This is a genomic window from Nocardia sp. NPDC004654 (assembly GCF_040609595.1).
Lineage (GTDB): Bacteria > Actinomycetota > Actinomycetes > Mycobacteriales > Mycobacteriaceae > Nocardia.
Genome location: NZ_JBEXKI010000005.1, coordinates 57,672 through 115,342, shown reverse-complemented (window position 1 = coordinate 115,342; position 57,671 = coordinate 57,672). Strand labels below are relative to the sequence as shown.

The 57,671-nt window shown below is 66.8% G+C and carries 53 protein-coding genes (1 of these 53 only partly in view); 31 read left to right on the top strand and 22 right to left on the bottom strand.

Annotated features, from left to right (window positions below):
* Both ABZV58_RS18005 and ABZV58_RS18000 read right to left on the bottom strand, forming a co-directional pair.
* On the bottom strand, window positions 1-1,063 hold the 5' portion of the coding sequence (locus ABZV58_RS18005) for an aldehyde dehydrogenase family protein (RefSeq protein ID WP_355001262.1). Its footprint begins 479 nt before the window's first position; only the first 1,063 of its 1,542 coding nucleotides appear in the window; its start codon is at window positions 1,061-1,063; its stop codon lies beyond the left edge, outside the window.
* Window positions 1,064-1,073: 10 nt separating this feature from the next.
* Entirely contained in the window at window positions 1,074-2,300 is a 1,227-nt protein-coding gene (locus ABZV58_RS18000; RefSeq protein ID WP_355001261.1) for a cytochrome P450, read from the bottom strand.
* Between the two features lie 369 nt (window positions 2,301-2,669).
* Here ABZV58_RS18000 and ABZV58_RS17995 point away from each other — a divergent pair, with 369 nt between their 5' ends.
* Entirely contained in the window at window positions 2,670-3,296 is a 627-nt protein-coding gene (locus tag ABZV58_RS17995; protein ID WP_355001260.1) for a helix-turn-helix domain-containing protein, read from the top strand.
* Window positions 3,297-3,340: 44 nt separating this feature from the next.
* On the top strand, window positions 3,341-4,252 hold the full coding sequence (locus ABZV58_RS17990; protein WP_355001259.1) for an LLM class F420-dependent oxidoreductase: 912 nt from the start codon (window positions 3,341-3,343) through the stop codon (window positions 4,250-4,252).
* Between the two features lie 101 nt (window positions 4,253-4,353).
* Here ABZV58_RS17990 and ABZV58_RS17985 read toward each other — a convergent pair whose 3' ends face one another.
* Together ABZV58_RS17985 and ABZV58_RS17980 are read right to left on the bottom strand one after the other, a co-directional pair.
* Entirely contained in the window at window positions 4,354-6,036 is a 1,683-nt protein-coding gene (locus ABZV58_RS17985; RefSeq protein ID WP_355001258.1) for an acyl-CoA synthetase, read from the bottom strand.
* 113 nt (window positions 6,037-6,149) lie between these two features.
* Window positions 6,150-7,028 carry an SDR family oxidoreductase gene (locus ABZV58_RS17980; RefSeq protein WP_355001257.1) on the bottom strand — a complete coding sequence of 293 codons (879 nt, stop codon included), beginning with the start codon at window positions 7,026-7,028 and terminating at the stop codon, window positions 6,150-6,152.
* Window positions 7,029-8,131: 1,103 nt separating this feature from the next.
* Between ABZV58_RS17980 and ABZV58_RS17975 the strand changes: the two genes are divergently transcribed.
* The 9 genes from ABZV58_RS17975 to ABZV58_RS17935 are packed head-to-tail and all read left to right on the top strand — an operon-like array spanning window position 8,132 to window position 16,680.
* The gene (locus ABZV58_RS17975) at window positions 8,132-8,986 is read left to right on the top strand and encodes an ABC transporter permease (RefSeq protein ID WP_355001256.1); all 855 of its coding nucleotides are present in this window, start codon (window positions 8,132-8,134) and stop codon (window positions 8,984-8,986) included.
* The gene (locus ABZV58_RS17970) at window positions 8,986-9,849 is read left to right on the top strand and encodes an ABC transporter permease (RefSeq protein WP_355001255.1); all 864 of its coding nucleotides are present in this window, start codon (window positions 8,986-8,988) and stop codon (window positions 9,847-9,849) included. The genes ABZV58_RS17975 and ABZV58_RS17970 overlap by 1 nt, the downstream gene beginning before the upstream one ends.
* A 5-nt stretch (window positions 9,850-9,854) precedes the next feature.
* A complete protein-coding gene (locus ABZV58_RS17965; RefSeq protein ID WP_355001254.1) occupies window positions 9,855-10,913 on the top strand; it encodes an MlaD family protein in 1,059 nt (352 codons plus the stop codon).
* A complete protein-coding gene (locus ABZV58_RS17960; protein WP_355001253.1) occupies window positions 10,913-11,914 on the top strand; it encodes an MlaD family protein in 1,002 nt (333 codons plus the stop codon). Before ABZV58_RS17965 ends, ABZV58_RS17960 begins: the two co-directional genes overlap by 1 nt.
* A gap of 50 nt (window positions 11,915-11,964) precedes the next feature.
* Window positions 11,965-12,945 carry an MlaD family protein gene (locus ABZV58_RS17955; protein WP_355001252.1) on the top strand — a complete coding sequence of 327 codons (981 nt, stop codon included), beginning with the start codon at window positions 11,965-11,967 and terminating at the stop codon, window positions 12,943-12,945.
* Window positions 12,945-14,054 (top strand): MlaD family protein, encoded by a 1,110-nt coding sequence (locus ABZV58_RS17950; RefSeq protein ID WP_355001251.1) that lies wholly within the window; start codon window positions 12,945-12,947, stop codon window positions 14,052-14,054. Before ABZV58_RS17955 ends, ABZV58_RS17950 begins: the two co-directional genes overlap by 1 nt.
* Entirely contained in the window at window positions 14,051-15,109 is a 1,059-nt protein-coding gene (locus tag ABZV58_RS17945; protein ID WP_355001250.1) for an MlaD family protein, read from the top strand. The genes ABZV58_RS17950 and ABZV58_RS17945 overlap by 4 nt, the downstream gene beginning before the upstream one ends.
* Entirely contained in the window at window positions 15,106-16,062 is a 957-nt protein-coding gene (locus ABZV58_RS17940) for an MlaD family protein (protein ID WP_355001249.1), read from the top strand. The genes ABZV58_RS17945 and ABZV58_RS17940 overlap by 4 nt, the downstream gene beginning before the upstream one ends.
* Before the next feature lie 33 nt (window positions 16,063-16,095).
* Window positions 16,096-16,680 carry a hypothetical protein gene (locus ABZV58_RS17935; protein ID WP_355001248.1) on the top strand — a complete coding sequence of 195 codons (585 nt, stop codon included), beginning with the start codon at window positions 16,096-16,098 and terminating at the stop codon, window positions 16,678-16,680.
* A gap of 110 nt (window positions 16,681-16,790) precedes the next feature.
* Here the strand turns inward: ABZV58_RS17935 and ABZV58_RS17930 are convergent, their stop codons facing one another.
* Both ABZV58_RS17930 and ABZV58_RS17925 read right to left on the bottom strand, forming a co-directional pair.
* Complete coding sequence (locus ABZV58_RS17930; protein ID WP_355001247.1) at window positions 16,791-17,918, bottom strand: NDMA-dependent alcohol dehydrogenase; 1,128 nt, start codon at window positions 17,916-17,918, stop codon at window positions 16,791-16,793.
* 35 nt (window positions 17,919-17,953) lie between these two features.
* Window positions 17,954-19,036, bottom strand: a complete 1,083-nt coding sequence (locus ABZV58_RS17925) for a diacylglycerol kinase (RefSeq protein WP_355001246.1) — start codon at window positions 19,034-19,036, stop codon at window positions 17,954-17,956.
* Between the two features lie 143 nt (window positions 19,037-19,179).
* Here ABZV58_RS17925 and ABZV58_RS17920 point away from each other — a divergent pair, with 143 nt between their 5' ends.
* Window positions 19,180-19,920, top strand: coding sequence for a glucose 1-dehydrogenase (locus tag ABZV58_RS17920; RefSeq protein ID WP_355001245.1), 741 nt, complete (start codon window positions 19,180-19,182; stop codon window positions 19,918-19,920).
* A gap of 66 nt (window positions 19,921-19,986) precedes the next feature.
* On the opposite strand, the gene ABZV58_RS17915 is transcribed toward ABZV58_RS17920, so the two are convergent.
* A complete protein-coding gene (locus ABZV58_RS17915; RefSeq protein ID WP_355001244.1) occupies window positions 19,987-21,219 on the bottom strand; it encodes a cytochrome P450 in 1,233 nt (410 codons plus the stop codon).
* A gap of 309 nt (window positions 21,220-21,528) precedes the next feature.
* Between ABZV58_RS17915 and ABZV58_RS17910 the strand changes: the two genes are divergently transcribed.
* From ABZV58_RS17910 to ABZV58_RS17895, 4 genes are all read left to right on the top strand, one after another.
* Window positions 21,529-21,894, top strand: a complete 366-nt coding sequence (locus ABZV58_RS17910; protein WP_355001243.1) for a carboxymuconolactone decarboxylase family protein — start codon at window positions 21,529-21,531, stop codon at window positions 21,892-21,894.
* Window positions 21,895-21,964: 70 nt separating this feature from the next.
* Complete coding sequence (locus ABZV58_RS17905; protein ID WP_355001242.1) at window positions 21,965-23,236, top strand: glycosyltransferase family 4 protein; 1,272 nt, start codon at window positions 21,965-21,967, stop codon at window positions 23,234-23,236.
* Window positions 23,223-23,954 carry a class I SAM-dependent methyltransferase gene (locus tag ABZV58_RS17900; protein WP_355001241.1) on the top strand — a complete coding sequence of 244 codons (732 nt, stop codon included), beginning with the start codon at window positions 23,223-23,225 and terminating at the stop codon, window positions 23,952-23,954. Before ABZV58_RS17905 ends, ABZV58_RS17900 begins: the two co-directional genes overlap by 14 nt.
* On the top strand, window positions 23,941-25,017 hold the full coding sequence (locus ABZV58_RS17895; protein ID WP_355001240.1) for a prenyltransferase: 1,077 nt from the start codon (window positions 23,941-23,943) through the stop codon (window positions 25,015-25,017). Before ABZV58_RS17900 ends, ABZV58_RS17895 begins: the two co-directional genes overlap by 14 nt.
* 57 nt (window positions 25,018-25,074) lie before the next feature.
* On the opposite strand, the gene ABZV58_RS17890 is transcribed toward ABZV58_RS17895, so the two are convergent.
* From ABZV58_RS17890 to ABZV58_RS17865, 6 genes are read right to left on the bottom strand one after another with little or no spacing between them, the layout of a single operon-like run.
* Window positions 25,075-25,764, bottom strand: coding sequence for a class I SAM-dependent methyltransferase (locus ABZV58_RS17890; RefSeq protein WP_355001239.1), 690 nt, complete (start codon window positions 25,762-25,764; stop codon window positions 25,075-25,077).
* A gap of 51 nt (window positions 25,765-25,815) precedes the next feature.
* A complete protein-coding gene (locus ABZV58_RS17885) occupies window positions 25,816-26,469 on the bottom strand; it encodes an MBL fold metallo-hydrolase (RefSeq protein ID WP_355001238.1) in 654 nt (217 codons plus the stop codon).
* A complete protein-coding gene (locus tag ABZV58_RS17880; protein WP_355001237.1) occupies window positions 26,466-27,551 on the bottom strand; it encodes an S-(hydroxymethyl)mycothiol dehydrogenase in 1,086 nt (361 codons plus the stop codon). Before ABZV58_RS17880 ends, ABZV58_RS17885 begins: the two co-directional genes overlap by 4 nt.
* A gap of 29 nt (window positions 27,552-27,580) precedes the next feature.
* Complete coding sequence (locus ABZV58_RS17875; RefSeq protein WP_355001236.1) at window positions 27,581-28,831, bottom strand: hypothetical protein; 1,251 nt, start codon at window positions 28,829-28,831, stop codon at window positions 27,581-27,583.
* A complete protein-coding gene (locus tag ABZV58_RS17870; protein ID WP_355001235.1) occupies window positions 28,825-29,376 on the bottom strand; it encodes a nuclear transport factor 2 family protein in 552 nt (183 codons plus the stop codon). Before ABZV58_RS17870 ends, ABZV58_RS17875 begins: the two co-directional genes overlap by 7 nt.
* 2 nt (window positions 29,377-29,378) lie before the next feature.
* Window positions 29,379-29,597, bottom strand: coding sequence for a ferredoxin (locus ABZV58_RS17865; RefSeq protein ID WP_355001234.1), 219 nt, complete (start codon window positions 29,595-29,597; stop codon window positions 29,379-29,381).
* Between the two features lie 683 nt (window positions 29,598-30,280).
* Here ABZV58_RS17865 and ABZV58_RS17860 point away from each other — a divergent pair.
* On the top strand, window positions 30,281-30,550 hold the full coding sequence (locus tag ABZV58_RS17860) for a hypothetical protein (RefSeq protein WP_355001233.1): 270 nt from the start codon (window positions 30,281-30,283) through the stop codon (window positions 30,548-30,550).
* A gap of 275 nt (window positions 30,551-30,825) precedes the next feature.
* Here the strand turns inward: ABZV58_RS17860 and ABZV58_RS17855 are convergent, their stop codons facing one another.
* Window positions 30,826-32,853, bottom strand: coding sequence for a heavy metal translocating P-type ATPase (locus ABZV58_RS17855; RefSeq protein WP_355001232.1), 2,028 nt, complete (start codon window positions 32,851-32,853; stop codon window positions 30,826-30,828).
* Window positions 32,854-33,235: 382 nt separating this feature from the next.
* Between ABZV58_RS17855 and ABZV58_RS17850 the strand changes: the two genes are divergently transcribed.
* The 6 genes from ABZV58_RS17850 to ABZV58_RS17825 all read left to right on the top strand — a co-directional run bounded on the left by ABZV58_RS17850 (window position 33,236) and on the right by ABZV58_RS17825 (window position 39,040).
* On the top strand, window positions 33,236-34,642 hold the full coding sequence (locus tag ABZV58_RS17850; protein ID WP_355001231.1) for an FAD-binding oxidoreductase: 1,407 nt from the start codon (window positions 33,236-33,238) through the stop codon (window positions 34,640-34,642).
* Window positions 34,643-34,707: 65 nt separating this feature from the next.
* Window positions 34,708-35,385 carry a hypothetical protein gene (locus tag ABZV58_RS17845; RefSeq protein WP_355001230.1) on the top strand — a complete coding sequence of 226 codons (678 nt, stop codon included), beginning with the start codon at window positions 34,708-34,710 and terminating at the stop codon, window positions 35,383-35,385.
* Window positions 35,386-35,493: 108 nt separating this feature from the next.
* The gene (locus ABZV58_RS17840) at window positions 35,494-36,300 is read left to right on the top strand and encodes an SGNH/GDSL hydrolase family protein (RefSeq protein WP_355001229.1); all 807 of its coding nucleotides are present in this window, start codon (window positions 35,494-35,496) and stop codon (window positions 36,298-36,300) included.
* 86 nt (window positions 36,301-36,386) lie between these two features.
* Window positions 36,387-36,914: a hypothetical protein gene (locus ABZV58_RS17835; RefSeq protein ID WP_355001228.1), complete on the top strand. Its 528-nt coding sequence runs from the start codon at window positions 36,387-36,389 to the stop codon at window positions 36,912-36,914.
* A gap of 370 nt (window positions 36,915-37,284) precedes the next feature.
* Window positions 37,285-37,845 carry a copper chaperone PCu(A)C gene (locus ABZV58_RS17830; protein WP_355001227.1) on the top strand — a complete coding sequence of 187 codons (561 nt, stop codon included), beginning with the start codon at window positions 37,285-37,287 and terminating at the stop codon, window positions 37,843-37,845.
* The gene (locus ABZV58_RS17825; RefSeq protein WP_355001226.1) at window positions 37,838-39,040 is read left to right on the top strand and encodes a Dyp-type peroxidase; all 1,203 of its coding nucleotides are present in this window, start codon (window positions 37,838-37,840) and stop codon (window positions 39,038-39,040) included. The genes ABZV58_RS17830 and ABZV58_RS17825 overlap by 8 nt, the downstream gene beginning before the upstream one ends.
* A 40-nt stretch (window positions 39,041-39,080) precedes the next feature.
* Here the strand turns inward: ABZV58_RS17825 and ABZV58_RS17820 are convergent, their stop codons facing one another.
* Window positions 39,081-39,431, bottom strand: coding sequence for a hypothetical protein (locus ABZV58_RS17820; protein ID WP_355001698.1), 351 nt, complete (start codon window positions 39,429-39,431; stop codon window positions 39,081-39,083).
* 849 nt (window positions 39,432-40,280) lie between these two features.
* Between ABZV58_RS17820 and ABZV58_RS17815 the strand changes: the two genes are divergently transcribed.
* Window positions 40,281-40,463 carry a hypothetical protein gene (locus ABZV58_RS17815; protein ID WP_355001225.1) on the top strand — a complete coding sequence of 61 codons (183 nt, stop codon included), beginning with the start codon at window positions 40,281-40,283 and terminating at the stop codon, window positions 40,461-40,463.
* Between the two features lie 375 nt (window positions 40,464-40,838).
* Here the strand turns inward: ABZV58_RS17815 and ABZV58_RS17810 are convergent, their stop codons facing one another.
* Window positions 40,839-41,069 (bottom strand): hypothetical protein, encoded by a 231-nt coding sequence (locus tag ABZV58_RS17810; protein WP_355001224.1) that lies wholly within the window; start codon window positions 41,067-41,069, stop codon window positions 40,839-40,841.
* 70 nt (window positions 41,070-41,139) lie between these two features.
* Here ABZV58_RS17810 and ABZV58_RS17805 point away from each other — a divergent pair, with 70 nt between their 5' ends.
* From ABZV58_RS17805 to ABZV58_RS17790, 4 genes are all read left to right on the top strand, one after another.
* The gene (locus ABZV58_RS17805; RefSeq protein WP_355001223.1) at window positions 41,140-41,463 is read left to right on the top strand and encodes a metalloregulator ArsR/SmtB family transcription factor; all 324 of its coding nucleotides are present in this window, start codon (window positions 41,140-41,142) and stop codon (window positions 41,461-41,463) included.
* A gap of 26 nt (window positions 41,464-41,489) precedes the next feature.
* The gene (locus ABZV58_RS17800) at window positions 41,490-42,233 is read left to right on the top strand and encodes a DUF2071 domain-containing protein (protein ID WP_355001222.1); all 744 of its coding nucleotides are present in this window, start codon (window positions 41,490-41,492) and stop codon (window positions 42,231-42,233) included.
* Between the two features lie 300 nt (window positions 42,234-42,533).
* Window positions 42,534-42,911, top strand: coding sequence for a hypothetical protein (locus tag ABZV58_RS17795; RefSeq protein ID WP_355001221.1), 378 nt, complete (start codon window positions 42,534-42,536; stop codon window positions 42,909-42,911).
* Between the two features lie 210 nt (window positions 42,912-43,121).
* Window positions 43,122-43,706, top strand: a complete 585-nt coding sequence (locus tag ABZV58_RS17790) for a hypothetical protein (RefSeq protein WP_355001220.1) — start codon at window positions 43,122-43,124, stop codon at window positions 43,704-43,706.
* A 173-nt stretch (window positions 43,707-43,879) separates the two neighbouring features.
* On the opposite strand, the gene ABZV58_RS17785 is transcribed toward ABZV58_RS17790, so the two are convergent.
* From ABZV58_RS17785 to ABZV58_RS17775, 3 genes are all read right to left on the bottom strand, one after another.
* Complete coding sequence (locus tag ABZV58_RS17785) at window positions 43,880-45,139, bottom strand: FAD-dependent monooxygenase (protein WP_355001219.1); 1,260 nt, start codon at window positions 45,137-45,139, stop codon at window positions 43,880-43,882.
* Window positions 45,140-45,397: 258 nt separating this feature from the next.
* The gene (locus tag ABZV58_RS17780) at window positions 45,398-46,696 is read right to left on the bottom strand and encodes a lipase family protein (protein WP_355001218.1); all 1,299 of its coding nucleotides are present in this window, start codon (window positions 46,694-46,696) and stop codon (window positions 45,398-45,400) included.
* Window positions 46,697-47,013: 317 nt separating this feature from the next.
* Window positions 47,014-50,130, bottom strand: a complete 3,117-nt coding sequence (locus tag ABZV58_RS17775; RefSeq protein ID WP_355001217.1) for a GNAT family N-acetyltransferase — start codon at window positions 50,128-50,130, stop codon at window positions 47,014-47,016.
* A gap of 937 nt (window positions 50,131-51,067) precedes the next feature.
* Here ABZV58_RS17775 and ABZV58_RS17770 point away from each other — a divergent pair.
* The 3 genes from ABZV58_RS17770 to ABZV58_RS17760 all read left to right on the top strand — a co-directional run bounded on the left by ABZV58_RS17770 (window position 51,068) and on the right by ABZV58_RS17760 (window position 53,541).
* On the top strand, window positions 51,068-51,490 hold the full coding sequence (locus ABZV58_RS17770) for a hypothetical protein (RefSeq protein WP_355001216.1): 423 nt from the start codon (window positions 51,068-51,070) through the stop codon (window positions 51,488-51,490).
* A complete protein-coding gene (locus ABZV58_RS17765) occupies window positions 51,487-52,824 on the top strand; it encodes a nucleotidyl transferase AbiEii/AbiGii toxin family protein (RefSeq protein ID WP_355001215.1) in 1,338 nt (445 codons plus the stop codon). The genes ABZV58_RS17770 and ABZV58_RS17765 overlap by 4 nt, the downstream gene beginning before the upstream one ends.
* Window positions 52,825-52,890: 66 nt before the next feature.
* The gene (locus tag ABZV58_RS17760) at window positions 52,891-53,541 is read left to right on the top strand and encodes a TetR/AcrR family transcriptional regulator (RefSeq protein WP_355001214.1); all 651 of its coding nucleotides are present in this window, start codon (window positions 52,891-52,893) and stop codon (window positions 53,539-53,541) included.
* 16 nt (window positions 53,542-53,557) lie between these two features.
* Here ABZV58_RS17760 and ABZV58_RS17755 read toward each other — a convergent pair whose 3' ends face one another.
* The 3 genes from ABZV58_RS17755 to ABZV58_RS17745 form a co-directional block, all read right to left on the bottom strand.
* A complete protein-coding gene (locus ABZV58_RS17755) occupies window positions 53,558-55,054 on the bottom strand; it encodes an AMP-binding protein (protein ID WP_355001213.1) in 1,497 nt (498 codons plus the stop codon).
* Window positions 55,055-55,176: 122 nt separating this feature from the next.
* Entirely contained in the window at window positions 55,177-55,872 is a 696-nt protein-coding gene (locus tag ABZV58_RS17750) for a hypothetical protein (protein ID WP_355001212.1), read from the bottom strand.
* 114 nt (window positions 55,873-55,986) lie between these two features.
* The gene (locus ABZV58_RS17745; protein ID WP_355001211.1) at window positions 55,987-57,375 is read right to left on the bottom strand and encodes an MFS transporter; all 1,389 of its coding nucleotides are present in this window, start codon (window positions 57,373-57,375) and stop codon (window positions 55,987-55,989) included.
* Window positions 57,376-57,671 lie beyond the last annotated feature (296 nt).

Here is a 57,671-nt window from a genome sequence, read left to right as displayed (position 1 = left end):
CGTCGCCGCCGACCGGGGCACCGCCGATCAGGATCGAGGCGCCGCGGTCCCGCGCATCCTCGAGGTGGCGCCGCACCACGTCGAGTTGTTTGTCCCAGATGAATGGGCCGACATCGACGGTCTCGTCGCGACGGTAGCGAACCCGCTCGGCCTTTTCGCGCACCCTGCGGATGAACTCGTCGGCGACGCTGTCGACCACGTACACGCGCTCGACGCTCAGGCAGACCTGACCGCAATTGAACATCGACAGATACACCGCACCTGCCGCAGCGCGTTCCAGATCGGCGTCCGCGCAGACGATCATGGCGTCCTTGCCGCCCAGCTCGAGGGTGCACGGTGTCAGCGTCGCGCCGCAGGCGGCGCCGATGTTGCGGCCGGTCGCCACGCTACCGGTGAAACTGATCTTGTCTAGACCCGCCCGGACCAGGGCTGCGCCGGTTTCACCGTCGCCGTGCAAGACCTGGACGACATCGTCGGGCACACCGGCCGCACGCAGGACGCGCACGACCCACTCACCCGAACGAGGCGTGATCTCCGAGGGTTTGAGGATCACCGCGTTGCCCGCGAGCAAGGCCTGTACGACCGGGTTGAGCGAAAGCACGAACGGGCCGTTCCACGGGGTGATCACACCGACCACGCCCAGCGGCTGATAGTGCACGAACAACTTCTTGTATGGGCGCAGGTAGCCGTGCAGGCGCCGCCGCTCGGGCCGCAGGGCTCGTTCGGCGCGGGCGGTCCAGTGATTCAGGAAATCGCAGGAGGGGACGATCTCCATGGTGAGCGCCTCGACCCGTGGTTTGCCGGTCTCGGCGTGCACCGTGTCGATGATCTCCTCGCGGCGGCGGACCAGAACGTCGAGCGCGCCGCGCACGATCCGGGCCCGCTCACGCACCGGCAGCGCCGCCCAGCCAGGCTGCGCGGCACGGGCGCGGGCGACGACCCGCTCGACATCCAGGGGGGTGCTGACCTCCAGCTCACCGATTCGATGACGATCGATCGGACTGATCAGGGCAAGGCGGCGCCGTCCCTCGGCGGTCTCGGACAGGGTTCGAATGATGGCCATTTCTCGTCTCTCACTCGTACCGGACGGGCCAGTGCTTGATCCCGTTGACGAAACTCGAGCGGAGCCGGGTCGGATCGGCCACCTGTCGCAGATTCGGCATGGTGTCGGCGATCGCGTTGAAGATCAGCTCGAGCTGCAACCGCGCCAGGTTGGCTCCGACGCAGTAGTGCGGACCGGTCCCGCCGAAGCCGAGGTGGGGGTTGGGATCGCGGAGGATGTCGAAGGTGAAAGGGTTCTCGAACGCTTCTTCGTCGAAGTTCGCCGAGCTGTAGAACATGGCCACGCGCTGGCCTCGCTCGATCTGCTGCCCGCTCAGTTCGACATCCTGGGTCGCGGTGCGCTGGAAGGCGATCACCGGCGTCGCCCACCGCACGATCTCGTCGGGCGCGGTGCGCGGGCGTTGTTCCTTGAACAGCTCCCACTGCTCCGGGTTGTCCACGAACGCCTTCATGCCGTGCGTGGTCGCGTTGCGCGTCGTCTCGTTGCCCGCCACAGTCAGCAGGATCATGAAGAAGCCGAACTCGTCCGGGGTCAGCGATTCGCCATCGATGTCGGCGGTGACCAGCTTCGACACCAGATCGTCGCCGGGGTCCTTGCGCCGGTCCTCGGCCATCTGCCAGGCATAGCCGAGGATTTCCGCGGTTGCCGCGGTCGGATCGCCGTACTCCGGGTCGTCGAAGTTGAGCATCTCGTTGGACCAGTCGAACAGCTTGAGCCGGTCCTCCTGCGGTACGCCGAGCAGTTCGGCGATGGCCTGCAACGGCAGCTCGCGCGCGACCTGGTCTACGAAGTCGCCGCCGCCGGTCCGGCGCGCGGCGCGCACGATGATTTCGGCGCGTTGGGTCAGCGCCGCGCGCAACGCCTCCACCGCGCGGGGGGTGAAGCCGCGCGAGATGATCCGCCGCACCTTCGAATGCTTGGGCGGATCCATGTTGACCAGCATGGTCTTGGTCAGTTCGAAGGCGTCATCGGTGACGTCGCCGGGGAAACGCAGGATGGCGCCGTTGACGTTCGAGGAGAAGACACCGGGGGTACGCGAGATCTCCCGCACGTCCTCGTGTTTCGTGACGACCCAGAACCCGCCGTCGTGGTACGGCATGCACATCTCGTCGGCTTGGGCGTTCCACCATACGGGCGCGGTGCGTCGCAGGGTGGCGAACTCCTCGAACGGGGCACGGTCCGCCCACAGGCCGGGATCGGAGAAATCCAGACCGGCGGGCAGCACTGATGGGGACACGGTTACCTCCTCGGCCCGCAGGGCGGGCACCGCTTGTCACGTCGACGGTGACCACGTCGACGGCGTGTGGTGACCGCCGATGCCGGCGGCGACCGCTGATCGCGACGGGCGCACCCGCGGCATCAAAGATCGACAACCGTGCCGCGACATCGCGCTACCACATCTGGTCATCGTTGCAACACGTTCTAAGCGCAAACCAGTATTCACTGATAGACACGCTTACGTCATACATGTCACATTGAAACGTATGATGGACGCCGTGGGAAGCCCCCGGTTTCGCAAAGCACACCGCCCAGGGGACGTCCCTGTCGCCGGACGTCGTCGACGACGCGGTCGGCAGGTGACCCGACAGATCGGCACACTTGACCCATGAGAAGACCAGCGTGGAACGGTTCACCCCCGCGGGACCATCGCGAAGCCCGCACGCGCATTCTGGACGCGACCATGCGAAGTATCGACACGCGTGGTGCCCAGCGGACCAACCTGACCAACATCGCCGAAGCGCTCGGCGTCACGCGCCAGACCGTCTACCGGCACTTCGCCAGCACAGAAGAGCTGTTCACCGCCGTCGGGTTCGCCGCGCTCGACCACTATGTGAACCGGCTGCTCGACCATCTGGTCGGCGTCGGCGATCCGGCCGAGTTCGTCATCGAGGCGATCGCCTACACGATCGAGCGGTTCCCGAAAGACCGGTATCTGACCGTGCTGCTCACCGCGGGCATGCCGACCGCCTTCTCGCGGCGGGCGATGACCGAGCAATCGCTCGACGCGTGCCGGACGGTCCTCACGCGTTCGGATATCGATTGGCAGCGCATCGGATACGGCGACGAGCAACTGACCGAGCTCAGCGAGTTCGTGGTCCGGCTCATGCTCTCGTTCATCGCCGATCCCCGGCCGACCGTGCGCGGCTCCACGGAACTGCGCGGCTTCCTTCGTCGATGGGTGGCGCCGGCGATCCGCGAACCGTCCTCGCAGCGCACCGCTGCCCTCGGCTGAACGACAGCACTCGACCATCCCCGACCTCACCTCAGGAGTGCCTCATGCGCATCGGCATCATGCTCAGTGAACGACCCGGTACCGACTCGCTCGACCGCCTCGCCGAGGATCTCGCCGAGGTCCACGCGGAGGGTTTCTCCTCCGCGTGGCTGTCGCAGATCTTCGGCTTGGACGCGCTCACCGCCTTGGCCGTGATCGGCGGCCGGGTTCCCGGTATAGAACTCGGGACGGCGGTCGTGCCCAGCTATCCGCGGCACCCGGCCGCCCTGGCCCAGCAGGCCCGAACGGTCGCGCTCGCCATCGGCCCCGGGCGGCTCACCCTCGGCGTCGGCCTGTCGCACCAGCGCGTGATCGAAGACGTCTATGGCTACGACTTCGCCCAGCCCGTCCGGCACATGACCGAGTACGTGTCCGTGCTTGCCCCGCTGCTGGCCGGTGACGACGTGGCCTTTCGCGGCGAAACCCTTTCCGCTGCAGTCGATCTCGGGATTCCCAACGCCGACCCGATCCCCCTGCTGCTTGCTGCGCTCGGGCCGCGGATGCTGCGGCTGGCGGGGCAGCGAGCGGCGGGCACCTCGCTGTGGATGACCGGACCCAAGACGATCCGCGAGCACATCGCGCCCACGATCACCGAGGCGGCGCAGGACGCCGGGCGCCCCGCCCCCCGGATCATCTGCGCCCTGCCGATCTGCGTCACCGACGACGTCGAGGACGCCCGCACCAGGGCCGAGAAGGCGGTCGGCTTCTACGGCGGGCTGCCCTCGTATCGGGCAATGCTGGACCGCGAAGGTGTCTCCGGTCCGGTCGACCTGGCCCTCATCGGGTCCGAGGATCAGGTCGCCGCGCGCGTCCGCGAGATCGCCGACGCGGGAGCGACTGACTTCGTGGCGGTCCCGTTCACCCGTGGCGACAGCGCGAAGCGGACGCGCGCTCTGCTGACTTCCCTCATCGGCTGAGCCGTAGCCGGGCACTCGGCGGCGGCCGGGGCGAAACAGCTGTGAGACAACTCGATTCGACAGGGCCGACCGCAGAGGCGCCGCACTCACCCTGCTGCCGTTCACGGTTCGACGATCACCGCCGGTTCGGAGCTGCCGGAATGCCCGACGGCCAGCTCCCGAGCCCACCGATAGTCCGCCTTACCGGTCGGGAACCTCCGAATTTCGGGGTGCCGGATGATGACCTTGGGAAGTTTGTAGCGCGCGACATGTTTGGCGCACTCGTTCAGCAGCTCCAGGTCTCCGATCCCGTTGTCGGCCAGCTGAACGATGGCGACGACCTCGCTGCCCCACCGGTCCGACGGACGTCCGACCACGATCACGTCCAAGACCCCTGGATGCGCGGCGACGGCCCGCTCCACCTCTTCGACGAAGATCTTCTCGCCACCGGAGTTGATGGTGAGATTGTCCCTGCCGAGCAATTCGATCCTGCCGTCGTCGAGGACGTCCGCGCGGTCACCGGCGATCGCCCATCGCGTACCGTCGATGACGGGGAACGTACGCGCGGTCTTCGCCGCATCCCCCAGGTATCCCAGGGGGATGCGGCCCTTCTTGCCGAGCCAGCCGTGCGATCCCGGCTCGTGAAGGACCCGCTCGAAATCTTCATCGATCACCGCGGTGTCGGCGCCTTCCGGCGCGAAACTACCGTGCGACGCTCCCGCCGCGGCGTCGTAGACCCGCGTCATCTGGATACCCGATTCCGACGATCCGACGGAATCGATGACCAGAATCTCGCGTCCCAGCGCGGCGACAAGACGCTGCCGCACCGTCGGGGTCAACGGAGCGCCGCCGTTGTGAATCGCCGCCAGAGTCGCGAGGTCGTATCGCTTGCGTTCGAGCTCGGCCGCGATCGGCCGCGCCATGGCATCGCCCACCAACGGCAAAGCGATCACTCGCTCCCGCGCCACCGCCTCCAGTATCGCCGCGGGGTCGAAACGGTCGGCGATCGAAGGCAACACTACTGTTCCACCGTTGGTGATGATCTGGAACAGCATCCACTGTGCCGCGCCGTGCATGAGGGGAGCGGCCACGATCAGACGGTAGGCCCCCTCGGTCGTCCGCGCCGTCTCCGCCAGTTCGTCGTACGACCGGAGCTGTTCGCCGGTGCCGAATCTGGTTCCGCCCATGGCGGCGACATACACGTCGTCTTGGCGCCACATCACCCCTTTCGGCATCCCGGTGGTGCCACCGGTGTACAGCAGGAAGAGGTCGTCACCGTCCGGGGTCGGCAGCCCAGCGGCGGGCGGCTGCGCCGAGACGGCTTGCTCGTAGCCGACCGCACCCGGGAGCAGGTCGTGGCCGCTGTCGTCGGCGACCTGGATCAGCAGTACCTCGTGCGAGAGTTCACCGAGCACCGAGGCCACCTGGGGCGCGAACTCCGACTGGTAGACGAGAGCCTTCACCTGTGCGTCACGCAGCAAGTACACGAGTTCTTCTGCCACGTACCGGTAATTGACGTTGAAGGGCACGACTCGAGCACGGAACGCACCGATCATCGCCTCGACGTACTCCGGCCGGTTGCGCAGATATATACCCAGGTGGTCCTGCCCGGAAACATGCCCGGGCAGCGACGAACGCTCGGTGTGACACCCCAATCCGCGCGCCGCGAGAAATCCCGCCAATACCGAGGCCTTGGCGTCGGTTTCCGCGTAGGTGGCCCTGCGGTCGCCCCAGACGAGAAACTCCCGCTGGGGAACCGCAGCGGCGACCGTACCGAACACAGTCGACAAATCGAATCCAACCATGAACTACTACCTCAGATCTCTTGTTCGTCGACTCGCTCGGCCGACTCGGCGTCGCCCCAGTCGTCTCGAGTGCCTCGGGCAACTGCCCGAGATTCGGATGTGTCACTCGACCGCTACGTCGGACCGATCATCTGGTGCAGATCCTCGATCGACCACGCGGGCGCGTCTCGATGATCGCGATAGCCGAGCACCGTGGGTGCGGGCCGCTGGTATCGCCCGACGAAACCGCCAGCGGCTACGAATATCTCGCCCGTGACCGATGCCGACGCCGCACCGGCCAGGTAGAGGTACAGCGGTGCCACGTACTCCGCGGGCGGCGGGTCCAGCGCACCCTGCATGGTCGTCCTGTCGATCATCTGCCGTCGGTAGAGCTCCAGAATTCGCGCTTCGTGCGCGAAGCCCGAGGACAGACGCGTTCTGGCTCCGGGGCACACGACATTCGCACGTACCGAGTGTTCGCGTAGCTCCGCGGCAATAGCCATGGTCAGGCTATTGACCGCTCCTTTCGCCGCCGCATACCCCGTACCGCCGTAGTCGCCGAGGAAGGCGAACGACGAGGTATTGATGATCGACCCGCCACCTTGCGCGACCATGATCGGCGCCGCGGCGCGACAAGTGGTGAACGCGGTGGACAGGTGCGATTCCAGCTGAGCACGCCAATCCCACGGGTTGACCCGCAGAATCGAAGAGCCCTGTGGTTCCGGGATCCCGGCGCAATTCACCAACACGTCGAGGGAGCCGAATTGCTTCGTGCACGTCTCGATCAGTTCGTCGGCGACGACCGCGTCCGCCGCAGAGCCCGCGACGCCTACCGCCCGGCCACCCTTGATGCGAATTCCCTGGACCGCCCGGTCGACGGTGGCGGCAGTTCGTCCATTCACCACGACGCCCGCTCCGTGCAGCGCCATCAACCTGGCCACGGCGTATCCGATGCCGCTACTCGCCCCGACGACCACAACACCCTTGCCGAGCAGAGACTTCTTGTCGCTCACAGCGTTCCGCCTTCATGCCACGTGCTGAGCAGGTCGTCGGGATACCCGGGATCGCCCGACATATCAGGCCTCATCGCCGGAACCGGCATCGAGCCATTGCACCATCATCGAGTTCGAACCTTTCGAGTCATTGGATTCGATCTGCACCACAGCTCCCCCCCATGGACAGGTCGACGAGCGACGGGACACATCGTGAGACCACCGTCGACAACGGCTGATCGCCTACCGCCGAGAGCGAGACCCCGAACCGACGCCGACGTTCGCCGGAGGCAGCGACATCGCCGTCGGGCGGCAGTGCGGCCAGTTCCTCGACAACACCGCTGCGGTCCGATTCCTCCATGCCCCGCATTTGGGGCCACGGCGCGGACAACGTGCCCGATGACAGACCCACTGTCGCCGCGAGCACGGCTCCCAACAGCGATCCCACACATCGACGGGCGGTCGCGGACCAGATCTTCGTAGACGCCGACGTACGGTGAATCCGATGGGGCGTTGCCAGTCTGTTTTCCAACACACCTCCCACGATTTCCGGCGCGCATCCCGACAGCAGACATTCGCACGCCGAATCGCATGTTAAACATATGTTCAGACAACTGTCCAGAGCTAAAACAGACACCTGTCCAAATTTTGCGCACCGATGGCTCCGCTCGCTGAGGAACCGCAACGCAAAGGCTTGTTCAATAGCTATTCGCTATCATTCTGCGGCTGGCGACCTTCGGGCGATTCCGGCAAAGGCAAGGACCTGAACGGCACAGAAGGCACATCCCAGGCTTGGCGGCCGCCGTCATCTGTCGCTCTCGCGAAACTTGTCAGCAGCAGGGCAGAGTGGCGGCCGACACAGGCATACCTTGCCGCACCCACCGACATGTAGTACGGTCCAGACTAGTGTCCAGTTATTTGCCTGGACAGATGATTACCGAGAGGTTCGCAACGATGCCGGCCAGCTTGCTCCCTGCGGTCGAGCACTTCCCCGCTCGGCGGGAGGTGGCCTGCCAGCACCCCCACTCGGGCCCGGAGAACAGACGCCAACGGAATTTATTGGGCACCGAATTCGCGGGCCATCGGGTCGTGGCGCGGAAACTCCGGCCGACCATGGAGGTTCGATGTCTACCGTCAGCGTGACTCCACCGTCCACGCCCGCGGAGAGTCCCAGCGCGGTCTTGCGCCGCAACTTCTCCGACACCGTTCTGTCCAGTCTCGCTACATTCGGCCGTGCGCTACGTATCGGTGTTCGAGCTACGCGCATCGGCATCGAGGACCTCGTACGCCTGCGATTCCAAGTACGCGAAGGCCTCGCACAGGCTTGGTTCCTGATCAAGGTGACAGCGATCCCCAGCGTCCTGATCGCGATTCCCTTCGGAGTGATCTTGTCCGTCCAGGTCGGCAATATCGTGTCGCAGCTCGGCGCGAACTCCATGATCGGCGCCGCGGGTGGCCTCGGAGTGATCAAACAAGGCGCGCCGATGGCGGCGGGCATTCTGCTGGGCGGCGCGGGCGCCGCCGCTATCGCAGCCGATCTCGGTGCCAGAACCGTTCGGGAAGAAGTCGATGCCATGCGGGTGATGGGGGTCGACCCGGTGCAGCGCTTGGTTGTCCCGCGCATCGCCGCGATGATGCTGGTCGCGCCGCTGCTGAACATCCTGATCATCGTCGTCGGCATCACGGCGGGCTTCATCGTCGCGGTCGCCGCGCTCGATGTGACCCCCGGTAGCTATTGGGACTCCTTCGGCGCGTTCACCAGTTCCACCGACGTCTGGGTGTCGCTGGTGAAATCGCTGCTCTTCGGCTTCCTGGTGGTCATCATCGCCTGCCAACGCGGACTGGAGGCCACAGGCGGCCCGCGCGGTGTCGCCGACGGCGTCAACGCCGCGGTGGTCATGTCGGTGGCCACCATCACAGCCCTGAATACCGTTGTCACCCAGCTTGTTACGATGTTCCTTCCGATGAGGACGGCGTAGTGACCGCGTCGTCCTATCTTCCCGCCGGATTCCGATGGATGGGCCGCATCCGGCGCCGCGCACACCCCACTCGTCCGATCGAGACCATGGGTTTCGTCATCGGGTTCTGCTGGCAGGTGCTGTCCTCGATCCCGTACACCCTCCTCCACTATCGCCGCCAGACGGTCAGTGCGATCACGGATACGACCTGGGGCCGCGGGGCGGTGATCATCGGTGGCGGCGTGGTGCCGCTGATGCTGCTGATGGGCGCGGCGATGGGCGCCTCCATCGGCATCGAGGCCTATTACGCGCTCGATTCCCTCGCGCTCGGTGAGCTCAGCGGACTCATCTCCGCGTTCGGCGTCACCAGGGAGCTGGCCCCCATCGCCGCCGGTGTCGGATTCGCCGCGCAGGCCGGTTGCCGGATGACGGCCGAAATCGGTTCGATGCGGATCTCCGAGGAAATCGACGCGCTCGAATCGCTCGGCATCCGGTCGGTCCCGTTCGTGGTGACCACGCGAGTCATCGCGGGCGTCGTCGCTGTCGCACCTTCCTTCGTCGTCGCGCTCCTCCTCAGTTACCTGTCCTGCCAATTGATCGTGACCACGATCCATGGAGTGCCGACCGGAACCTACGACCACTACTTCGATCAATTCGTCCTGGGGTGGGACGTGATCGCCGCGACCATCAAGGTAGTGATCTTCGCCGTCGCCGTCGTCCTGATCCACAGCTACCAGGGATACTTCGCCGTCGGCGGTCCGGAAGGGGTCGGTATCGGCTCCGGACGCGCCATCCGGGCCAGTCTGGTCGCGATCATCGCGCTGGACATGGTCGCCACGATCGTCCTGTGGGGATTCCAGTCCCCCATCACATTCACCGGGTGATGGCCATGCCTCCTTACACTCTTCCCGGCGCCGAGGTCGGGCCCCGCCGCGCCAGGATGATCGGCACCTGTGCCGTGATGATCATCCTGCTCGGCTCGCTGACCTGGCGGTTCGCGCCGAAACCGGAATCGTCCGACACGATCCGGGTAGCGCTGCTCACCGCGCAGATCGGCGCGGGGGTCGAGCCGGGAACCGACGTTCGTCTCGACGGCGTCAAGGTGGGATCGGTCGCCGAGATCACCTCGGCGGGCGCCGGACGCGAACGAATCGAATTGTCGCTGGACCGATCCCAGCTGCTCGGCCTCACCGACAGCCTGACTGTCGACTTCGCGCCCGGCAACCTCTTCGGCATCACCACCGTGGGGCTGCTGCCGAACAGCGGCGGCACCGAACTCGAGGACGGGTCGGTCATCGATCTCGGTGACCGGGATTCCGGCCGGGTCCGCGACGCCACGCTGTCGGCGCTACTGCGGTCGACGGGCCTGCTGACCGAGGACGTACTGACACCGCGACTGGCCGAACTGCTGAGCCGGATCTCCCGCGATCTGAGCGCGTTCACCCCGCTGCTGGAAACGATCGGGGCGACGGTGCGCGCCTACACCGAGACCAGGCAGCTCCCACCCTCGTTCCTGGCCGGCCAGTTCGGCTCGGCGCTGGCCGGTGCGCCGCCGATGCTGACCGGCAGTCTGGACGTGCTCGAATCCGCGTACGAGAACGAGTACATGCGCCCACCGGACAACCTGGAACGGACCCGAAAGTTCTGGGACGCCATGCAATACGACCTGCTCCCAGTGGTCACCCAGACGTTGACCACCTCCGGACAGTACTTCTCGGACATGCTGCCCATCGCGACGATGGTTCTCGACCTGGTCTCGTCCTCGGTGAGCGCGCCGGAACGGTCGGCGCGGCAGCTGGACGAACTCCTCGACCGGATCGCGGGCGCGTTCCACCCGACGCCGTCGGGCCCGGTGCTGCGGGTCGGTATCGAACTCGACGCCGTGCCAGGACTGGCCACTCCCCTGCTCTCGACCCTCGGCGCGCAGTCACCGGGGGGCGAGCGCTGATGAAGATCCGATCGTTGTTCCTGCGGGTGGCAACCGCCACGGTGGCGATGGCCGTCGCCCTGGTGGGCGTTTTCCAGCTCATCGAGCGACCGGTAATGGGTGAGACCGATGCGTACACAGCGTTGTTCACCGATGCGAACGGCTTGCGGGCGGGCGACGACGTGCGGCTGTACGGAGTACAGGTCGGCAAGGTCACCGATATCGGGCTCGACGGTTCCCTGGCGCGGGTCCGCTTCACCGTACTGCGTGAGCACCCTCTGTTCACCGAGACCACGATCGCGATCCGATTCCAGAACCTCACCGGCTTCCGCTACCTCGCTATCGAACACCCCGGCGAGCCCGGCCCGCGCCGGGACACCGGCGCGGTGTTCGACACGGTGCACACCGTCCCTGCCTTCGACATCACCGCCTTGTTCAACGGGCTTCAGCCGGTCTTGGCCGAGTTGTCCACCGACGAGATCAACCAGCTCACCACCAGCCTGCTCGCCGTGATCCAAGGCGACGGCACCGGCATCGGTCCCGCCCTCGGCGCGATCGAGCGACTGAGCCGATACTCCTCGGATCGGCAGGCCGTGCTGTCCAGGTTGGTGAGCAACCTCGCGCAGATCGCGGACAGTCTTGGCGGTAAATCGGGCGACGCGGTGCAGATGCTGACCAACCTGACCAACCTGTTCGTCGCGATCGCCGAGAAACTGCCCGGGCTCGCGGATTTCGCGAACGCGATCCCGCCGGTGATCCAGCCCGTCCGGCACCTGCTGACCGTCCTCGGCCTCACCGGCGACGAGGGCTCCGACCTGGACGCGCTGTTGCGCAACGCGTTTCCAGACCCGCGGGTGGCCTCCGAGGTGTTCACCCGGCTGCCCGGAGTGATCCAAACCATGGCCTCGGCCGTCCCCGCGGCCACGAACGATCCGATCATGTGTACCAACGGTGCCGCCGTCGTCCCTGAACCACTTCGAGTACTCATTTCCGGACAGGGGGTCACACTGTGCCGAGCATGAAGGAAAGGTTTCGATCCGTCGCGACACGCAAGCGCAAACGCCCTGCGCGCGTGACCGATTCACGCTCCGATGACCTGCGGTGGGGCATCGCGGGTCTGTGCGGTGCCGCGGTACTGGCGGTCGCGATCGGTGTCGTGCACGCGACCGGAAGCACCTCGGAGAACGTCTACACCGCGGAGCTGGCACAGGCCGGAGCGCTGCGGACCGGCGACGACGTCCGCCTCGCCGGCGTGCCGGTCGGACAGGTCGAGTCACTCTCGCTGCTGCCGGATCGTGTCCGGATGACATTCACCGTCCGCGACGACGTCTTCCTCGGCGATCAGACCATTCTCGACGTCCGCATGCTGACCGTCGTCGGCGGCTACTACGTCGCCGTACAGCCGTCGGGCACCCGCCCGCTCGGGTCGGCGGTGATACCCCGTGACCGAGTCATCCTGCCGTACAATCTGACCAAACTCTTCCAGGACGCCATCGCGCCCATCGAGGAGATCGACGGCGACCTCGTCCGGCAGAACCTGGCCGCCCTGTCCGACGCGGTGCACGACAGCCCGGACGCCGTGCACGCCGCGCTCCGCGCCACCGAGGACCTGATCGACCTCATGAACAAGCAGAACTCCGACATCTCGCGCGCGCTCTCGATGGCCGACGAGTACCTCACGGCGATCAACCGGAGTTCCGACGTCCTGGTGCGGCTGGTGCAGCAGCTGCGGACGCTCGAGCTGATCGTCTACAACCACAAGACGAGCATCGGCCAAGCGCTCGAGGACGTGGCCGACGTGTTGCACAAAGTGTCGCCCCTCGGGCGCGCCTGGGACGCGACGCTCAAAGACCGCGCCGCGCCACTGGCCGAGGCGGCGCCGAAGCTGGCAGAACTCGGCGCCCACCTCGGCGCGCTGGTCGACGCACTGCGCGATATGCAGAACCGCCTGCTTCCGCTGCTGTCACCGGGCGAAGGGGTGAGGATCGACCAGTCCGCGGTGACCCTGCTACCGGAACGAATCTGCGTGCCGATCCCGGGAGGACAGTGTTGATGGCAGGCCGAACCGTGCTGACCCGCACTCTCGGATCGCGAGGGCTCATGTCCGCCGCGGTCGTCGTCACGCTCGTCGCGACGGGCGGAGCCGCGCTGCAGCTGACCCGATCGGAACCGGCCAGCCGCTCCTACTGCGCCGATATGCCAGACAGCATCGGGCTGCGCCAAGGCAGCGCCGTCACCGTGCTTGGCATCCGGGTGGGAGAAGTGACCGGCATCGAACCGAACGGCCCGTGGGCGCGAGTGCGTTTCACGGTCCGTGCAGACCGGAGGCTGCCCGAGGAGGTGGGCGCCGTGACGGTCGACGACACGCTCATCGCCAACCGAAACCTGGCACTGGTCGGCGACGAACCGGACGGACCCGGTTGGGATCCCGCCGCTTGCATCACGAACACCCTCACCCCGAAGAGCCTTTCGCAGACCTTCGACGCGCTGGCCGGAGTGGCCGACGAGCTCAACGGCGCGCACGATCCCGCGCAGCAGGGCTCCCTCGGGGCGGGGCTTGCGGCGCTGGACCGCGCCACCGCGGGCTCCGCCGACCGGATCAACACCGTCATTCGCGAACTGGGACAGGCACTCTCGGCCCCGGACGCGGCGATAGGGCATATCGGCAATCTGATCGACGCGCTCGCCGAACTCACCCACCGAGCCAGCTCCGGCTGGGACGACCTGGAGACCATGACCACCGAACTGCCCCAGACGTTCAACGACATCGTGGTCATCGCCTTCCCCCCGATCATCGACATCGTCACCTACCTGGCGCAGGTGCTTCCCCAGCTCAACGACGTCGTCATGATGCTCGGGATGCCCGCGGTGCGGGCACTGAACTCGATGACCGATCTACCGGCGATGCTGGCGGCCGGAGTGGGTTCGCTCTCGGAGGTCATCCGCATGACGCCCGCCATCGCGTCCGGGTTCGCCGAGACGGTGGACCCGGAAACAGGTCAGCTGACCATCGGCTACGCCGCGCCCGAACTCGCTGTCCCGCAACAGGAAATCTGCCCGGCCATCGAAGCGCTCACCGGCCGACCGTGCGCGGTACACCCCGGCGGCACAGCGACGATTCCGGCCCTGCCCTTCCTGCTGGCGGCGGTGAGTGCACGATGAGCGGGCCGTTGCCGTTCGCCCGCCGCGTCCGCACGGCCCTCGCGACCGCCGTGGTGTGCGCGGCCGCCGGCTGTGGCGTACAGGTAGCCGACCTTCCGGTGCCCGGCTACGGGGTCAGCGGTCCCACCTACACCCTGCGTATCGAGTTCGCCAGCGTCTTGAATCTTCCGCAAGGCGCGAAGGTGATCTCCGACGGTGTCCGGGTCGGCCAGCTCACCGACCTGCGAGTGGTCACCGATTCTCCGTCGACTGGATATGTCCTGGCCGAGCTCGCCATCATGGAATCGGTCCGGCTGCCGGTGGGCACGACCGCCGAACTGCGGCAGGAGACGCCGCTGGGCGATGTCCACATCGCTTTGTCCGAACCGGCCGCGGCCACCTCGCAGGTCATCGAACCCGGCGCCACCATCCCGCTCGCGGACACCACCGGATCCGCGACGATCGAGGACATCTTGGCGGCCCTTTCGGTTTTCGTCGGCAGCGGCGCCATCACCGATGTACAGGACATCATCCGCAAGATGAACACGGTACTGCCGCGGGACCCTCGCGACACCGCGCGCATCGCGGGCACCCTCGGCGCCGATCTCACCGATCTCGCCGACAACATCGACTCGGTCGACGCGCTGCTCGACGGCATGCAGGCCACCCTCGAACAGGGCGTCATCGCGAACGCCCCGGTGCTCGAGGAACTGCTGACGCCGTTCGGCGTCCAACAGACCACCGACGTGATCAACGCGCAGATCGGCGTCATCTTCGTCCTCACCGCGCTGGGCCCGGTCGCACCGAGCACGCTGTGGCTCGCCCCGCTCCTGCAGTCCCTGGACGACACCGCGGTCGCGGTCGTCCCGATGCTGTTCGGTGCTCGCCCGCTCGATACGAACTCGCCGTCCAACATGAGGAAACTCGTGGATCTCATCCACACCGAGGTGGTTCCGTTCGTGGAGCGCGGCCCGAAGGTCGACATCACCGAGTTCTCCGTCACGGGCGCTGCCGATCGCGATGAACAGACCCGCCGCGTCATCGATATCCTGCGCATGATCGGAGCGGTCCGATGAACACTCGAGCTCTGGTTTCGCTGACGGCGATCCTCGCGGTGCTCGTATTCGGAGTGGCCTACATGACTTTCGGCGTCCTGAACATCGATCCCCGGCGTTCGTATATCAGGATCGATATGCGGCTCGACAACTCCGGCGGGCTCGGCCCGAACTCCCCGGTCCTGCTCAACGGCGTGCACGTCGGCCGAGCCGCGTCGGTGCGCAAGGCAGCCGACGGCGTGGCCGTCGAGCTCCGGATCGACGACCGATTCCGGATACCGGTCTCCAGCCTGGTGCGGATCGAACAGCTGTCCGTGCTCGGCGAGCCCTACATCGGATTCGAACCCGAGGACGGCGCCGGACCGTATCTGACCAACGGCCAGGTCGTTCCGGCTGATCAGGTGCGGACGCCGATGACGATCACGGCCTTGTCCGCTCGCCTCGTGGAATTGCTCGACCAGGTCCATCCCGAGGTCATGGCGAGCTTGGTCGGCACGTTCGACCGTGCCCTGGCCGGCACCGACGCCGCGATGCAGACCTTGCAACGGTCCACCACCCTCCTGGCCGCCACACTGCTGAGCCGGACGGGCCATCTCAGGCAACTGTTCGGCGACCTTCAGCTCCTCGGCGCCGACATCGACTGGATGGGACCGTCGCTGACCGCAGCGGGACCGCTGTTCGGCGAGTTCGGCGTCACCCTCAACGCGATCGTCGAATCGAGTGCCGGGCTGATCGACAGCCGTCCGTCCGACCAGTACTTCACCGGCGACGGGCTGCTTCCATTCCTTGTCGAGGTCGAGACGCTGGTCCAGAAGATCGGCCCGGACATCGCGCCGCTCGGTCCGATGCTGCAACCGGTGGTCGCCGACGCCGTGGGGCGGGCGCCCCGTTTGGACATCAGTGCACTGATCGAACAAGCGCTGCACGGCGTCGGTGACGACGGCGCGTTGCATTTCCGCATTCAGCCGAAGTAGCGCGGTGGACGACCACCGCCGAAGGGACAAGTCATGACTCAGGATGCCGACGACGCACCGGCAGGCGAGGAGCGGGCGGCCGCAGCCGCACCACCGCGGACGGTGTCGCTGCGGTGGTCCACTCTGGCGACAGGCACCACGATCACGGCGCTGCTGATCGCGACCGCGGTGCTGGCCGTGCTGTACACCTCGGCACGCACCACCCTCGCCGACCGCGACCGGCGCGAGGCCGACCACCGGCACGCCGAGCAGCTCGCGACCGACTACGCGCTGGGTGCCTCGACCATCGACTACCGCGACGTGAAAGCGTGGACCCACCGCCTTTCGCAAGGAACCACCCCCGAACTCGCCGCGAAGTTCGACGCCACAGCCCCGCAGCTGGAACAGGTGCTGCTTCCGCTGCAATGGGTCTCCACGGCGAACCCGCTCTCGTCCACCGTCGTCTCGGAGTCCGGCGGACTCTATAAGGTGAACACCTATCTCACCGTGAATTCGTCCAATGTGCAGCACCCCGATGGCGCGCAGACGACCGTGACTTATTCGCTGACAATCGATCGGAACTCCGGCTGGAAGATCTCGGAGGTCGGTGGTCTGCAGAACGCGATCGCGGTCAAGTAGGCCAGCCGCGAACCCGACAGTGCCGGGCCCGGAGCAACCTGACGCGGCACCTCTTACGATTCGGTGCGTCGAACGCCGCTACGTCGAGCCGTCGTCATCCGTCCCCCGGTTCACCGGTCCTCGTCGGTGAACCGGATGACGCCGCGAATGTTTTTGCCCTCCAACATGTCTCGGTACCCCTCGTTGATCTGCTCGAGCCGGTACTGCCGGGTGACCATACTGTCGAGCTCGAGCTTGCCCGCCCGGTAGAGCGACAGCAGCTGCGGGATGTCGTAGTGCGGATTGCCGCCGCCGAAGATGGCGCCCCGCAGATTCTTCTGGAGCAGGGTGAGCATCGCCAGGTTCAAGGTGGCTTTGTTGTCCACGAGGCTGCCCATCGCGGTGAGCACGCATGTTCCGGCCTTCGCGGTGATCCCCATCCAGGAATCCACGTCCTCGCCGCGCACCTCGCCGACGGCGACAATGACCTTTTTGGCCATACCGCCCGCGGTGATCTCCGCGGCCGCGGCCGTCGCCTCTTCGAGAGTGGCGTAGGCGTGGGTCGCGCCGAACTTCAACGCCTGCTCGCGTTTCCACGGCACAGGATCCACCGCGAAGACGTAGCGCGCGCCCGCGTTGACGGCCCCCTGCAACGCCGAGATCCCGACACCGCCGAGACCGATCACCGCGACATCCTCGCCGGGGCGAACGTCGGCGATCCGGGTCGCCGACCCGTATCCCGTGGTCACACCGCACCCGACCAGGCAGGCGACTTCGAACGGAACCGCGGGATCGATCTTCACGACCGAACTCTCGTGCACCACCATGTACGGCGCGAACGTCCCGAGCAATGTCATCGGAAAGACGTTGTGTCCTTTGGCCCGCACCCGGAAGGAGCCGTCGGTGACCGAGGTGCCCGCCAACAGCAACGCGCCGAGATCACACAGGTTGCGCAGTCCGGCCTGACACGACGGGCACTTCCCGCAGGACGGGATGAACGACAGTACGACGTGATCGCCGACGGCCAGATCCTCGACGCCCTCACCGACCTCGGTGATGATGCCCGCGCCCTCGTGGCCGCCGAGGACCGGGAAACCCGCCATGGGGATGCCGCCGGTCACCAAGTGGTGGTCGGAATGGCACATGCCCGCCGCTTCGACCTGGATCTCGACCTCGTGCTTGCGCGGATCCCCGATCTCGATCTCCTCGACCGACCACGGCTGATCGAACTCCCACAGCAGCGCGCCCTTGGTTTTCATGGATACCTACTCTCCTTGGAACAAGCCTGTCGGGCTCATCTCGTGACCGGTGCGTACAACTGCCTGCCGAACGCCGGCGGCAGATCCAACGTCGTCCTGATGCCCGGCGCCGCGGCGACGACGGCGGGGATGGCGTTGACGATCCGGCCCGCCGCCGCCAGGATCGCCGCGTAGTTGTGGTCACCGTGGCGGCTGGTGGGACAGATGTCGACGCGATAGGAAGGCTCGCCGGTGATCTCGACGTGGTAAGAGCCGCCGGGCTGCGCAGGCTGTGGCCAGTCGGGCCGCAGGTCGCCCCGCAACCGGGTGGTGTGGTCGACGACGATCGCGGGAGTGTCGCCCACCATGCCGCGAATCTCGAAGCGGACCGCGGCGAGTCCACCCTTGGGTATCCGGCCGACGGCCACATCGAAGTCCTCCGGCGCGGGCTCTCGCTCGTGCCATTCCTCGATCCGGTCCACCGGAATGTCCAGGCCCGCGGCGAGCTGGCGAATGGCGGTCCCCCAAGCGGCGGCGAGCACACCCGGCTGGAACAGCAACGGCACCTCGTCGGCCGGCTTGCCGAAACCCATCACGTCGAACATCACCGTCGAGCCGTCGTAGGTGGCGTAGTCGGCGATCTCCACGCAACGGACCTGTTCGATACGCTGACAGGTCCCCGAAAGCACCAGCGGAATCAGGTCGTTCGCGAAGCCCGGGTCGATGCCGGTGATGAAGATGCTCGCGCCACCGCGACGAGCGGCGTCCTCGATGCGTGCGATGTACTTGTCCGGCATGATATGCCAGGGGTACTGGAGCATGCCCGGCGCCGATCCCACGACGTTGATGCCCGCTTCGACCAGCCGCAAGCAGTCGGCGAACGCCCCGGATGTGCGCGTGTCCCCCATCGCGCAGTAGACGGCGCAGTCGGGTGCCAGTGCGACAAGATCGTCCAGGCGGTCGGTGGCGGTGATGCCGGTGACCACGTCCAGCCCTGCCAGCTGGCCCGCGTCCTTTCCCACCTTGTCCGGGTTCGACACGCAGACACCCACCAATTCGAATCGCGGATTGGTGATCGTGCCTGCCAAGGCCGGCCTGCCGACGTTTCCGGTGCCGATATGGACGACGCGGATCGTCATCGTTGTACTCCTCGCAGTCGCGGGCGGAAATGCCCGTTGCCGTGCCGCCGGCGAGGAATCCCCATCCACGCCGGCGAACTTCGACTAGACTAGTGTCTAGAACAGGTTCCAGTCCAGTGTCTTTCATGCTAGCGTGAGCCGACATGGGACGTGTTGAAAACAAGGTCGCGATTATCAGTGGCGGTGCACGCGGAATGGGTGCATCGCATGCCGGACTGCTCGTTTCCGAAGGGGCGAAAGTCGTCGTCGGCGACATCCTCGACGACGAAGGCCGGCGATTGGTGGAGGAACTCGGCGCGGCCGCGCGCTATATCCACTTGGATGTCACCAGCTCGGACGACTGGTCGGCCGCGGTGGCGACCGCGGTCGGTGAATTCGGGTCACTGAACGTTCTGGTGAACAACGCCGGCATCATCAATGGCAGCTCACTACAGAATTTCGATGTCGATCGGTGGCGAAGGATTCTCGACGTGAATCTGACGGGCACGTTCCTCGGTATGCGGGCGGTGGTGGAACCGATGATCGCGGCGCGCGGCGGTTCCATCATCAACGTGTCGTCGATCGAGGGCCTGCGGGGAGCCCCGTGGGCGCACGGCTACGTCGCGTCGAAGTGGGGAGTCCGCGGCCTGGCGAAATCGGCCGCGCTGGAACTCGCACCCCACAACATCCGGGTGAACTCGCTGCACCCTGGGCTCATCAGGACTCCGATGACCGCCGGGATCCCCGACGACCTGGTCACCATCCCGCTCGGGCGGCCCGCCGGCTCCGAGGAGGTGTCGACCTTCGTGCTCTTCCTGGCCAGTGACGAATCGTCGTATGCCACCGGATCGGAGTTCGTCGTCGACGGCGGCCTGGTCACCGCGGTGCCGCACAAATCTCAGTAACGTGCGAAACGTCCCATCGGCCGAACGGACGGCCGATGGGACGTTCCACACACATCGTCGACGCGGCTACGCGGGACGAATCGACATAGGAAGGCCCGCGAACCCGCGGACGTTCACCGAATGCACACGCTCGGCGGCCGCGGCGTCGATTTCGTAGCTCTTCAGCGATTTGGCGATTTCGGTGAGCCCGATATTCGCCTCCAACCGGGCGAGATGGGCGCCGAGGCAGAAATGCACGCCGAGGCCGAAACTCATGAGTGTTTGGGAGCTGTCTCGACCGATCCGATACTCGGCTGCGTCGTCGAACACGTCTTCGTCCCGATTCGCCGAACCCACCAGCAACAGCACGCGGTCGCCTTCCGGAATCGTGAACCCACCGAATTCCACGTCGGCGACGAGCCGTCGCAACAACATCTGCGTCGAATTGTCGAAACGCAGCGTCTCTTCGGTCCACGCGGGCACAATTCCCGGATCGGCCAACGGCTTGGCCAGCTCGTCCGGGAATCGCCATCCCCAATACATGGCATTGCCGAGCAGTTTGGTGGTCGTCTCGTTACCGGCCACCACCATGAGGACCATGAATCCGATGATCTCCTCGTCGGAGAGCCGGGTCACCCCACCGGCGCCGTCCGGAATCTCGGCGTCGATCAAGACCGACACCATGTCGTCACCGGGATTCTTGCGCCGGTCCGCGAGCAGCTCCTGGTAGTAGCGAACCAGCTCCACGTAGGCGTAGATCGCCGCCTCCGGCACATCGAGAACGCCCTCTTCTCGATGCAGCAGTAGGTCCGACTGCTCACGCAGGTGGGTGCGATCGACCTCGGGTACCCCAAGCAGCTCCGACACGACGTCCATCGGCAACAGTCCGGCGAAGTCGCGGATGAAGTCGAACTCCTTCATCTCCAGGCATCGTTGCCAGTGCTGGCGCGTGAGCGCGGTGATCCGGTCGGACAGATCCATCACCCGCCGCGGCGTGAAGCCCTTGGAGACGAGTTTGCGGATCCGCGCGTGCTTGGGGTCGTCCATCGCCAGGAATGACATGGACTTGTGCGCGTCCGGACCGTACGAGGTCGGATCCATGGACACGCCCCAGCTGTTGGACAGCCGCACACTGTCGCGCAACGCCGCCCGCACGTCGGCGTGCTTGGCCAACGCCCAGAAATCCTGCGTCGAGTTGTGGTACACCGGCGCCTCGGCGCGCAGCCGCGCGTAGGTCGGGTACGGGTCCTCGTGGAACAGATAGTCGTAAGGGTCGAACGGTACCCGCGTCTCCATATCGACATTCACAGCGCACTCCATCAAGAGAATCCGTCACGACGCTCGAATGTCACCTGCGGTGCGACCGATTGGGCCGATCCACGCGACAGCCGGGCAATCGCCTTCCTCCGCCACGCTACGCCGGACATGAACAGTTGTACAGACAGCTGTCCACACACGAGTAGAGCCTCTGGACGGAAAAGATCCGCATTGCGTGCACGCCTGAACTGCTGGACACGTCACCCCGAACCGCCAGTGGCGGATTCAACCGAACAGGGTTGCCACGTCCGCTGTTTCTGAACTAGAGTCCAGACACCTGTCCATGCGGACGGGTGGGAAAAGGATGAGGGAATGACGGACAACATCCGCAGACACGGCCTGGACATGATGGAGCAGGTCTACGGGTGGCCGATGAAGGACGGCCCCGGTGCCCACTTCGCCGCGACCGCCGATCACCTGTTCGGCCGCATCTGGTCACGTCCCGGACTGAGCCTGCGAGATCGCAGACTGCTGCTGTTGGGCGTCATCGCCGCGGCCGGCCTCGCCGATGTGGCGTCCATTCAGATGGACGCCGCGCTGCGCAATACCGAACTCGACGAGAACCAATTGCGGGAGATCGTGCTGTTTCTCGCGCACTATGTCGGCTGGCCCGTCGCGGCCGATATCGACGCGGCACTCGACAAGATCATCGACAGCGCCGAGCCCGGGCTACGGTAGCCATGCGCGGAACACTCGAAGCAACGGTCGACAAGGCATATTTCCCGACCCGAGCGAAAGGAGCCTGATCGTGCGCATCGCGCTGCTGTCGTATCGCAGCAAACCCCACTGCGGCGGCCAAGGGGTGTATGTCCGGCAACTGAGTCGCGGGCTCGCTGTACTCGGCCACGACGTCGAAGTGTTCTCCGGTCCACCCTATCCCGCCGACCTCGACCCCCGAGTACGCCTGACCAAGGTGCCCAGCCTGGATCTGTACCGCGACGACGATCCATTCCGCACTCCCCGCTTTCGTGAGATCAGAGACCGCATCGATGTGCGCGAACTGCTCACCATGTGGACCGCCGGTTTCCCCGAGCCATTGACGTTCAGTCTCCGGGTCGCCCGAGTGCTCGCCGAACGGGCAGGCGATTTCGACATCGCGCACGACAACCAGTGCCTCGGCTACGGACTCCTCGACCTGCCCGGCCTGGGACTGCCGCTGGTCGCGACGGTGCACCACCCGATAACCCGGGACCGTGCGGTCGATCTGGCCGCCGCGCCCTGGTGGCGCAAGCCGCTGGTCCACCGCTGGTACGGATTCCTGGACATGCAGATCGAGGTCGCCCGCGCGATCCCCGATCTGATCACCGTCTCGGGCTCCTCGGCGCGCGACACTGTCACCGACTTCGGCGTCGATCCTTCGCAGATGCATGTGGTTCCGCTCGGCGTCGACACCGAACTGTTCGCACCGAATCGCGTGCCGCGCGTCGCGGGCCGGATCGTCGCCGTCGCGAGCGCGGACAAGCCGCTCAAGGGCATCGGCTATCTGCTGCGCGCGATCGCCGCGGTGCGGACCCGGCACGAGGTCGAACTGCACCTGGTCGCGAAGTTGGAACCGAACGGACCCACCGAGAAGGCCATCGCCGATCTCGGCATCGCCGACATCGTCCGCACACACGAGGGTATCGGCGAAGACGAGCTCGCCCGCCTGTTGAGCTCGGCCGAGATCGCCTGCATTCCCTCGCTCTACGAAGGGTTCTCGCTGCCGGCCGTGGAGGCCATGGCGTGCGGAACGCCGCTGGTCGTGAGCCGCGCGGGCGCGCTGCCGGAAGTGGTGGGCGGCCACGGACTGTGCGCCGAGGTCGTCGAACCCGCCGATGCCGGTGCGCTCGCCGACGCGATCGACGGGTTGCTCGCCGACCCGGCGCTGCGGCGCCGCTACCAGCTCGCGGGCAGGCGGCGCGCCGAGGAACGCTACAGCTGGACATCGGTCGCGGCACGCACCGCCGACGTTTACGAATCAGCGATCGCGCGGCCGGTCGCGCGACCGAGAAGGGACGGGCGCTCCGATGCTCACCATTGACTTCGACCGCCTCGGGGTCGGCTCGGCCACACGGGTGATCGACGTCGGCTGCGGAGCCGGACGGCACGCGTTCGAGGCGTACCGGCGCGGCGCCGACATCGTCGCCTTCGATCAGGACGCCGACGAGATCGACGCCGTGGCAACGATGTTCGCCGCGATGGCGCAGGTCGGTGAGGCGCCGGCCACAGCGGTCGCGGAGGCCGTGCGGGGCGACGCGCTGGCTCTGCCATACCCGGACGGCACGTTCGACTGCGTCATCGCCTCCGAGATACTCGAACACATCCCGGCCGACGACGCCGCGATCGCCGAACTCGTACGGGTGCTGCGACCGGGCGGCACGCTCGTGGTGACCGTCCCGCGCTGGCTGCCTGAGCGGATCTGCTGGTGGCTGTCGGACGAATACCACGCCAACGAAGGCGGCCACGTGCGCATCTACCGCGCCGACGAACTGCGGGACAAGGTCACCGCTCGCGGCCTGAACCTGGTGCACCGGCACCACGCGCACGCCCTGCACGCGCCCTACTGGTGGCTGAAATGCCTACTGGGCGTGGACAAGGACGACCACGCCGCGGTGCGCCTCTACCACCGGTTCCTGGTGTGGGACATGATGCGCCGCCCCGCGCTCACCCGGGTGACCGAGGCCGCGATGAACCCGCTCGTCGGCAAGAGCGTCGCACTCTACTTTCACAAGCCCGCGGTACGCTATGCGCAGATTTGATCCGCCGTCGGTCCCTGCGGTTCTCACCGAGCGGCAGTGCCGGGCCACCGCGCGGTCCATCGCCGACGCGCAGGAATCCAGCGGCGCGATCCCCTGGTTCCGCGGTGGCCACACCGACCCATGGGACCACGTGGAGTCGGCCATGGCGCTCACGACCGCGGGACTGCTGGACGAGGCACGCGCCGCGTACACGTGGAGCGCGCTCGGTCAACGTCCGGATGGGTCCTGGCCCATCCGGATACAGGAGGGCGTCGTCGAGGACGAGAACATCGACACCAACTTCTGCGCCTACATCGCTACCGGGGTGTGGCACTACACGCTGCGCACCGAGGACGAACAGTTCGCCCGCGCTCTGTGGCCGACGGTCCGGCGCGCGATCGACCTCGTTCTGACCGAACAGGGGACGCAGGGCGAAATCCGCTGGGCGAGAAGCCCGGCGGGCTCACTGCCGGACAGTCTGCGCACCGGATGCTCCAGCATCTACCACAGCATCCGGTGCGCGCTGGCCCTCGCCGATTATCTCGGTAAGCCGCAACCCGATTGGGAAATGGCCGCCGGACGGCTCCGGCACGCGCTCCAAGCCCATCCGGACGCGTTCTTGTCGAAGGACCGCTACTCGATGGACTGGTACTACCCGATCCTGTGCGGTGTCCAGCGCGGACAAGCCGCGGCAGGCCACCTCCGACGCCATTGGAACACTTTCGTGGTGCCCGAGCTGGGGATTCGGTGCGTGAGCGACCGGCCGTGGGTCACCGGAGCCGAAACCTGCGAACTGGTCATGGCGTTGGATACCATCGGCGCACGCACCGCGGCGCTGCGACAGTTCACCGCCATGCAGCACCTACGCGACGCGGACGGATCCTATTGGACCGGCTTGGTCTTCACCGACGGCCTGCGCTGGCCCGAGGAGCGAACCACGTGGACATCCGCCGCCGTCGTCCTCGCCGCGGATGCCCTGACCCGAACGACCAGGGCATCCGGCATCTTCCGTGGCGACGGCCTGCCGCAGGTGCTCGACTTTCCCGGTATGTGCTCGTGCGGGACGGCGTATCCACGACGATGAACGGGAATGGGGCGGTCGGACGCGCGTCCGACCGACGCCCCTGAAGCGCCGTGCTGATCAGGACACCGGCTGGTGTGCGGTGTCCGTGGCGCCGCCCACCGGAGCGACTCGTTCGAGCACGCGAAGCGAGCCGGTAGCGCTAACCTCGCGAAATTTGCCGCTGTCCAGGGCTTTTCGATAGATGCGGAACGGGGCCTGGCCACCGTCGCGTGGATCGGGGAACACATCGTGGATCGCCAGCGCTCCCCCGACTTCGACGTGTGGTGACCACCCGTCGTAGTCGCGTGCTGCCGCCACGTCAGTGTGACCTCCGTCTATGAAAAGGAATCGGATCGGCGAACGCCACAGCGCCGCCACCGCACCGGATTCTCCGACCATCGCGATCACCTCGCCGGCCAACCCCGCCCGGACCATCGCGCGCCGGAAGCTGGTCAGCGTGTCGAATCGCCCGGTGACCGGATCGACCAGCTGAGGATCGTGATATTCCCACCCCGGCTGATGCTCTTCCGAACCCCCGTGGTGGTCCACCGTAACCACCCTCGCCCCGGACAGCGCGGCCGCCGCCGCGAGCACGACGGTCGACTTTCCGCAGTAGGTGCCGACCTCGACGATGGTACCGCCGCTCGCGTACCCGGACGCCGCCCGATACAGCGCGGCGCCCTCGTCGGGCGGCATGAAGCCCGCAACCTCCTCGGCGAACTTCAGCAACTCCCCGGCGCGAGCAGTCTGCGCCGATACGGTGCTCATCGTCACGTCCAACTCCTTCCCGGTGCGCGGCGCCTGCCGCCCGGAACCAGGTCAGTATCCACGTTGCACCCACGAATTCAGCTCTGGACGTTCCGCATTCAGATTCGTCGTGTCACCGTGCCCGGGATAGACCCTGGTCGGCCCCGGAAAGTCGAAGAACAGGCAGCGCAACGAATCGACGATCGTCAGGAAGTCACCGTAGGACCGATTGGTCGCGCCCGGCCCGCCGGGAAACAGCGTGTCTCCGGAGAACAGCACATCGACATCGGGTGCGTACAAACAGACGGAGCCGGGGGAATGCCCCGGCGAATGGACCACGCGCAGCTCCCCTCCCGCCACGCGCAACACCTGATCGTGCTCCAAGCGCCGATACCGGTATTCCGCGTGCGCACTGCGCCATAGCATGTCGTCCCCCGGATGCAGATACACCGGCGCGTCCGTCGCGCTCGCGAGATCCACAGCGGCGCCGATGTGATCGTTGTGACCGTGGGTGCACACGATCGCGCGCACGTCACGAGCGGCGACGGCGTCGAGTATCGCCGCGGCCGAGTGGGCCGCGTCGATCACCACCACCTCGGAGTCGTCGCCTACCAGCCAGACGTTGTTGTCGACCGGCCAGCTGCCACCGTCGATGTCGAATGTCCCCGAGGTGACGACGCGTTCGATACGCAGCTGATCGACGGTGTGAACCTCGAACGTGTTCACACCGTCACCACCGACCGCAGCACGCCGCCGGATTTTATTTGCTCGAACGCCGCTTCGACGCCGTCCAATCCGGTCCGTTCGGTCACGAACGCCTCCAACGGCAACCGGCCCTGGCGATACAGGTCGAGCAGCACGGGGAAATCCCGTTCCGGCAAGCAGTCTCCGTACCACGACGACTTCAGCGCACCGCCACGGGAGAACAGGTCCAGCAGTGGCATTTCCAGGGTCATCTCCGGGGTCGGTACCCCGACCAGCACCACTGTGCCCGCCAGATCCCGGGCGTAGAACGCCTGGCGCCAGGTTTCCGGTCTGCCCACCGCGTCGATCACCACATCCGCGCCGAAACCGCCGGTAAGCTCCCGCACCTGCTCGACCACGTCGGCGGTCGTCGCGTCGAGGACGTGCGTCGCGCCGAATTCCTCTGCCCACTTCAGCTTTCGCGCGTCTCGGTCGACCGCGATGATCGTGGTCGCTCCGGCCAAGCGTGCCCCGGCCACCGCGGCGGAGCCGACTCCGCCGCAGCCGATGACCGCCACCGAGTCCCCGCGCCCGACTGCACCGGTATTGACCGCCGCCCCCAAACCTGCCATGACCCCGCACCCGAGCAAACCCGCGACGGCCGGGTCGATGCCGGAATCGATGACTGTGCACTGGCCTTCGTGCACCAAGGTCTTCTCCGCGAACGCGCCGATGCCCAGTGCCGGTGTCAGCTCACGCCCGTCGGTCAGCGTCATGCGTCGCTCGGCGTTGTGGGTGTCGAAGCAATACCAGGGCCGCCCGCGCCGACAGGCCCGGCATCTGCCGCACACCGCCCGCCAGTTCAGCACGACCGAATCGCCGACCCGCACGTGTGTGACGGCGGTGCCGACACTCTCGACGACACCCGCCGCTTCGTGTCCGAGCAGGAACGGGAACTCGTCGGTGATGCCGCCCTCGCGGTAGACGAGATCGGTATGGCATACGCCGCACGCGCGTACCTCGACGACCACATCGTGCGGACCCGGCTCCGGGATCACGATATCGACAAGCCCGACCTTCCCGCGCGGTTCGAGTGCGACGACGCCCTGCACGGTTTGTGTCATTTCAACCTTCCATTGGCCGCGGTTCCCGCTCACACGACGGTGAGCGGCAAGGGGATGCCCCGGTCCGCGAATGCGAAGTTCGAGCCGGTGCTGATCCGGGTCAGCGCGACTTCCGTCGCTTCGGAGGCGGCGTCGTCGCCGCGGAGTATCCGTACCGCGAGTTCATCCGCGGTGGCCGCGATGACCTGGCATTCGTAATAGGGACTCACCCCGCGCACGAGGGCGTCGAGCGGGTCGAGATTTTCGGGCGTGAGCAGACTGGGCCAGACGCGATCGGCGACACCGCCGCAGCGGCGGTCCAGGATGAGGGTCACCGTGTCGTCGACCGCATCGATCCGTGAGCCGACATACTGCCGCGGGTTGAGCGCCGGATGCAGATCCAGCACCGTGGCAAGGGATTCCGCATCGTCGGACAGGCCAAGCACCGAGCGGATGCGCTCGGAGGTCAAGCCCGCCACACCCGCGAACTGCTTGCGGCCGATCTCCCGGGCTCGCTCCTCATCGACGCGCTCCCGGATGGCGATGAGGAAGCCCATCGTCAGCAGATGGTGCTGGAGGCAGACCTCCTCGGCGATCCGGATCAGCGCCGAACGGGAGAAATCCGCGAACCGGATATCGCTGAGCAGAGGGCCCGCGTAGTCGGACGCGCCCTCCTCGGCCGGGTCGATCGGCGACAGCGGTACCGACGCGGCCACCGACGCCTGCACGATGTCGGCGTTGCGCGGGACCGGTGGGGGCTCGTGCGACGGATCGATCGTCACGCGCCACGCGCACACGGGTACCCGATCGGCGGGCTCGCGTGGCGGGCGGTGGATGGGCCGCACCTGCGCGTGCGCGTTCGTCGCCAGCGCGGTCGCGTCGAAGGTCGGGTCCTCGATGTCGTGGCACATCGCGCGCACGTATTCACCGCCCAGCGGTTCCACATCGGCGAGCGCGCCGCAGTGGTCGAGCCAGAACTCGCCGTGGTCGCGATCGTGCACCCGGAAGCGGAAGTCCAAGAATTGCGGCGGCGCGCCGATATCCAGTTGCAGCCCTTTGAAAATCGTCTCGACGCCGTCACCGCGAAAGCCGAGCGCGTCCTGCATCCGCCGGGTGTAGACGGGGCTCGAGACCTGCCACTCTTCGATCGCCACCTGGGTCATGCCTTCGCGCCCGAAGGCGCCGATGGTGTGCGGCATGCCGGAGCGGTCGATCAAGTGGCCACACAGCAGCAATTCGGGCACGAGCGCGGCTAGTTCCGAACGGGTCAGTCCAGCGAACGACCGATTGTGCGTCACCACAGCGGCACCGGCGCCTTGCCGACCGGATACCAGCCGGGCAGCGGCTGATGTTTGGTCGCCTTCTCGATGCGGGCCAGCATGCCGGAGGTCATCGCGTTGTTCGTGATCATCTCGAGGAACAAGCTCGACACGTTGCCGTAATCGAAAAAGTCCCGCTGCCAGCTCCATTGGAACTCGCCGCCGTATCGAAACCAGCTGCCGCCGATGCCGTCCACCGCGTAGTGCGTGCCGTCGGCACGCGTCCCGTCGAACACTTGCTTCCAGAAGCCGACCACGTCGCCGGACTTCTCATCGATCACGATGTGCTGATACGGGTATCTCCAGCCGTCCAGGCCGTCCATCTCCTGTCCGACCGCGATATCGCGGATCTCGTCCCGGCCCACCGCCATGAACTCGTGGGTGGGACCGTAGTTCCACCCGTAGGTCGCGTCCTCGGTGTACATGTCCGCGAGCGGGCGCCAGTCGCCCAATTCCTCGCAGCGCTTGTTCTCGGCCAACCAGCGCTCGACCATTTCTTCCAGCTCGCTCCGCGAGAAACCGGCCACCGTTATTCTCCTTTGTTCTCAGATTTGCCGTCATCCACGATCGACAGCGCACGCGTCGGGCAATAGGTCACCGCGTCGTCCACCACTGCGCGCTGATCGCTCGACGGGCTTTCGATGAGGATCTCGACCTTCCCGCGTTTGGGCACGGCGAACACATCTGGCGCTTCGGCCTGACACACCGCGTGCCCCTGACACAGATCGAGATCAACGACGATTCGCACGACACACCTCGCCGCCCGCCTTTCCCACGATCGACGCATATCCGACCTGGCGAAACCGCTCCGCGACCGCACTCCAGTCGGATCCGGCACGCAATGACCAGGCCGCATCCAGCCGCCGCGCCGTACCGCCGACCGGAAACGAGTGACTGGACAGGGGATGAGACAGTATGCTGGACATGTGTCTGGACACTACCATCGCAATAAGAGGGCGGCAACAGTCCGTTCTCCGTAATCTCGGCGCGAAGCACCGAACAGCACCCGGCCTTCCGATCCTTCGGCGTCGCCGTCGTTCTGCTGGAACGACGCTGCCGCAGCATCATTCGCAGGAACAGGTGAGATGAGCATCGACTTCCCGCTCGTGGACAATGCCCGGCCTACGACCCCAGCGCTGACCCGCAGCCTCGCCGACGCCACCCGCCCAGCCTCCCCGGAACTGTCCCAGCAGATCTTGAACACCCGAGCCTGGCGTACCGATTACGCTGCCCTGCTGTCCGAGTCGACCAGCGCGTCTGCTCGCAGCGCATCCGTCGCCCACGCCATGGCCGCCGAAGGACTGGCCTCCGCGCGGACGGCACATGATTCGGGACGACGGGACCACGGAAATGCCGTTGACCGAAATAGATCTCGGGACAGGGCGTTCCTGGAAGCCCCGCACTCAAACCGTGATGGGACAATCGAGGCCGGTGACGCAACTGCGGGTACCTTATCGCGGCTGGGAATACGCCGGCGCCGAGCTGCTCGATCAACTCGATACCTGGGTCGCCGAAGGCGTCGCTGAACCGTCCTTCCGCGAGGCCATCGCCCGCGTCGCCGCGAATCCGCATTGGTTGTCCGCGGCCGGGTACCGCATCGCACTCCTGGGCGCGGGCGCCGAACTCAGCCCGCTGGCTCCTCCCTCAGCGGTCATCGAGTCTCTTTCAACGTCGCACCCGCCTCCTGGACCCGATCGGTGACCCGCGACCGCGCGCTCGCAGCCGCCTGTCGTGGCGCGCACCATTTCCGTGTCGAAGTCTTCGAACCCGACCGCTTTTCCTGCCTTGACCAGTGTGCCAACAGTGTGCCATGACAGGCAGCTACGACCGGGACACCCCGCACCATGCAGACGCCGATATACAGCTGACCTGGACATCAGCATCTCCATCGGACGAATCGGCACGAGTTCCAGAATTTGTGGAGATTCGGTGTGCACTCCCGGCGGCCATCCTCATCGGCGGGCCTTCGCCCATGTTCAGGTTGTCGACGTGATCCGTCCACCGGCGTGGACCGGGCGCGCCTCGTGGACGATGCCCTCGTGCTCCGCGCCGCGCCGGAAACGCAGCAGCCGCAAGGCATTCGCCACCACGAGCAAGGTCGATCCCTCGTGGATGAACACCGCAGGACCGATGGGCAGGCCGATCAGCGTCGCGGGCACCAGGACGGCGACGATCACCAGCGCGAAAGTCAGGTTCTGCCGGATGATCCTGGCGGTGCGCCTGCTCAGCGCCACGGCGAAGGGCAGGCGGCCGATGTCGTCGACCATCAGCGCGACATCGGCGGTCTCCAGCGCGACGGCGGAGCCGCCCGCGCCCATGGCGATGCCGACCGAGGAGTTCACCATCGCGGGCGCGTCGTTGACGCCGTCGCCGACCATGGCGGTGTCGCCGCCGAGCCGCCCGATCATGGTGACCTTGTCCTCCGGCAGCAACCCGCCGTGCGCGGCGTCCAAGCCCATGTCGGCGGCGACGGCGTCGGCGACGCGCTGGTGGTCGCCGGAGATCAGCACCACGTCCTCGATGCCGAGGGCGCGCAGCCGCGCGATGACGGGCGCGGCCTCGGCGCGCGGGGTGTCCATCACGCCGACGACGCCCAGGTAGGCGCCCGCGTGCCGGACGATCATCGTGGTGCGTCCGCGCGCGTGCAGGTCGTCGACGATGTCCGCGATCGGCGCGGGCACCCCGTCGGCCTCCAGCTCGCCGAACATGGTGAGGTTGCCGACTTCGGTGGGATGTCCGTCCACCAGGGCGGTGACGCCGCGTCCGGTCACCGAGTTCACCTCGGTCGCGCGGCGAGCCGACCCTTCCGGCAGCAGCGGCGCGAGGTCGCGGGTGATGGCGGTGGCCAGCGGATGGTCGCTGTAGGACTCGACCGCGTGCAGCGTCGCGATCAGCTCGGCGCGCGATTCCGGACGGACCGCGACGATGTCGGTGACCCGGGGCAGCCCCCAGGTGAGCGTGCCGGTCTTGTCGAAGGCGATGGAACGGACCCGGCCCAGCGTCTCCAGCGGCCCGCCGCCCTTGGCGAGCACACCGGCCTGCGCGGCCCGCGCCACACCCGAGAGCACGGCGCTGGGCGTCGCGATCGCCAGCGCGCACGGGCTGGCCGCGACGAGCACCACCATCGCGCGGTAGAAGCTGTCGGCGAACGGTTCGGTCAGCGCGATCATGCCGAAGGCGAGCACACCGAAGACCGCCGCCAGCACGGCAGGCACGTAGAACAGCTGGAACCGGTCGATGAAGCGCTGGGTGGGCGACTTGTGCGTATCGGCCTCGCGGACCATGGTGATGACCCGCGCCAGCATGCTGTCCGCGGCGCGGCTGGTCACCAGGACGTCCATCGCGCCCGAGCCGTTCACCGTGCCCGCGAACACCCGGTGCGCCTCGGACACCGGTGCGCGGTCCACGGTCGCTCCGGTCAGGGCGCTCTTCTCCACCGGAATGCTCTCACCGGTGACCGATGATTCGTCGACGCTGCTCGTTCCGTCGATCACGATGCCGTCGGCCGCCAGCCGCGAATTGGGCAGTACCACGACGACATCGCCGACCGCGAGGTTCTCGACATCGACCTCGCGCACCGCGCCGTCGTCGCCACGAACCAGCGCGGTGCTCGGCGCGAGGTCCGCGAGCGCCTCGATGGAGCGCTTGGCGCGGCCCATCGCGTACTCCTCGAGCGCGTGCCCGAGGCTGAACAGGAACAGCAGCACCGATCCCTCGGCCCACTTGCCGACCGCGGCCGCGCCGAGCGCCGCGACCAGCATCAGGAAGTCGACCTCGAACCGGCCGCGCCGCACTGTCGCGACGGCCGTGCGGATCGTGAAGAAGCCGCCGAGGAAATAGGTCGCGGCGAACAGCGTGATCGCGGCCCAGGGCGGCGCGGAGAACAGATACTCCGCCGCCATGCCCGCGGCGTAGGTGACACCGGCGGCGATGGCGAAGATCAGCTCGCCGCGCTCGCCCAGAATCGAGTGCCCGTGTTCGTGCGTGTTCACTGTCGACTTCATACGGCGATCATATGCATAGATCGCTATATTTGCATAGACAAGGCGTTGTCACCGAACCGTGTCCCCGCCGCGACGATCGGCCATGTCGGGTCTCGACATCGCCGCGACCTCCTCGAATATCTCCCGGACGCGATCCCGACGCCTCGAGCGACGCCAAACCTGTTGACAGCTGGGCATTCGTCGCACCGGAGCGGTCGGCTCCATTCCATCGGCAAACCTCGGGCATCGCGACGGATACCGCGCCGACCACCGCCGACACGCCGGGATTGCATCTCGGCATCGCTCTCGGCAACCGCGCCAACCCCCGCATCCGCGCGCGTAGCGTGACTGGACGGTTGAAAGTTTGCCGACATGATGCCGACAGCGGTCCGACGGAGGCGGTATGACCACTCACTCCCCCTACGCTGCCGCGGACGACCTGCGGCCCCAGTTCGCGGGATCGGTGCTGGCACCGGAGGACTCCGGTTACGACGCGGCCCGGGCGATCTTCAACGCGATGGTCGACCGCAGGCCCGCGGTGATCGCCCAGTGCACCGGCGTCGAGGACGTGCGCGCCGCCCTGGCCTTCGCCGACCGCAGGGGTCTCGAGGTGGCCGTGCGCGGCGGCGGCCACAGCGTCGCTGGCGCGAGCCTCACCGAAGGCGGATTGGTCGTGGATCTGCGGCGTATGCGGTCGGTCACCGTCGACCCGCACGCGCGCACCGCCGTCGTCGAGGGCGGCGCAACCTGGGCGGATTTCGATCGCGCCTGCCAGCCGCACGGCCTCGGCACCACCGGAGGGCGAGTGTCCAGCACCGGCGTGGCCGGGCTGACCCTCGGCGGCGGCTCGGGGTGGTTCGAGCGCAAATTCGGCTTGGCCAGCGACAGCCTGCTGTCGGTCGACCTCGTCACCGCCGACGGAGTCGAGGTCCGAGCTTCAGAGGACGAGCATCCCGACCTGTTCTGGGCGCTGCACGGCGGCGGCGGAAATTTCGGTGTGGCCACCCGATTGACCTTCCGGCTGCATCCGCTGCCGGTCACGACGCTGGGCCTGCTGCTGTGGGAAGCCGAGCGCGGACTCGAGGTCGCCACCGCCTACCGAGACCTCGTCGAGGGCGGTGTCACCGAGGATCTCGGCGGAGCCGTCGTGTATCTGACCGGACCGCCCGAGGACTTCGTGCCCACCGAACTCCATGGCAAGCGGTTGGCGGTCTGCGTCGCCGTCTACGCGGGCACCGCGGCCGAACTGCGCGACGTGCTCGCACCGATATTCGCGCAGCGCCCGGACGGAGTGCTGCTCACCGAGATGCCGTACTGCGACATCCAATGCGCGCTCGACGATCCGCCGGGCGTCCGCAACTACTGGTCCGACGCACACCTCGCGGGCCTGCCGGACGAAGCGGTGCGGCGGTTCGCCGAACAGGGCATGGCCATGCCGGTTCCCACGCCGTCGCAGAGCCTGCTCGTGCCGTGGGGCGGCGCCGTCGCGGCGGGCGCACGGGACTGGCCGCAACCCCACCGCGGCGCCGCGTGGGTGGTGCACCCGTTCGGACTGTGGGAGGACCCCGCCGACGACGCGTACGGCATCTCCTGGGTCAAGAACACCGTCGCCGCGATGCGGCCCTACGCCACCGGAGCGGTGTACCTGAACTTCATCGGCAACGAGGGAATGGACCGGGTGATCGCGGGCTACGGCCGGGAGAACTACGCGAAACTGGCGGCGGTCAAACTGGAATACGATCCGCGCAACGTCTTCCACCTGCATCACAACATCCATCCCGCGGCCGCCACCGCAGGGCCACGCTCATGAATCCCGCGACGGCACGGCCTCTCCGGTCCGCCACGCGGGCGACGGCCGGACCTGCCCTGCGAGTGGTGCTGACCGCGATCGCCGCGCTGGTGATCGGCATGGTCTCGCCCGGGCACGCGTCGGCGGCCCCGGCGGTGCTCGGCGGCGGATCGGGCATCGTGATCGGCCAGCACGCGGCGTGCACGCTGACCACGATCGGGTACGACAACGCCGGGCGACTCGTCGGGCTGACGGCAGGCCACTGCACCATGCGCGGCATGCCCGTGCGCGCCGAACACGCGCTGACAGCGGGACCGGTCGGTGTCGTGGTCCTGGTCGACGTGGTCGACGACTACGCCGTCATCGAGTTCGATCCCACCCGGGTCACGCCGCTGCGCAACGTGGGACCGCTGGTGATCGAGGACGTCGGCGCACCGCCGCAGCCCGGCACGATCGTCTGCAAGAACGGCCGCACCTCCGGCTACGGCTGCGGGGTGGTGTGGGATCAGAACGAGTCGTGGTTCCGCAACCAGGTGTGTTCGAAGCCGGGCGATTCCGGTGGACCAGTCACCGTCGGTGATCGCCTGGTCGGCATGAATGTCGGCCACGTGGGCGTCACCGCGTTCGGGGCGACGGTCTTCGATGTGGCCTGTCAGCACCCGCAGGTGCCGGTGCACGATCCGGCGGTGGCCACGCAGATCGGCACAGTGTTCGCCGACATCGACCGGATCGGCGGGCCCGGTACGGGCTTCCGGCCGTTCTGATCCACGGCGGCTCGACCGAATGGCTCGAACAGCACGGCGCTCGTAGGATGTTGCTGCGCCGGAGGTGCCCGGTGCGCGCGCGTCGTCGCCAACCCGCAGGAGCCGAACGTGGACACCGGATCCGTCCCCTCTTACCTCCGCTACGTCGCCATCGGCGACAGCCAGACCGAGGGCATCGGCGACCCCGACGGCGACGGCGGACACCGCGGCTGGGCCGACCGATTCGCCGCACTCCTCGGCGCGGGCGCACCGGCCCTGCGCTATGCCAATCTCGCCATCCGCGGCCGTCGCGCCGCCCAGATCCGCGCCGAACAACTCGCCCCCGCCGTGGCGTTGCGACCCGACCTGGTCACCGTGATGGCGGGCATGAACGACATCATCCGTCCGCGCCTCGACCGCGCCGCCCTGCTCGCCGACCTGCACGCCATGTTCGAAGCGCTCACCGCCACCGGCGCCCGCGTGATCACCTTCACCTATCCCGACATCGGCGGCGTCGCGCCCTTCGTGCGACCGCTGTCCCCGCGCGTGCGCGAGCTCAACGCCGAAATGCGCCGCCTCGCGGATCGATACGGGCTCACCCTGGTCGATTTCGAACCCGTCGCCGCCACCACGCACCCGCTGGTCTGGTCGGCCGACCGCCTGCATCTGAGCCCGCTCGGCCACGACCTCGTCGCCCGCGCCGTCGCCGACATCCTCACCCTCCCCGGCGCCGACGCGACCTGGCGCGATCCGCTGCCACCGGTGCGGCACAGCCTGGCCGAGATCGTCGCGACCGAGTTCAGCTGGACGGCCCGGCACATGCTTCCGTGGGTCGCCCGCCGAGTGCGCGGCCGCTCCTCCGGAACCGGCATTCGGCCGAAACGACCCGAGCTGCTGCCCGTACTCGTCCGGCGGCCGGACGACGCCAACGCCTGAGTCGGCTTTCACGCCTCGCCGCAATACCGGGCAGCGGCGCGAGGTCCGTCTGGTCCGAGGCCTACGACCGGCGGTAGTATGGCCCGGTGCGTAAACCGGCGGAGGGATCGGCGCGGCTGCGCGGTGCCTTCGTCGGATCGGCATCGGGGGCTGTCAGTATCGCCGCGCACGCGCTCGGCGGTGGCGTGGTCGCACTGGAGCAGCCGTCGGTCGCCCTGCTGATCGGGGCCTGCGCGGCCGTGGGCGTGCTCGTGGGCTCGCTTCGAATGCGCGCCGGGTTCGTCGAAATCATGGGACTGCTGGCGATCGGCCAGGCCGTCGGGCATACCGCCCTGACCGTGTCTCCGGGTCATCACCATGGATCACACGCGACCACGATGATGCTGTTCGCCCACCTCGCGGCGATTCCGGTGGGGGCGATGCTGATTCGCAGCGCCGAGGCGGCGTTGGCGAAGGCGGCGTCCAGTGTGCGGGGCATCGTGCGCGTGTTGGGGACCGTACCGGTACCCGCGCTCGCGCCGATCGTTCGGATAGCGCCACGCGCTGGCGCGAACCCTCGCAGGCTGCTTCTCAGTTCGGGTATCGGGACCCGGGGGCCACCGGCTCACCGGTAGACCCACACCGCCACCGAGCAGTCAGCGGCTCGGAACATCCGTCGAGCGCCTGGGCTTTCGCCGTCGTGTCCGCCTCGGACGTCGATAGGTGTCGGCTCTCCGAGACGTGTCGCACGGGGTCACCACGCCGAGATATGACACCGGCGGATAGATCCGGCACGCCTGAACATGCTGTGAGAGCGATCCCGTCCGCCCAACTGCGACACAGTGCGCCGCGCTCGGAGTGCGCGACTTTCGCACCATCCATCTGTAAACCCCTGCGCGACAACGCGAAGCGCCGTGGGAACCAGATGGCGTTCTGCCGCGCGAACACGACGCCGGACCGGTGGCGGTCCCTCACACACATCCCGAATCCGAACGGAGCTTTTCCATGTCCCCCATCACCCGAACCTCCCGCGTCATACGCGGCGCCGTCGCGCTCGCCGCCACGCCCCTGCTGCTGGTCGCCTGCTCGTCCAACGACAGCACGCCCGCCTCGGCGCGCGCCGCCGACGCGATCACCATCCAGGACCAGTGGATCAAGGCCGCCGACAGCGGGATGTCCGCCGCGTTCGGCGAGCTGACCAACACCGGCGACAAGGCGCTGACCGTCGTGTCCGCGACCAGTCCCGCCTCCGAACGCGTCGAGCTGCACGAGGTGGTGGCCGACGCCGCGGGCGCCAAGACGATGCGCCCGAAGAAGGGCGGGTTCGTCATCCCCGCGGGCGGCTCGCTCGCGCTGGCGCCGGGCGCCGACCACATCATGTTCATGGGCTTGAACGGTCCGCTGCGCACCGGTTCCGAAACCCCGGTCACGCTGTCCTTCGACGACGGTTCGACCATGACCTTCACCGCGCAGGTGCGTGACTTCCCCGGCAACCAGGAGAACTACGTGCCCGACGGCGACCATCACGCGGGCGCGCCCGCCCCGGCCCCCGCGCCCGGTGCCTGAGCCGATCAGATCCCGGGGCTTCACCCGCAGGCGCCTCCTCGGCGGGGGCGCCGCCGCGGCGGGCGCCGTCGGGCTCGGGGCGGGCGCGATCGCACTCACCGGCCGCGACACCGGCGCGCACACCGCACCGGCCAGCGAACCGTTCTACGGCCCGCACCAGGCCGGAATCGCGACCGCGCCGCAAACGCACGCCGCGTTCGTCGGATTCGATCTGCGTCCCGGTCTCGACCGCGACGACATCGCGGGCATCCTGAAGATCTGGACCGGCGACGCCGCCCGCCTCACCCAGGGCGCCGCGGCGCTGGCCGACACCGAACCCGAGCTGGCGGCCCGGCCGGCGCGGCTCACGGTGACGGCCGGACTGGGGCCGGCTGTGTTCACCGCCGCCGGTCTCGAGCACCGCAGGCCCGCCTGGCTGCGGCCGTTGCCGCCGTTTGTCATCGACCGGCTGGAACCCGCGTGGAGCGACGGGGATCTGCTGCTGCAGGTCTGCGCGGACGAGGCCACCACCGTCGCGCACGCGGTGCGGGTACTGTGCCGCAGCGTCACCTCGCTGCTCACGGTGCGCTGGGTGCAGCGCGGCTTCCGCGACGCGGCGCCCGGCCAGACCCCGCGCAACCTGATGGGCCAGGTCGACGGCACGGTCAACATCCCCGCCGGTACGCCGGACTTCGACCGGCTGGTCTGGGACGACGGCGCCGCCCAGCCGTGGCTCGCCGGCGGCACCTCACTGGTGCTGCGCCGGATCGCCATGACGCTGGACACCTGGGACGAAATCGACCCGGAGGGAAGGGAACTCACCGTCGGGCGCAAGCTCGGCAACGGCGCCCCGCTCACCGGCAGCCGCGAATTCGACGAACCGGATTTCGCGGCCGTCGACGCGCACGGCATTCCGGTGATCCCGCCGTCGGCGCACATCGCCCGCGCCCGCCACACCCACGACGGCGAACGGTTCCTGCGCCGCGGCTACAACTACGACGACGCCCCCGCCGCCGGCCAGACCTCCAACTCGGGGCTGCTGTTCGCCGCCTATCAACGCGACGTCGACGCCCAGTACCTGCCGGTGCAGCAGCGGCTGGCGGATGTCGACGCGCTGAACGTCTGGACGACGCCGATCGGATCGTCGGTCTTCGTGATCCCGCCCGGCGTGCCGGAACCCGGCGGCTACCTCGGCCAGACGCTGTTCGAGTCGTGAGACGGTCCGGGGCTGTTTGCGGCCCCGGACCTCCACCCGCTCAGCTCCAGAGCACGGCCACGAAGACGTTCACGATGCCGAGACCACCGGCCGCGTGCGTCATCCACGGCACATCCTTGCCCCGCTTGGCATCGGCGCGACTCACCTCGGCGAACCCGGCGACCAGCACGGAGATCACCAGCTTGACGCCGATCTTCATCATGTTCAGATCCTTGTCCAGCGAACCGATCGACTCGGCCATCCCGACCAGCACGATCCCGGTGATGAGCTGCGCCCGCGCACCCCACACCATCACCTCGTTCACCTTCGGCTGCCCGGCGGCGTACCCGCCGATCACCGCGGCCATACCGAGTAAGTGCGTGACGACCACGACGTTGTAGACGAATTCCAGCACGCTCACGTTGCGAACTCCTGACGGTTTGGGCGTTAGAAGACCGTTTTACTCCGTCGATCGCGGAAGGCACCAATCGTGGCGATTCCACACCAGGAGGCCGGTTTGTCTGAGACAGATGGGCGCACAATGGTTTCGCTGCACCAGCCAACCGAAGCGGACTATCCGCGGTCCGGTGCTTTTCGCGGACGAGTCGTCGCGCCACCCCTGCCGCCGCTGATCGAACGGCGTCCGCCGGTGGGCATAGCGGCGATGTGCGTGCGCGGCCGTCTCTCGAACGCGGTCATCCCACAAGAGCAATCAACCACTACGCCACCATCTCTGGACGCGACCCCGATCTCGACATCCTGCTACTGCGCCTCCACACCGAAACCGCCTGCCGCCGCGGCGGAGCGCTGACCCTGCGCCCCATGGACCTCAACCCGGCACACCGCCTCATCCGCTTACGGGAAAACGCAACACCGAACGCTGGCAACCGGTTTCCCCCTCACTGATGAACGCCTTGTCCCATCACGCCTCCGAACGCGGCACCACCGGCAGCGCCCAACCCCTGCGATCCGCCCACCGACCCCGATCGCTGAGGGCCGCTACCAAGCGTTGTTCCACCGCCTCAGCAAACACATCCCGGAAATCGAAACCATGGGACTCAGCATCCACTGGCTCCGCCACACCACCCAAGTAAGTACTTCAGCAATGCTCGCCGACAGCATGCATACCGACGACGTCAGAAAGAAGCCAGCGTTCCAGGGAGCCAAAGATACCCGCCCGCCAGGTAACGCATCCAAAGGCGCCACCCACAGGAGTCCCACTCTCTAAGTTGAACAACAACCCTGCGCACAAAGGAAAACGATGACCACCCGAACAGCACTGCTGCTCGTCGGCCTCGCCGTCTTTGGCGTCGCCCTCCTCACCACCAACTGGCACCCCATACGCGCCGTCGCCTACCTTGCCGGCTGGGCGCTCGTCGCCATCCTGCTGATCTGGAACGACCGGCGCAACCGCGCGCGGCAGCGGGAGAACACACATGCCTAGGCAAGGACCGCGCCGCACGAATGTCGGAATCCGGCTGCTGGATGAACAGATCGAACAGCTCGACTGGCACGCGAACGAGGAAGGATTGGTAACGAAGGCTGGTGATCCGAACCGCTCCGAACTGATCCGCATCTACCTCGCATTCGCCCGCGAGCACATGCCGACCGGATGGCGGCCAGACGGATGGGAGTACCGGGGCTAACCGGCCGAGATGCCCCCCAGCCCGCGCTGACCGGCCTGGCCGGTCACTACCGGTGAGCGCTGAGATTCGTTCGATCGGGCGCTATCGAGGTGATCCTGGTCCGCGCTAATTCGACGTTGTCAGATCGCAGACCAGTTGGGGCTCTCGCATCGCTGCGACAAGTACGCGTTTGGTCATTGCCCGTACAAAAGATGCAGGTTAACGGCTGTACCCAGCGACTGGCCCGCTGGCTGATGCTGCCCGAACCACTTCAGCGTGGCCGCGGTCGAGCCTCCGTGAGCGACTGCGCTGCGGTAGGTGTATAGGAGCGCGATGACCTTCTGTGGTGAGCACTTGAACAATTCGAGGCCGATCTTGCGATGGTCGGGCAGACGGTGCTCGAGCAGGATGAGGTTCCGGGTCAATTTTGTGAGGCTGTCGTTCCGGTCTTCGGGTGTCGGCTTCGATATTTAGCTATAGTGCTAATATGCAAACATGACCGAGTTCGACCCTGAAGAGGAAGCCGGCGTGTTCCGCGCCCTGGCCGACTCGACGCGCCGGCAGATCCTGGAGGATCTCCGCTCCGGCGAGTTGACCGCGGGTGAGATCGCCGCGAAGTTTCCGATCAGCGGTCCTTCGATCTCCCGGCATCTGGGCGTACTCAAGGCAGCCGGGCTCGTCCGAGAGCGACGAGTAGCCAATCGGATCTTCTACTCGCTTGTCGAGGAACGACTGGCGTTATGTGTCGGCAGGTTCCTGAGCGCGATCTGCCCGGAACAGGTCATCGTCAGACAGCGCAGGCTGCGAACCACGAGATAAAGGAATGCCGGATGAAACCTCCGCGGATGTCCAGCGTCGTCGAGCGACGTCTTCTGGTGAACTACCGCGTCGCCCCTGAGGTCGCCGCGAGCTTGGTGCCGTCGCCGATGCGCCCTCAATTGGTTGACGGTTGGGCGGTTGCCGGCATCTGCCTGATCCGCCTCGGACAGTTACGGCCCAGTTGGCTACCCGGCTGGGTCGGGATGCGCAGCGAGAACGCGGCGCACCGCATCGCGGTTGAGTGGGATGGTCCGGAGGGACTCTCGACCGGTGTGTACATCCCGCGCCGCGACAGCGGTTCGGCGATCAATGTCCTTGCCGGTGGCCGATTGTTTCCTGGTGAGCACAGTTTGGCGCGATTCGACGTGCGGGAGACGGCGCAGGACCTGCATGTGGCCTTCACCAGTCAGGACAAGACGATCTCCGTGAGCGTGGACGTCCGGACCGCCGAGCGGTTCCAGGGAAGCGAACTGTTCGCCGATCTGGCGCAGGCATCGGACTTCTTTCAGCGTGGCGCGGCCGGATTCTCGCCCACGCATAGCGGTCAATGCCTTGATGGGCTCGAACTCCAAACGGACGCATGGCAAGTCGAGCCGGTCGATATCCACTCGGTTCGGTCCACGGTCTTCGACGACCAGGACCGGTTCCCGCCAGGCAGCGCGGTGCTCGACTGCGCCTTGCTGATGCGCGAAGTGCCCGTGACCTGGCGTCCCCTTCCACCCCTGCGAGTCGCTGCTGACTCCGCGACCGCAGGGAATAGCGCACGCTAGGAATAGCACCCCTCCACCAGTTGTCAAGCACGTCAACCGCAGATGCCTGGAAATCTCGCGCGACGCCGACGGCAACGCCTACCGATGGAGAATCCACGGCCGCGCGTTCAAAGGCGAACGCACCCACCAAGGAGTCCCGGCCACCTGGGCCGTTGGCGAGCCAGCCGCCCGCGCCGTTGTTGTCCTCGAACAACTCCAGCCCGACGACACCGACATCTTGTTCCAGACCTGCCCTACGGCGTCGGCTGGGCCGAGGAACACGGCGGCCGCGCATTGAACACCGGCACCACCAACAATTGGTTGAACCGATTCGTCCGCTGGGTCGACAACTGCCGCACCACCCACCACCGCACCGACACCATCCCCGACATCGACGGCAGCCCCTTTCGGCTGAAGACCAGCCAATTCCGCCGCACTCTGGCCTGGTTCATCGCCCGCCGCCCGGGCGGCGCCATCGCCGGTGCAGTCGCCTTCCGACACCACGCGATTCAAATGTTCGAAGGCTACGCCGGGACCAGCGACTCCGGCATCCGCGCCGAAGTCGAAAGCGAACAAGCCCTCGCACGCGGCGAACAACTCGTCGAACTCGCCGACACCTACGAGCACACCGACACCCTCGGACCAGCCGGCGCCGAGGCCGCCATCGGGTCCATCTCCGGACGAGCTTCTGCCCGGTGACATCCCGGCCCTCGCCGAGTAGAACCTCGGAGTGGTTCGGCACACCTCGATGGGGCCTCGGAAGAGACTGTGGCCGTTTCGAGCCGCGCGATATGCGGCATGCGCGGATAGTCGACAGCAGTCGTCCCAACTGTACGTTCGGGGCCACGTAGGTAACGGGCACGCGAGAATGAGTGCGCCCACAGATCTACGGCCGAAAACAGGAAGAGCATGAACGCCACCGCGATCGTCGGAGTCCTGACCGCAATCATCGCCGCATCCGTGGCGCTGATCGGTTATGTCATCAATCAGATGACGGCGCGGCGGGAGCGTCGAGCCAAGGCCTACGCCGAAGCCTTACGCACAATCCGTCAGTACCAGGAAATTCCGTACAGGGTTGTGCGACGACTCGATTCGAGCGCGGAGACCCGGACAAGGCTGGACGATCAACACGGCGAGATCATGAGCAGCATCGGTTTTCACCTCGGTTGGCTCAGGCTCGAATCTCCTGATACCGCAGCCGCTTACGAGGCGCTCTGGGAGCGATGTCGAACTTTCGGTGGCGTCTACCGCAAGTGGGCGTGGCGGCAACCCCTCGTCTCCACGGACGCCCAGATGGCGGTCACGCTGCCCTTCCAGTTCGATATCAAGCCCGAACTGGATATCTGCGTTCAGGCGATGCGTGCCGACACTCACTTCTTCGGATGGCGCGCTCGGCGCGCCGTCCGACAACGCGCAACAGCCTTGGCTGAACGGAGGGCTGCTGAACCGCCTCCGGACTTCACCACTCTCGAAACGTGGTCGCTGCCTACGTAGCTGCCGCTGTACCACAGTCGGGCTCGCTGTCGGCGGTCCCGTGATGACCGTTTCGAACCGCGCGCCACGCGGCATTTCCGGACATGGGACGCCCTGCCGCCCAACCAATCGGAACGATTGACTGACCAACGCCCGCCATGCGGCATGTGCGGACGCAGTGCGACGGTGTCCTACTAGAGCGTTGTCCTGTCCGACCCGCTATGTGACACCCACGGCTTGGCCGACGAGGCAGTCGGCGATTCGGCCAGGACTCCGGAGTCCGGCAGCCCCGCGTAGTCGGGCAGTTCGACCCCATTGATCGCGCGCTCGACCAGCTCGGCGAACCACTCTCCGGTGAAATCGGGGCCCGGCTCTGCATCGGACCCGGGGATGTCGCGGCTGCGGGCGTTCAATTGGGCGATCTCCTGATTGGCCTCGACGAATGAGCGCATCCGATCCTCATAGCGGGCGAAACCGATCTCTGGATTCCACTCGGCAGCAGCCAGCTCGCCGGCCAGCACGTAGGCGCCGACCAAGGCCAGCCCAGTGCCCTGGCCCGACATCGGGGAGGAGCTGAACGCCGCATCGCCGAGCAGCCCCACCCGCCCACGCGACCACCGATCCATCACGACCTGAGCGACTTGGTCGAGATAGAAGTCCGGGGTGTGGTCCAGATGCGCGAGAATGCGCGGGGTCAACCAGCCCAGGCCGTCCATCCGCTCACGCAGCAGCCGCTTCTGGGCCTCGATATCGCGGTAAGCGACATCGACGTCGGCCGCCGGGAAGGAGAACATGGCCATCGCCCGGGTGGCGTCCTGTATCGGGCGCAGTCCAGCCGAGCGCCCGGACTCCTGGTACTCGATCAGCCATTTGTCGAGCCCGAACTCGTTGGGCACGCTGAAGAAGGCCAGCACGTGCCCGAGGTGGCGGACGAACTGCTCGTGCGGCCCGAAAACCATTGCGCGCAGCGCCGAATGCAGCCCGTCGGCTCCGACCACCAGCTCGAAACGCCGCCGGTTACCGCTGTCGAAGACCACCTCGACCCCGTCCGCGTCCTGGGAGAGCTCGGCGATCCGGTCGCCGAAGACATATTCGACATCGTCACGGGTGTCCTCGTAGAGCACCTGCGACAGGTCACCGCGCAGGATCTCGATCTCCGCGATGAATCCGTCGCCGCCGTCGTCGTCCACGCGGAAGCTCTCCAGCACGTTCCCGTCCGCGTCCACGGTGTGCGCGCCGATGGTCTGGGTGCAGGCCGCGCGTATCGCCGGGTCCAGCCCCATCCGCCGGATGACTTCCTTGGTCACTCCGCGCGCGTCCACGGCCTGACCACCGGGACGCAGTTCGGCGGCCCGCTCCACCACGGTCGCCACGGCTCCCCGCCGGTGCAACCAGTGGGCCAGCGCGGGCCCCGCAATGCTCGCACCCGCCACCAACACTCTGGTACCGCTCACTGCGCCTCCCACTTACCCCGCCGAATCACTGTCCGGGTCGATAGTTTCTGTTCCGACCCACCGCTGTCGGTGTATCCAGAGGTAGCGACGACGGATCCGCCAGGAATTCATCGGTGCACCCGAGACCCGTGTCCTTGTTCCTGTGAACACCCTGAGCCCACACCGCATAGCGCGCTTAGTCGACCTTTGATCGCGACCGGAGACGCCGTGGGACGTGCCCGAACCGTATGGGCATCTACCCATAATCCCGAGGGCGCGCTATGCACCACCGAGCGACATGGACGGCACCGTGCGTGTCGAGCAACCGTTCGGCGCGGCCTGCCCCGCCAGACGGTCATCGATCCAGCGCAGGACCGCGGGTGTCGCAGTGATTGCGAGACTGACGTGCTCGCTCAATTGGTACCGCGTATAGGTGATCTGCGCCCCCGCTGCGCACCACTGTGCCACCGCCTGGTCGGCTGGCGCGATGTCGAGGATCTCGTCGTGCACGGCGTTGTAGAGGAACAGCGGCGCGGTCGGTACCACGTTGCCGAAGTCCACGTCGGCAAACGACTCCTGTACCTGCTCGAACAGCTGCGAAAAAGGGATCGTCAGGTAGTCGTCCATGCGCAGGAACGCGTGCTGAGCCACGTTCGGCGCCACGCATTTGCTGTCACCCGCGGCCATCAGAGCTTGCCCGGCAGGGGTCAGATATTTGTTGAAAACCGCCGCCAGATGTGGATCGGCGCGCATCATGCCCGGCAGGAGCGACGGCAGGAAACCGGAGAACGGACCGGAAACGAGCGACTCCAGGTAGGGGCCGACGGGTACTGTCCAACCACCCATGGCAACACCGACCAGTCGTATTTCGGGAGCGTAGGCCGGTTGAACCTGCGCGACCCACCCGGTAGCGATCGCCCCGCCGGAGTAGCCCGTCACAACAACCGGAGTATCGATGCCGGACAGGCCGAGTGGCGTGAAACCCTCGGCGGCGCGCACTCCGTCGAGCACGGCGTAACCCGGCTGTTTCGGGGAGAACACAGCCCCTAGCGGCCCCTCCCAGTCGGGTACGGAAATCGCATGACCGGACGACAACATCTGGTCGATCTGTACGAGATCCAGGGAGGAGTCGTACTTGTCGGGCGCTCCTTGCCGGAGCACGAACGAGGGAGCACACTGTGGGGCCGAGGCATCTTCGGCAACCTGGTAGCTGATCAATCCCTTGACGTGCCCGGTTCGTGGGCGCAGCACCGTCGTCACGGTCGCCATGGGTTGCCCGGCGGTATCGGTCGTTCGATACAGCAACTGCCAGGCGTCGGCGTCCTGCGCCTGTGGCCCTAGCGAGGCCACCTCGACGGGTCGCGAATTCAGGATGGTGCCCGGCGCCTCCGAGCTCCAGCCCGATGGCGGGGTATAGAACGGGTCGTTCTGCGGAGTTGGCAGCGGATCCGCACTACCGACCGCCATGGGAGTACCGGTAAAGCACAACACGACCGAAACTGCGATCAGAACCGAACGCAATTGACCGCGCTTGACCACTGAATACGTTGCACCCCAGGTTGATACGGCGCTGCCCACGCTTCCGACTTCCCTCCCTGGTGGGGACCGACTCCCGGCGAATCCCCCTGATGGATGTCAGAGTACATCTCCCGATCATGATGAATACCCGAACCGGAGACGAAGATCGCGCCGGTCGCGGCTGCCGCCCACGCCGACAGGTGACCGCACTCGAACGCGCGAGCCGCGAAGCCGGTCGAACGTCCCGCGTTCCGATCCGGTGGTTGAACTGGCGGGTTCTTCCTTCGGAATCGACCTGGTGGCTAGCCGGTGGCGACGTCGACGGCGATCGTGAGAACCTGGCTACCCGTGCCGGCTCCGAGGTCTCACGAGCGTGGTCACCGCCGTCGCGGGCGCGGCAGCAAGCGGCTCATGATGATCGAGTCCCATAGTTCGCCGTTGCGGCGTCGGTAGTGTGCGCGCAGCGTGCCTTCGACCTCGAATCCCGCGCGGTGGTACAGGTCGATCGCGGGTTGGTTGTGCGGCCAGACCTGCAGGGTGACCTTGTGCGCGTTGTTGTTTCCGCACCAGTCGATCAGCTGCTCCAGCAATGCGGTCCCGATACCTTGGCCTCTGTGGCTGGAGGCGACCATCATGGTGATCGACGCGACATCGGTCGCTACAGAATGCGCGGTGCCCGTGGCCACGATCCCGGCGGATGAATGCTCGGCAACGAGAAGCCCTTTGGTGGTGGAGACGAGGTTACGCAAACGGACTGACACGTCGTCTTCATCGATCGGGGGTTCCGGTCCGATCCACTTGCCTTCGGCGGCGACATCGACATGCAACTGGACGCAGGCGGGGATGTCCTCGACTCGGCCGTGGCGGACCTTCACGTCGGTGTTGTGGCGTTGTCGGCTCTGTTTCGTCGGCGCAAGCAGTCGGCGGATCACGTGTTGGTCGACCAAGGCGGCCTCGAGGCTGCGTGCGACGACCTCGTCCCCGACCGGCGACAGGTGCAGGCCGTCGGCCATCCACGGACTGTGCGCGGCTGACGAGTCGTCGGGGCGTTTACCCAGAAGTGCGGCGGCTGTGACGAATTTGCCCCAACAGTCCACGAACACAGCTCCGGCGTCTCGGGCCGCGTCACGGGCAGCGAGGTTGTACGCGCACAGGTCGCGGTTCATTGCCGCTGCCTGCGGGCCGATGTGCGTGGCGACCGGTGGGGAGGATAGACAGACAACGACCCGGGAGCGGGCGGTGAGGTGGCCGAGCGCGGCTCGGTAGTTGCGGGTGAACTCCTGCAGGTCCACACCCTCGGCGAGGCGAGCCTGGTGACGTCGCAAGACGTCGTTGGTGCCGCACTCGAACAGCGCGATGTCTTGGTCGACATCGGCAGTCTCGATGGCTTCCAGCAACTCGCGCGAGGTGGCGCCGCCGCGGCCGTGATTGTGGAAGACCATGGCGACATCGGGAAGCCGTGCGGTCAAGCTGGTGCTCAGCCGCTCGATGAACCCGCCGTTGCGCCATCGGTCGACCGTTACCGTCGAGCCTGGCGCCGGCAGGTCGGTGACGTCGGCCAAGCGGTGTGACTCACCCACGAGGTGCTCGGTGTGGCTGGTGCCCCAGCACCGCACCACCAGTGTTTGAGACGATTCGACGCGACCACCCGGGCCGTCCACGGTGGCGGTAGGCAGCTCATCGGGCTGGAGGCGATCGGGGTCCGCCCCGGCTGATGGTGTGGTCGAGGCGGTGATGTCGGCGAAGATCATCTCGGCGATGTCGGCGCAGCCTTGGGTGGCGTCCATGCGGGCTTCGTCGACGAAGTGCAGCGGATCCCAGCCGCGGTACCAGTCCCGCATCTCGTCGCGACCGAACGACGACGACTGGGGTCGGGTCGCGTGCCGCCGCAACGTCTCTTCGAACGACAAGTCGAAGGCGTAGAACCGCGAGACGGCTGCATTGGCCGCCAATCGATCGAGCATGTCGCCGTAGCGGCGCTGCGAGAAAATCCCCTCCAGCACGACAACCAGCCCACGAGCCAGGCACAGCGAGGCGATCTCTCCGATCAACTCGATATTGAATCCGTCGTGAACATCGCTCTCCCGCAGGAACTCTCGGCGCACGACATCCTGCGAAATGACCACACACCGCCCCCGATCGAACCGCCGCTGCAATGTCCTGGCCACAGTCGTCTTGCCGGAGCCGGAGCTGCCGCGAATGACCACCAACCGGCCCGCAGGCTCGGCTGGCAGCGACGCACGAATCCGCGCCGCGAGGTCGGCCATTTCGGTCTCGGTGTAGTCGAGGATGCCGTGGACCGGATCGACCGCGTGCAGCTGCTGATGGTCGTAGGGCGTGTTGGCCGGGAGCGGAGCGACGTGCCAGTGAACATGGGCATTGCCCTGCACGGAGCCCAGCGACATCACATAGGTTCGCTCGGGGCCGGTCACCGCAGCAACCGCGCGTGCCACCTTGTGCACGGCCGACTGCAGTCGAAGATACTCGTGTGGGGTCAGGTCGGCGACCACATCTTCGACGTGGCGCCGAGGCACCACGAGAACGTAGCCGAACAAGGTGGGGTACTTGTTCAAGAACGCCACGTGCTCGCCGTCGTCGTAGACCATGTGGTGCTCGTAGCCGGGTTTGCCTTCCAGAAAGGCGCATACGAAGCAGTCCTCCGATCGCACCCGCTGTTCATAGGCGGCCAGGTCCATCGCCACACGCCGACCGCCGACGTCGGTCGATGTGACCGGCTCTGTCGCTGCGGGTTTGACCGAAATCAGATGGTAGAAGCGGGCTGTCTCGACGTAGGGGTATCGGTCGGCCAGCAGGTTCTCCAGCTGCAGGAGTTTCGCGAAGAACTCCGAGTCGTGCTTGATCCCGTCGTCGCGGATCAAGTCGCACACCGCGCGCACCCCGTATCGGACCGGACGTTGCAGACCGGCCGCTACCATCTCCGCAGCCAGGTCGGTCGCGGTCACCCCGTCGATCTCGGCCTGATAGGTGACCGATGCCCGCCTGGTCGTGTTCAGCAGCCGCATCGCCTCCTCGAGTGCTCCGCGCCGCACCGCAGCAGTCAGCGGGTCGCTGAGCGGGTTCGGTGCCAGCACCGACAGCAGGCCGCCGGGGCGCAGCACCGACACCATTGCCTCGAGGACGGCACCTCGATCAGGTACATACTGAATCACGTTGTGGCACAGCACCACATCAATCGACCCACACTCCGCGACAGTAAGCACGTCGGATGCCTCCGCCAACCGGGTGTCGATCAGGTCCCCGAAGCCCTGCGCCTCGGCCAAGCCCACGGCCTCAGCCAGCGACGCCGACGAGGTATCCACGATGGTCACGTGATGGCCCAGCGCCGCCAGACGCACAGCGTCGAGTCCATTCCCTCCACCGACATCGAGCACTGTCAACGGCCGAGTCGGCAGATGGCGGACAAGGTTGGCATACACCTGCTCATACCGCAGCCGACCCCACGGGGTGGCCTGATAGCTGCGGAACGCGTCCAAGTGTCGATCGAATGCCGAGGCCATAACACCCCTTCCTACGCGAAATCCGCGCCCGCCGAAGCAAGAACGGATGACCGGTCATCGCCGACCGCCCCGGACGGACTCGATGTGGGTCGGTGTCGGGACGTGCCCGAATTCCCCGCGGACGCAGTCGGGTCGGTGACGAAAACGGCGTAGTGCTCGTCGCTGTAGCGGTACTCGCGGGGCGAGCTCGACACCCAAACCACCACACTCAACCAACTCCTCGAAACGCAACCCACACGACCGACCGGCGAACTGCACCTCCTCGACCAACTCCCCGCCACACCATCGATCTCGCTGCCGCCAGTTCGCACGTGCCGACCCGCAGGTCGAGCAGCCCTGCGATTGCCTGAAGTGGGCAGAAACTCGAATTAGGTAGCTGGCTACTCGCGCGATTTTTGTCGCGGCACGCAATTGTCAACGGCGAAGAGATTGCCACCCAGCGCGCTGAGTGGCGAAGCTGGGCCCTGAGGATGGCGGCCGAAAATGAGCAGCATGAAACGTGGGGGCTGCGATTGCGGGGGGCGGACCGAGGTTCCAACACGAAGTTGCGGCCGAGCATCGACGGATCGAGCGACGCGTGATGTGAGGTATGAACCCGATGGCAACCCCGAGGGCTGGTTCGGCCGCTGCACGGATGCCGGCGACCGGAAATCCAAGCGACATTACCGTGTTTCCTTTGCGACCATGACCGGGTGACCGCATCAACGATCTTCGACGGCGACTTCGAAGCGCACCTCACAGTGCGCGGCGCCGATGCTGAAAAGCTCGAACAGTACGCCGCCGCAACTGGTTCGAAGTTCGTGCACATCGTGCTCGCGCGCGGTCGCGTGACCGAACAGCCCATGCTCACCATCCGGGAGTCCGGCCCCTTCGTCGCGGTGCGGGATTCGGTCGTGGCGTCGCGGAACCGGCTGTGGCGGCGGGTTTTCCGGTGGTCCGCACCAAGATCGAGGCCGCACCGTCGGCCGCGGGGGTACCCGCCACCGACACCGAGGCCGTCGCACTGGGCGAAAGCTACTACTTCGAGCATCACATCAAGCTGCTACTCGACTCCGGCGCCGACACGAGCGCCTTGGCCCGCCTCGCCGGGGTGCACGCAGCGCATTTGTCGGTGAATGCCCGGCGTGTCCGCACCGACGGCCGTGTCGAGCGCTTCGTGACCCAGCGGTGCCGTCTGGTGGGTGATCCCGTCGCCGCAGCCCGTTGTGCCGCCCTGACGGCCGCACTGGAGGCGGAGAAGCACCGAATACTCTCGGCGGAAAGAGAATTCGTCGTGTACGACAGTGACGAGTCCATCGATTCCGGATGGATCGACGAGAACGAGGAGCACTCGTGACCACCGAGGCGGACCGCTCGTGGAAGGGGTTGGGCAGCGGGGGGTGGCCGGCGGACGCGGTCGTGCCACACGATCCTCCGACGGAGCAGGCCAGGCCGAAGCTGGGTCTGCCACCGACCCTGCGACCGGTCCAGGCTGATGGCGTGCGCCAGACGCCGGTGTTCGACCCCGCCGCCAAGCCACATTTCGCGGCCATGCGCCTGACGGATCCCAGGTTCGACGACCCGCGGATCGCGACGGCCTGGTTCGCCGCACGCCGCGCCGCGCTGGACACCGTGCTGGCTGCCGTCGCCGCTTCCCCGTGGGCTCGGGATCTCATGCTGAACGGCAGCGCACTGCTCCGCGCCTGGCTCGGGGAGCAGGCGCGCGAGCCCGGCGACCTGGATTTCGTTGTGCTGCCGCGGGACTGGGAGTTCAACAGCGACCGGACCGACCAGCTGCTGACGGACGTCGCCACCCGGGTCGCGGCCGCGACCGAGGCCCCCGACAGCCCGATCCACGCCCGGGCGGAAGACGCCGTCGAGGACGACATCTGGACCTACGATCGGGTGCCCGGCCGCCGCCTCGTGCTGCCGTGGTCCGCGACTGACTCCGGGATCCCCGGAGGCACAGTGCAACTGGACTTCGTGTTCGACGACGCGCTGCCGCAGGCCCCGCGGTGGACCGATATCCCGCGACTGGGCACCCCTGGCCCGCCCGCGACGCTGCTCGCCGCCACCCCCGACCTCGCCCTGGCCTGGAAGCTGCTGTGGATCTGCACCGATGCGTTCCCCCAGGGCAAGGATCTGTACGACGCCGTGCTGCTGGCCGAACACCGCGCTCCCGACGCGGACCTGCTGTGCACCGTGGTCCCGAACCTGTCCTTGTGCGGCTTGTTCGAGCACGGGACCAACACCGAATGGGACGAGTTCGCCAAGGACCGCCCCGACCTCGCCGGCCAAGAGGAGATCTTCGCGTGGCGCCTCGTGATCGCCCTCGACCCGGTCGCGGCGGCCGGCTTCACCGACTGGCACAAGCGCTGGTCCGAGTCCCTCCGCTCGACCGCGAAGACGATCACAGACTGCCTCTCGGATCCGGCGTCCTTCGACGACGAACTCGCACGCCATCCCTGGCACACGACCATGGAACAGCTTCTCGTCCTCCAAGAGAAGCACGACTGCTCGCTGACCGAGGCCGCGGACCGGCTCGCCGCCGCGCGCCGATGCAGCTCCGACCGTTCAGCCGCCGCGAGGATGGACCCGCACGTCATCGCCGCGACGTTGCAGCGCTGGCACCGCGCCGAGGTGCCGGAGCCGCACGATGGCCGCTCCCCAGCGGCAACCGATCGGACGTAGGCCTCTTCTCGCGGTCACCGGGCCCGTCGCCGTTGCCCGCGGAGCGCTATTTGCGACGATGGTGCTGTGTCGCAATCGGTGAACACCAGGGGTGGTAAGCAAGCGCCGGCGTTGACGCCGCGCGGGGAACGAACTCGAGCCAGATTGGTCGAGGTCGCCGAGCTCGTCTTCTCGCGACTCGGGTACGTGGAGACACGGGTCGCCGATATCGTCGCGGAAGCCGGGGTCGCGCACGGGACCTTCTATGTCTATTTCGAGTCGAAGGAAGCGATCTTCCACGCGGTGGTGCTCAATCTCATCAGCGATATGCGCGCCAAGGTGCGCTCGCGGCTCGGCGCCCAGCCCGGGACCGCCGTCGAGGCGATCGAATCGGCGGTGCGCGCCTACGTCCTCGCCTTCCGCGATCACCAACGCCTGATGCTCATGTGGGGTGAGGTCGCCGGCCTCAACCCCGACATCGAGGAGCTTCGCCAAGCCGAGATCGATCTGTTCATCGACCGGGCCGAGAAGATGATCATCCGGCTACAGGACAACCGCCTGGCCGCCCTCGACATCGACGCCAATTACGCGGCGACGGCGCTGTGCGGCATGGTGCGTGAATTCTGTTACCAGTGGGCCAAGGCCGATGTCGATATCGACGCCGACGCGGCCGCGGCGACCCTGTCCACCCTGTGGGTGCGTGGCATCGGTGTCGTCCACCGTGCGCCGCCGGTGTGATCGCGTCGAGGAGTTCTCATCGCGTCGATTCACGCAATGATTCCCGATCGATGGCCCGTTTGAGGATCTTGCCCGTGGCACCCTTGGGTAAGGCATCGGTGAACCGAATGATGCGCGGAATCTTGTATGCCGAAAGGCGTTCCCGAGTCCATCGGGAGACCTCGTCGGCGTCCAGCGCCGAGCCAGATGTGGTGACGACGACCGCGGCGATCTCCTCACCGTAATGAGCATCCGGCACCCCGACGACCGCGGCCTCGACGACGTCGGGGTGCTCATAGAGAACCTCCTCGACCTCGCCCGGATAGACGTTGTAGCCGCCTCGGATGATCAGATCCTTGACGCGGTCGACGATGCGCAGATCACTGTCGCCGTCGAATTCGCCGAGATCCCCGGTGCGGAACCAGCCGTCCGCGGACAGCACGTCGGCGGTCGCCTCGGGCCTGCGCCAATATCCCTTCATCACGGTGTCTCCCTGGATGAATACCTCGCCGACCTGGCCCGGCGGGCACACATTCGAATCCTGATCGCGCACCTCGACCCGCAGCCGGGGGACAGCGCGTCCGGTGTATCCGATCTTCGCCCCGCGATCGAGATCGTTGAACGTACCGAACCCGGCGGTCTCGGTGAGCCCGTAGCCCTCGAGGATCGTGCAGCCGAACTTCTTCTCGAAGTCGCGGGCGATCTCACCGGGCAGTGATGCGCCACCGGAGATCGCGACGCGCAACTGTTCGAAATCGGCGCGATCTGCGGCATCGGCCGCGTGCAGCATGGCATTCCACATTGTCGGCACCCCCGCGACGATGGTCAGCCGGTCGCGCCGCAGCATCGCGAGCATGGCGACCGGATCGAAACGGGCCAGCAGCGACAGCGACCCTCCGGCGGTGAAACACGGCATCATCACCGCGGACTGTCCGAAAACATGGAACAGCGGCAACCCGGTCCCGGTGCGATCGGCCTCGGTGCCGCGACCGACCAGCGCTCCGATCTCCCCGCCCGCGAGCAGGTTCCCGACGGTCAACTGAGCGCCCTTGGGCCGCCCGGTGGTACCGGAGGTGTACAGAATGGCAGCGGTGTCCCCCGGATCACGGTCGGCACATCCGGCCGGTTCCGCGGCCAGCTGCGCGCCGGGCGCCAACAACCACAACGGAATACCCCAGCGCTCGGCGGCCTCGGCCACCGCGGGCCCGAGGCCGTGCCAAACGACGGCAAGCGCACAGTCGGCATCGGTGAGGAAATACTCGATCTCGGCGCGAGTCGACATCGTGTTCACCGGCACGACGACGCCCCCGGCGATCTGGATACCCAGGTAGGCCACGACGAATTCCGGCACCGACGGCGCGGCCAGCAGCACCCGGTCGCCCGCACGCAGGCCCGCTGCCGCCAACGCTCCGGCGAACCGTGAACTCGACCTGTCCAATTGCCGATAGCTCCACTCGATTCGCTCGGACCGCAACGCGACACTGTCGGGAGCCCTTTCGGCATGGCGGCGAACAGGATCGAAGACGTTGACCATAGTGGGATTCCTTCGAAATCGAATGTGACCGGGACCGGAGCGGAAGCGCGAGCTGGTTGGCCGACGAGTGGTCCACGGTCGCTGACCGTGGACCACTCGTGAACGCTGTGCAGGCCGGATCGCTACTTCACCGGGAACGGCTCGTTGATGGTGGTGAAGTACTGGATCACCGCTGCCGTCGCGACCGGGGCGCCGACGAAGAGGGCGCCGGTGAGGGCGCCGACGGGCGCCAGCGCCCCCGCGCCGATGAGGCAACCGACGACCGGACCCGCGCCGAACATCATCGCGAGCGGGCTTGTCGCCGCGGCCAGCGTGGCTCCGCCGACGAGGCAGCCGATCACTCCGGCGCCGACCGCTCCGACCATGCCGCCCACCACACCGGCGACCGTGATCGTGGAGGCCATTCGGGAGAACGCGGCGACCTCGCGGTCGTACGGCGTCTTCCACGGGGCCTGGTCCTGGAACGGCAGTGCCACCGGTTTCGTCTCGGCGCGAGCGGGGTCCAGCGACGGCGTCAAGCGCGCGGTGCGCCCGTCGATCTGCGCGTCGATGGGAAAGGCGACGTTGTTGACGTTGAACTCGAGTGGCACGCCGGCAAGCACCGTGCCGTCGTCCGCGCGGATCTGGAACCTGCCCTTGTCGACGATCAACTGGCCGGCGTCGACGCTGATCACCGCCGTGTTCCCGTCCTGGTAGGCGGTGTAGTTGACGCCGGGTGTGATGTCCACGCTCAAGGGCTCGGCGTGGACGGTGCCTGCGCACACCGTCAGAGCGGCGGCGCCGATAGCGGCGGACACGACGGACTTACGAACTTTCATGAATCTACTTTCGGATCGATATCTGGATGGGTTGGCGGTCGCTGTTTCGATGACGCGGGCGACGGATTCGGCGACGGCCGCGGGCTCGTCGCTGCGCGCTACGCCCGAATTGGTTCAGGCGTAGAGCTGTTCGCCGGGGACGGCGTCAGGATCCGCGCGGACCTCGGCGGGATTGGTTTCCCGCAGTAGCCAAGCGCTGAAGACGGTGACCAAGCCCATCAGCGCCAAATACACGGAGACGAGCGTGGTCCCACCCGTATTGGCGATCAGCGCCGTCATGATGAACGGCGTGCCGCCGCTGACGGTGATCGCGGCCAGCTGATAGGCCAGGGACGCGCCCGAGTAGCGCAGCCGAGGTTCGAACAGCTCGCCGAGGAAAGCCGCCAGCGGACCATAGGTCAACGATTGCAAGATCGTGCCGACGGCGATGGCGATGAAGAACATCGGCAATTTCCCGGTGTCGACCAGCAGGAAGTACGGGAAGGCCCAGGCCGCGAGACCGATTCCGCCGATGAGGATGAGCGGTCTGCGCCCGACCCGGTCGGATCGGTGGCCCGACCAGAGAATCACCGCGCAGCCGAACAGGGAGGCGACCAGCGAGACGGTCAAGATGTCGTTGCGCTTCATGCCGAGCTCGTGGGTGCCGTAACTGAGCACGCCGGCGATGCTGATGTAGAAGGCGGTGTTGGTGGCGGCGAGCAGGCCGCACCCGAGCAAGATCTTGCGCCAGTGCAACCGGATCGCCTCCGACAGCGGGGCTTGGGCGACCCGGTCGGGGCGCGCTTCGGCCACTTCCTGTTGAAGTTCACGGAACTCCGGGGAGTCCTCGACCTTGGTCTGGATGTAGAGCACAACCGGGAAAAGCAATGCGCTGCACCAGAACGGCACCCGCCAGCCCCAGCTCAGGAACGCGTCCGCGGAGAGCGCCGAGGTCGCGACCAGGAATACCAGATTGCCGAGGACCACCCCGAGCGGAACACCCATCTGCCCGAAAGTCCCGGCGAATCCCCGTCTTTTCGGGCTCGCGGATTCGGTGAGCAGCAACACGATGCCGCCCCACTGGCCACCGCAGGCGATGCCCTGCACGAATCGCAACGCGACCAACAGGATCGGCGCGGCGACACCGATCGCGTTCGTGCTCGGCAGACAGCCGATGAGGAAGGTCGCCAAGCCCATGCCGAGCAGGCAGGTGACGACGGCGGGCTTGCGTCCGTACTTGTCGCCGAAGTGCCCGGCCAGCACGCCGCCGAGCGGCCGGGCCACGAAACCCGCCCAGAACGTGCTGAACGACAGCAACGTACCCATCAGCGCGGAGCTGTCCGGGAAGAACACGTGGGGGAACACCAGCGCGGCGGCGGTTCCGTAAAGGAAGAAGTCGTACCACTCGATGGAGCTGCCGATCAGACCGGCGGCGAGGAGTTTGCGATGGGCTCGCCCGCGTTCCGCGGCCGGCGCGAGGGAGGTTTCGCCGGTGCCGGCTGGTTCCAGTGGTGGTGCGGTCATGCGCGTACTCCTGGTCGAGATGTGTCCACTGATCGAGATCGAGTGGAGTAGAACTTGACGCCAAGTTCAGTTTGGTGGGAACAGTGTGGAGCAGTGGAGAAGTAATGTCAATCACACTTTTCTAGATCGACGCATCGGCCCATGTTCGAGCGTCGAACGCCCGTAAACACCGACGACCGAGACATATGTCCAGTTCAGAGGCATAGACACCGACGCTGACGCGCTGCCTTATCAAACCAAGCCTGCCTGCGCAAGCCCTCGAGCCATCCCACTGGCCGATCAGGCCTGGACACCCA

Excerpts from the sequence above, each read along its gene's own strand:
- ABZV58_RS17995 (WP_355001260.1), top strand. The coding sequence starts at position 2,670 with ATGAGAAGACCAGCGTGGAACGGTTCACCCCCGCGGGACCATCGCGAA.
- ABZV58_RS17990 (WP_355001259.1), top strand. The coding sequence starts at position 3,341 with ATGCGCATCGGCATCATGCTCAGTGAACGACCCGGTACCGACTCGCTC.
- ABZV58_RS17985 (WP_355001258.1), bottom strand. The coding sequence starts at position 6,036 with ATGGTTGGATTCGATTTGTCGACTGTGTTCGGTACGGTCGCCGCTGCG.
- ABZV58_RS17975 (WP_355001256.1), top strand. The coding sequence starts at position 8,132 with ATGTCTACCGTCAGCGTGACTCCACCGTCCACGCCCGCGGAGAGTCCC.
- ABZV58_RS17965 (WP_355001254.1), top strand. The coding sequence starts at position 9,855 with ATGCCTCCTTACACTCTTCCCGGCGCCGAGGTCGGGCCCCGCCGCGCC.
- ABZV58_RS17960 (WP_355001253.1), top strand. The coding sequence starts at position 10,913 with ATGAAGATCCGATCGTTGTTCCTGCGGGTGGCAACCGCCACGGTGGCG.
- ABZV58_RS17950 (WP_355001251.1), top strand. The coding sequence starts at position 12,945 with ATGGCAGGCCGAACCGTGCTGACCCGCACTCTCGGATCGCGAGGGCTC.
- ABZV58_RS17945 (WP_355001250.1), top strand. The coding sequence starts at position 14,051 with ATGAGCGGGCCGTTGCCGTTCGCCCGCCGCGTCCGCACGGCCCTCGCG.
- ABZV58_RS17940 (WP_355001249.1), top strand. The coding sequence starts at position 15,106 with ATGAACACTCGAGCTCTGGTTTCGCTGACGGCGATCCTCGCGGTGCTC.
- ABZV58_RS17935 (WP_355001248.1), top strand. The coding sequence starts at position 16,096 with ATGACTCAGGATGCCGACGACGCACCGGCAGGCGAGGAGCGGGCGGCC.
- ABZV58_RS17930 (WP_355001247.1), bottom strand. The coding sequence starts at position 17,918 with ATGAAAACCAAGGGCGCGCTGCTGTGGGAGTTCGATCAGCCGTGGTCG.
- ABZV58_RS17925 (WP_355001246.1), bottom strand. The coding sequence starts at position 19,036 with ATGACGATCCGCGTCGTCCATATCGGCACCGGAAACGTCGGCAGGCCG.
- ABZV58_RS17920 (WP_355001245.1), top strand. The coding sequence starts at position 19,180 with ATGGGACGTGTTGAAAACAAGGTCGCGATTATCAGTGGCGGTGCACGC.
- ABZV58_RS17915 (WP_355001244.1), bottom strand. The coding sequence starts at position 21,219 with ATGGAGTGCGCTGTGAATGTCGATATGGAGACGCGGGTACCGTTCGAC.
- ABZV58_RS17910 (WP_355001243.1), top strand. The coding sequence starts at position 21,529 with ATGACGGACAACATCCGCAGACACGGCCTGGACATGATGGAGCAGGTC.
- ABZV58_RS17900 (WP_355001241.1), top strand. The coding sequence starts at position 23,223 with ATGCTCACCATTGACTTCGACCGCCTCGGGGTCGGCTCGGCCACACGG.
- ABZV58_RS17895 (WP_355001240.1), top strand. The coding sequence starts at position 23,941 with ATGCGCAGATTTGATCCGCCGTCGGTCCCTGCGGTTCTCACCGAGCGG.
- ABZV58_RS17890 (WP_355001239.1), bottom strand. The coding sequence starts at position 25,764 with ATGAGCACCGTATCGGCGCAGACTGCTCGCGCCGGGGAGTTGCTGAAG.
- ABZV58_RS17880 (WP_355001237.1), bottom strand. The coding sequence starts at position 27,551 with ATGACACAAACCGTGCAGGGCGTCGTCGCACTCGAACCGCGCGGGAAG.
- ABZV58_RS17855 (WP_355001232.1), bottom strand. The coding sequence starts at position 32,853 with ATGAAGTCGACAGTGAACACGCACGAACACGGGCACTCGATTCTGGGC.
- ABZV58_RS17850 (WP_355001231.1), top strand. The coding sequence starts at position 33,236 with ATGACCACTCACTCCCCCTACGCTGCCGCGGACGACCTGCGGCCCCAG.
- ABZV58_RS17830 (WP_355001227.1), top strand. The coding sequence starts at position 37,285 with ATGTCCCCCATCACCCGAACCTCCCGCGTCATACGCGGCGCCGTCGCG.
- ABZV58_RS17815 (WP_355001225.1), top strand. The coding sequence starts at position 40,281 with ATGACCACCCGAACAGCACTGCTGCTCGTCGGCCTCGCCGTCTTTGGC.
- ABZV58_RS17805 (WP_355001223.1), top strand. The coding sequence starts at position 41,140 with ATGACCGAGTTCGACCCTGAAGAGGAAGCCGGCGTGTTCCGCGCCCTG.
- ABZV58_RS17800 (WP_355001222.1), top strand. The coding sequence starts at position 41,490 with ATGTCCAGCGTCGTCGAGCGACGTCTTCTGGTGAACTACCGCGTCGCC.
- ABZV58_RS17790 (WP_355001220.1), top strand. The coding sequence starts at position 43,122 with ATGAACGCCACCGCGATCGTCGGAGTCCTGACCGCAATCATCGCCGCA.
- ABZV58_RS17755 (WP_355001213.1), bottom strand. The coding sequence starts at position 55,054 with ATGGTCAACGTCTTCGATCCTGTTCGCCGCCATGCCGAAAGGGCTCCC.
- ABZV58_RS17750 (WP_355001212.1), bottom strand. The coding sequence starts at position 55,872 with ATGAAAGTTCGTAAGTCCGTCGTGTCCGCCGCTATCGGCGCCGCCGCT.
- ABZV58_RS17745 (WP_355001211.1), bottom strand. The coding sequence starts at position 57,375 with ATGACCGCACCACCACTGGAACCAGCCGGCACCGGCGAAACCTCCCTC.